Source organism: Arthrobacter sp. 10T413_2 (genome assembly GCF_056394205.1).
On sequence record NZ_JBFTHK010000006.1, the window covers coordinates 1 to 56,769 of the forward strand.

Genomic DNA, 56,769 nt, shown 5'->3' on the forward strand with positions numbered 1-56,769 from the left:
AAACGCGGCCAAGGAAAGAAACACAACGCCGCCATCATCTGCCTCGCCCGGCGCCGCTGCGACGTCATCTTCGCCATGCTCAAAAACGGCACCCTCTACCAAGAAAAGGCACCCGAGGGCGCTTGACCAAAAGCATAGGGACACCCCCCTCCCGGGGCCCTCCCGGGAGCGCCCCGGGAGGGTTAAGATCAGGCATGGTTCCCGCCCCCAATCTCCTGGCTTTTGCCCTCGCGGCGCTCGTGCTCATCGCCGTCCCGGGGCCCAGCGTGCTGTTCGTGATCGGACGGACGCTGGCCCTGGGACGCAAAGGCGGCCTCTTGAGTGTCGCCGGGAACGCGGGCGGCGAGTTGGTGCAGATCGCCGCGGTGGCCGTGGGCGTCGGGGTGGTGCTGGCCCAGTCGCTCCTGCTCTTCAGCGTGGTGAAGTTTGCCGGCGCCGCCTACCTTGTCTACCTGGGGATCCAGGCCATCCGGCATCGCGGCAGCGGCGCGACGGCGGCAGACCCGGCCGACCGGTCCTCGACAGCCCGGGTGCTCCGCGAGGGATTCATTGTGGGCGCGACCAACCCGAAGTCGATTGTCTTCTTCGTGGCCGTGCTCCCGCAGTTCGTGGACTATTCTGCCGGCGCGATTCCGCTCCAGCTCGGCACGCTGGGGGCGGTCTTCCTGCTGATCGCCCTGGTCTCCGACAGCACGTGGGCCCTCGCGGCGGGAACGGCACGGCACTGGTTTGCCCGGTCGCCCCGGCGGATCGCCGCGCTCAGCACCACCGGCGGCGTGATGATGATCGGTCTGGGCGGCACACTGGCCCTCGTGGGCAACAAGGACTAGCCTGCCGCCCGCAGTTGGAAGCGGGCGGCGGCGGGCATGTGGAAGCGTACGTCTAAGCGAGGAACGAGCGAGCACGCGGAACATGTCCGTGCCGCCCGCAACTGCGGGCGGCAGCCAACTTACCGCGCGGACCAGCCGCCGTCCATGGTGTAGCTGGCGCCGGTGACCATGCCGGCGTCGTCCGAAGCCAGCCACGCCACCAGGGACGCCACTTCCTCGGGCTCCACGAGCCGCTTGACCGCTGATTCGGTCAGCATGATCTTGGCGAGGACCTCGGACTCCGGAATGCCGTGCACCTTGGCCTGGTCCGCGATCTGCGACTCGACCAGGGGCGTGCGGACGTACCCGGGGTTGATGGAGTTGGACGTGACGCCGTGCGCGCCGCCCTCCAGCGCCGTGACCTTGCTCAGGCCTTCCAGACCATGCTTGGCCGAGACGTAGGCGCTCTTGAACGGCGAGGCACGGAGGCCGTGAACGGAGGACAGGTTGATGATGCGGCCGAAGTTGTTGGTATACATGTGCGGCAGCGCGGCCCGGATCAGCAGGAACGGCGCCTCGAGCATAAGCGTGATGATGCGTCGGAAGTCGGCCGGATCGAAGTCCTCGATCGGGCTGATGCGCTGGATTCCGGCATTGTTGACCAGGATGTCGCAGTCCAGGCTGAGCGTCTGGAGGGATTCGACGTCGAGCAGGTTGACGGCCCACGAGGTGCCGCCGATCTCGTCGGCGAGGGCCGCGGCGGCGGACTCGTCCACGTCCGCGATCACGACCTTGGCCCCGCGTGCGGCCAGGGCGCGGGCGCTGGCGGCACCGATCCCGCCGGCCCCGCCGGTGACCAGTGCCTTGCGTCCGTTCAGCGTGTTTTCCATTACTCAGCCTTCCATGTCAAAAATCTAATGAGGCGGCCGGCCCCAGCGTGGCTGGGACCGGCCCAAACTCAAGCAGCCCGGAAACTCAAGCCGCCAGGTAACTCAAGCAGCTCAGCGTGCGGCTGCTACGGACAGGCCTTCACGTTCGGCGTCGGCCCGGTCCACGTCTTCCAGGGCGATGCCCTTGGTTTCCTTCAGGCTCAGGACTGCCACGGTGGTGATGGCGCAGGCGACCACCAGGTAGACCGCGGTCGGCAGCCAGGAGCCGGTGTCCTTGAGCCACTGGGTGGCCAGGAGCGGCGCCAGCGACCCGGCGAAGATCGAGGTGACCTGCGAGCCCAGGGAGACGCCGGCGTAGCGCATCCGGGTCGGGAACAGCTCCGACATCAGGGCCGGCTGGCCGGCGTACATGAAGGCGTGCAGGCACAGGCCGATGGTGACGGCCAGGACGATGATCACCGGGTTGCGGGTGTCGAACATCGGGAAGGCGAAGAACGGCCAGGTGGCGCCGGTAATGGCACCGACGAGGTAGACGGGCTTGCGGCCCCAGCTGTCCACGAGCCGGCCGATCTGCGGGATGATCAGGAAGTGCACGAGGTGCGCGATCAGCAGGGCGAGCAGCAGGGATGAGGTGTCGTACTTGTCCACCGTCTTGAGGTAGACGATCGAGAAGCTGACCACGAGGTAGTACATGATGTTTTCCGCGAACCGGAGGCCCATGGACTGCAGGATGCCCTTCGGGTACTTGCGGATAACCTCGCGGACGCCATAGCTCACTGCCTGCTCGCTCTCCAACTGGGCCTTCGCTTCGAGGAAGATGGGCGACTCAGAGACGTGGGTGCGGATGTAGTAGCCGACGAACACGATCACGGCGGAGAGCCAGAACGCCACGCGCCAGCCCCAGCCGAGGAAGTCGGCCGCGCTGAGCATGTTGGACATGATGAACAGGACCAGGGTGGCCAGCAGGTTGCCCACGGGGACGGCGGCCTGCGGCCAGCTGGACCAGAAGCCGCGGGTCTTGTTGGGGCTGTGCTCGGCGACGAGCAGCACGGCGCCGCCCCATTCACCGCCCAGGGCGAAGCCCTGGATGAAGCGCAGGAAGACCAGCAGTGCCGGCGCCAGGTAGCCGAGGGTGGCGAAGCCCGGGAGGCAGCCCATCAGGAAGGTGGAGACACCGATGATGACGATGGTGAGCTGCAGGGTGGGCTTGCGGCCCAGCTTGTCGCCGATCTGGCCGAAGACGATGCCGCCCAGCGGGCGTGCCACGAAGCCGACGGCGTAAGTCAGGAACGCCTGGATAATGCCATCCAGCTCGTTGCCGGTGGCGGGGAAGAAGTACTTGCCGAACACCAGGGTGGCGGCGGTGGCATAGAGGAAGAATTCGTACCATTCGACGACGGTTCCCACCATCGATGCTGCGACGATTTTCTTGAGCCCGGAACCCTTGGATGCGGGTACGGCGGGGGATGTTGCAGAGCGTTCGTTTACGCTCATCTGGTTCTCCTTAGTGTCCACGGTGACACGCGCTGTGACGCACAGCACTGAAATGGCTCCATTGAGTATTGCCGCACATTCGCGGCGGTTCAATGGCCAAACCGGCACCCTATGTGTGCAGAATTGCAGATATGAACGCCAATCCCGATGACCTGCTGGTCCTGCTCGCCGTCTCCCGTTCGGCGAAATTTACGACGGCGGCCCAGACTCTCGGACTGAATCACACCACCGTCTCCCGGCGGATCGCGGCGCTGGAGAAGTCGCTGGGCGGCCGGGTGCTCTCGCGCGCGTCGGGCGGCTGGGAACTGACCGAGCTCGGCGCCGAGGCCGTGCGGGTGGCCGAGCAGGTCGAAAGCGCCGTGCGGACCCTGGAACAGCCCGGGCACACGCCGGATCCCATCACCGGGGTGGTCCGGATGACGGCCACGGACGGCTTCAGCGCCTACATTGCCGCCCCGGCGGTGGCCCGGCTCCGCCGCCACCACCCCGGCCTCAGCGTCGAGATCATCACCGTGACGCGCCGGGCGCTGCAGCAGCGCTCCGGCCTGGACATCGAGGTGGTGGTCGGCGAGCCGCAGGTGCACCGGGCAGAGGCCGCGCAGCTGGGCGAGTACATGCTGGGGATGTATGCCTCCCGCGACTACCTGGCCGAGTACGGGACCCCGGCCACTGTGGAGGAACTGACGGCGCATTCGCTCGTGTACTTTGTCGATTCGATGCTGCAGGTGGACGATCTGGATGCCCCGCGGCGGCTGGTGCCGGCGATGCGGGACGGGCTGAGCTCCACCAATGTCTTTGTCCACGTGGAGGCCACGCGCGCCGGCGCCGGGATCGGGTTCCTGCCGTGCTTCGCGGCCGACCTCCATCCGGACCTGGTCCGGCTCCTGCCGGAGCAATTTGCCGAGATGCTCCCCTACTGGATGGTGCTGCGGCCCGATTCGATGCGCCGCCCGGCGGTCGCGGCCCTCGTGCAGGCGCTGCGGGAGCAGACCGCAGCCCACCGCGATGCCCTGCTGGGCCGGGGTGGAACCCCACCGGCTGCTCCGTAGGCGCCGCCCTTATGGAGCCCCAAAAGGGCCGTTACGGAGCAGTCGACGGCTGAGGGGGTTCGGACGGCCCTGGCGCCGGTGCCAGGGCCCGGCCTGCCGGGGCCAGGCCTGCCGGGGCCCGGCCTGCCGGGTCGTGGCGGACGGCGGCGCCGGCCGCGAATGCCCGCACCTTCTCGTCGTTCCAGATGTGGGCCGGCACCGCACCGCCAAGCAGGCGCCGCGCGAGGCCGGGATCGTCGTCGAACGGGCGGTCGCTGCCGGCCATGATCATGTTGCCGTAGCGCCGGCCCTTGAGCATGGCCGGATCGGCGATGAGCACCGTGTAGGCAAAGGCATCCGCGATGGTGGCGGCGTCTTCGCGGGCGTTTTTGAGGTCCGGGGCGTCGCCGGAGTTCACGACGTAGACCCCTCCCGGCGCGAGGACGCGCTTGGCGTGCTCGGTGAATTCCTTCGTGGTGAGGGGGCGCGGGGTCAGTGAACCGGCGAAGACGTCGCGGATGATCAGGTCCCGGGTCTGCGGGGTCAGGCTCTCGGTGACTTCCCGGGCCTCCCCCACGCGCAGGCGCAGCAGCGGGGCTTTGGGCAGGTCAAACCAGCCCCGGACGTAGTCGGCCAGCTTGCCGTCCAGCTCCACCACGACCTGGCGGGCGTCCGGGTAGGCGGCGTGGAAATAGCGGGCCAGTGAGCATGCTCCCCCGCCGAGGTGCAGGGCGCGCAGCTTGGGCTTGGACTCGCGGGGCCAGCGTGACTCGACCAGGGCGGAGATCCAGCGCATGTACTCAAAGTCCAGGAACAGCGGGTCCGCGAGGTCGATGTGCGAGCTCATGACGCCGTTGATGCGCAGGAGCCAGCCGGTGGAATTGTCCTGGTCCGGGATCAGTTCGCAGTCTCCGGTGTCGATATAGTACACCCCTGCCACGGGACCGGCCGGGCGGGAACCCTTGGGTACGTCCACCACTCCCGGCTCGGCGGCTCCTGCGACCCGGCCCCTGCCCCGCTTGGCCATCAGCTATCCCCCGCATTTTCCATGCTTCAACCCTAGTTCACCGGCATCCCCTGCCACTCCGCCCGGCCGGCTAACCCATATCCGTACCAAAATCAACAAGCAAGGGTACTTACTATTTATTAGTAATCATGCTTACTATTTAACTCCAGCATTGCTGGCGTCTGATCAGCAGCCGATCTTTTTGAAAGAGAGCGAAGATGACAGAGAACCCATGGCCCCAGGATGGGAGCCTCGGCACCCCTACGGCTACCCAGCAGGCTCACCTCCGGCAGGCGTCCACGTTTCCGCCCGTCGCCGACGGCGAAATCTACAGCGCGACCCCGGCCGGAGCGCCGATAAACACGCCCCCGGCAACGGCCACCGGCGCTTCCACCACCGACACCACCAGGCATGAGGCCGCGGAAGTCTCCCGTGTGGCCGCGGATTCGGCCCAGAACGTGGCCGAGACCGCTAAGACCGAGGCCACCCAGGTGGCTGCAGAGGTCAAGACGAACGCCCGGCATCTCCTGCACCAAGCACAATCAGACCTCACTGAACAAGCCGGTGTGCAGCAGCAGAAGGTGGCCCAGGGCCTCCGGTCCGTCTCGACCGAACTTCACTCCATGGCCGCGGCCTCCGAGCAGCCCGGCGTCGCCACCGATCTCGTACGCCAGGCCGCTGAGCGGTCCTCCGCCGTGGCAACGTGGCTTGACGCCCGGGATCCCGGTTCGCTCCTGAACGAGGTGAAGTCCTTTGCGCGGCAGAAGCCAGGGACCTTCCTGTTGCTTGCGGCAGGAGCGGGTGTCCTGGCCGGCCGGCTCAGCCGGAGCCTCAGCGCAGGCGCCCCGGAGCCGACCGGCGCTACGGCCGCCACTCCGTCGGCCACCGGCACTCCAGCGGCGCCGATCAGCCGGGTTCCGGACACCGGAAACGCGGTTCCGCCGCCGCCGGTCCAGATGCCGGCCCCGGAAACGACGACGGCGGGCTTCGCGGACACCTACCCGCCGAACCCACTGGATGTTGATCAGGCGGGCGACGGCAACCGGCAGGCCCGTTGGGCCTCCGGGCCCGTCGTGACCGACCCCCTCGGTCAGGATCCGCTCGGCAGTGACCCTTATGGCAGTGACCCCTTTGACGGTGGCCGTCGATGAGCGAGATGCCTCCGACCGCCGCGCATGCCAAGGCCGAATCGTCGTCCCTCGGCGACCTGCTGGGCGAGGTAACGAGGGACATGTCCATCCTGATGCGGCAGGAAGTCGAGCTCGCCAAGGTCGAACTCAAGCAGTCGGCGGCCCGGGCCGGCAAGGGCACCGGCATGCTCGCCGGCGCCGGCGTCGCCGGACACTTCGTGCTCCTGTTCCTGTCCCTGGCGCTCTGGTGGGCACTCGGGAGCCTGATGGGACTGGGCTGGTCCGCCGTCGTCGTCGCCTTGATCTGGGGCATCGCTGCCGCCGTCCTGGCCACGACCGGCCGCAAGGAACTCAAGGCAATCAAGGGCCTGCCCAAGACCACCGAGACCCTGCAGGAAATCCCGCCCACGCTCAAACCCAACCCCTAGTTCCAGCGAGGAAACACGATGAGTGAAAACCCGGATGTCATCCGAGCAGATATCGAAGCTACCCGCGCACGTCTTGGCACCAACGTCGACGCCGTGGCGGACAAGGTCACGCCGTCGCACATCGTCCAGCGGCAGACCGACAAGGTCAGGGAAAACGTCAAGGACGCAGTCTTCGGAGTGAAGGAGAAAGTCATGGGCACGGCCGACCACACCGCCGGGAGCATGCACGCGGCCGCCGGCAGTGCCGGCGCACACGTGAGTGACGCCGGCTCCGCCATCGGGGACGCCCCGGCGCAGGTCAAGACCAAAACCCAGGGCAACCCCCTGGCCGCAGGTCTGATTGCCTTCGGGGCAGGCCTGTTGGTCTCCTCCCTGATCCCGGCGAGCCAGAAGGAACGCGAAGCCGCAGATGCCCTGAAGACCGCGGCCGAACCGCTGACCACGGAACTCACCGAGGCCGCCAAACACGTGGCAGAAGGCCTCAAGGAGCCAGCCCAGGCCGCAATGGAAAACGTTAAGGCGACGGCCGCCGACGCCACCGAGCATGTCAAGACCGAGGGCCAAGGCGCAGTTGCTGACGTCAAGGATCGCACCGTCGAGGCCAAGGACAACGTCCAGCAGGCCTGATCCCGTTCGAACCCGGCCGGCCGTCCTGCGCTCACGCGCCGGACGGCCGGCTGATGCACTTAACCCCGAAGGAAGAACTTCCATGTTCAAAAACCCCGCCGCGGCCGCCACTTCAGCAGACGCCGAAACCCCGGAGAGCAGCACCGCCAAGGCCCGCACCGCACCCCCTCCGGACGACTCCCGCAAGCCGGACAGCCCCACCGAGGTGACCAAGCCGTCGTGGAAGTACATCGCGAAGAAGACGCTGCGGGAATTCACCAAGGACCAGTGCCCCGATCTCGCCGCGGCCCTCACCTACTATTCGGTCCTCTCAATCTTCCCCGCGCTCTTAGCGCTTGTGTCCCTGCTCGGCATTTTCGGCCAGGCCGGGAAGACCACGTCGGCGCTCCTGGAGATCGTCCAGGGCTTCGCGCCCGCTGAAACCGTGGACGCCATCCGCCAGCCGGTCGAGCAGCTCAGCAACTCCTCCACCGCCGGATTCGCACTCGTGATCGGCATTCTCACCGCCCTCTGGTCCGCCTCCGGCTACGTCGGGGCGTTTGGCCGGGCCATGAACCGGATCTACGAAATTGACGAGGGCCGGCCGTTCATCAAGCTGCGTGGCACCATGCTCGGCGTGACCGTCGCCACCTTGCTGATCGTCGCCGCCCTCGCGTTCATGCTGGTTCTCAGCGGGCCGGTGGCAGAGTCCGTCGGCAAGGCGATTGGCCTGGGCGGGATGGTTCTCACCGTCTGGAACATTGCCAAATGGCCGGTGATCCTGCTGCTCGTCGTGCTCGCCATCGCCATCCTGTACTACACCACCCCCAACGTGAAGCAGCCCAAGTTCCGGTGGATGAGCCTGGGGTCCTTCATCGCCCTGATGATCTTCCTGCTGGCTTCCGTGGCCTTCGGGTTCTACGTCGCCAACTTCAGCAGCTACAACAAGACTTATGGCGCTATCGGCGGTGTCATCATCTCGCTGCTGTGGCTCTGGATCCTGAACATGTCACTGCTGTTCGGCGCGGAGTTCGACGCCGAGATGGAACGCGGCCGGCAGCTGCAGGCCGGAATCGAGGCGGAAGAGACCATCCAGCTGCCGCCCAGGGACACCAAGCAGAGCGACAAGCTGCAAGCCCGGGAGGAAGAGGACATCCGACGCGGACGCGAACTGCGCGAGCAGCAGGCCGGCTCGCGGGACCAAAGCCCCTAGCCATTGACGGACCGCCGCGTTCTACTGGGGCTGCACGTATAGCCGGGCGAAGGGGTGCGTCCGCCGAGCCGGGAGGAAGAATGTCGGCACCCGCAGAGCATCAAGGCGGCGTCGTGGCAGTCGGCTACGGCGGGTCCGAGGCAGCCCGGCTTGCCGTCCGCTGGGCCGCCGGCTACGCGGCCGCCACCGGACTCGACCTTCGGGTGGTGCACGCCTGGGTATGGCCGGTCTTCACCAAGAACCTGGGCCCCGTCAAGGGAGTGGCCGGCAGCGGACTGCGGCACTCCGCCGAAGCCATCCTCGCCGAAGGCGTCGAACTGGCCCGCAGCGCCCTCCTGGAGGCAACCGGCGCGGCCGGCGTCGAACCCGCCACTGAACCGGGCGCCCGGCCCGGCATCGACGCCGCCACCGAACCCCGTGAAGCAGCGCCCGGCGAAACGGCCGACGCCGGGCTCGAAGCATCCGGCGTCGAGCGATCCGCGTCCCTTACCGAACCGGAACACCCCGGTCCCGCCGTCGACGGCGTCATGGAAGCCGGGCTCGCCGCGCCCGTCCTGCGCGAAGCCGCCCGGGACGCGCGGCTGCTGGTGGTCGGTAGCCGGGGACTTGGCGCCGTCCTGGGCCCAGTAGCGGGTTCGGTCTGCCTTGACTTGGCGGGCTCGGCACACTGCCCCGTCATGGTGATCCGGCGCCCGGGCATCCCCGGCGGGCCCGTCGTGGTGGGGGTCGACGCCTCGCCCCGCAGCCACGCCACTCTGGCCGAGGCCGCCCGGCTGGCCGGAATTCTCGGCGCCCCGCTGCACCTCGTCCACGTGGACACGTTGCGGGGCGGGGCACGGGAGGAACACGGCCGCCATGCCAGGCTCCTCGGCGAAGAGCTGCTGGACCACGCCATCGACGAGGCCCGGGCATTGGCCCCCGGGCTGGAAGTGTCCGGTGTCCTGTTCGGCAGCCATGCCGCCGCCCGGGAACTCCTTGCCGCCGCAGCCGACGCCGACGTCCTGGTACTCGGGACCCATAACCCTTCGGCGGGACCCGGCAACACCGTCTCCGCCGTGCTGCACAAGGCGCGCTGCAACGTGTTCGTCAGCCGCTGACCGCCGCTGACGGACCCAAGGGAGCGGCGACGAAGCGCATGAAAACCACATGAAACAACATCGGGACTGCAGTAAAGGAGGCCGCGGTGCGAGCCTGGCGGGTTGAACGTCCGGGGCCGATGTCCGGCGGACCCCTCGTGGCTGGCGACTGCCCGGATCCCGTGCCGGGGCGCGGGGAGGTCCTGCTCAAAGTGCGCGTCTGCGGCGTGTGCCGCACAGACCTGCACCTGGCCGAGGGCGACCTCGAACCCCGGCACCCCGGGACCATCCCGGGCCACGAAGTGGTGGGTGAGGTGATCGGGCTCGGCCCTGGAGCGGCCAGGTTCGGCCTCGGCGAACGGGTGGGGGTGGCCTGGCTGGGCGGCACGTGCGGCGCCTGCCGGTTCTGCGTGCGCGGCCAGGAGAACCTGTGCCTGTCCCCCACGTTTACCGGCTGGGACCGCGACGGCGGGTACGCCGAGCTCGTCACTGTGACCGAGAACTTCGCTTACCGGATCCCGGAGACGTTCGGCGACGAGCAGGCTGCGCCGCTCCTGTGCGCAGGCATCATCGGCTACCGTGCGCTGAGCCGGGCGGAACTGCCGATCGGCGGCCGGCTGGGCATCTACGGCTTCGGCGGCTCCGCGCATCTGGCGGCCCAGATCGCGCTCTACCGTGGTGCCCGCGTGTACGTCATGACCCGGTCCGCGGAGGCCCGCCGGCTGGCCCTGGATCTGGGCGCGACGTTCGCCGGCGGCGCCGAGGAACAGCCACCGGATCCCCTCGACGCCGCGATCCTCTTTGCCCCCGCCGGCGGGCTGGTGCCGGTGGCGCTGCGCGCCCTGGACCGCGGCGGCACGCTCGCCGTCGCAGGCATCCACCTGAGCGACATCCCACCGCTGCACTACAGCGACGAGCTCTTCAACGAACGCCAGCTGCGCAGCGTCACGGCCAATACCCGGGCCGACGGCGAGGAATTCCTCCGGATCGCCGCCGAGATCCCGCTCCGCCCCACCACCATGGCGTACCCGTTCGAGGCCGCGGATCAGGCACTGCGGGATCTGGCCGAGGACCGGATCACGGGCGCGGCCGTGCTGCACATGGAGCACACATAGCCCGCACGTGCCGTCAGTCGGACGGCCCGGCGGCGCGAAGGAACTCGTGCTCACGGCCCGCCCGGATCAGCACCTTCTCCGCGCCGACCCGCACCAGCACCGGGGCGGCGTCCCCCGGGGCCGCGGACACCCTGAGCCGGTCCGGCCCGAGGTGCACCGCCAGCAGCTGGTCACGGTAGCGGACCTGGAATTCCACCCGGTGCAGCTCCGCCGGCAGCCGCGGGGTGAAGTCCAGGGCATCGCGGGTGATCCGAAGTCCGGCGAAGCTGCGCTGGACAACGTCGATCGAGCCCGCCATGGCGCCCAGGTGGATGCCTGTGCTCGTGGTGCCCCCTTGCGTGTCGTCCAGGTCCGTGTCCAGTGCTTCCCGGAACGTGGCCCACGCCCGCTCCGGGTCCCGTTGCGCCAGCACGGAGGCGTGGGTGACCCGGCTGAGCGTGGAACCGTGCGCGGTCCGGGCCAGGTAGAAGTCCACCGTAGCCGCGATGTGCGCCGGCTCGACGTCGTACCCCATCCGGCGCAGGAACCCCAGAAGCTGATCCTCGCCCAGGACGTACAGGAGCATCAGGACGTCCGCCTGTTTGGCCAGCCGGTAGTGGTTGGTACTGTCGCCTTCGGCCTCGAGGATCAGGTCCAGCCGTTCGATGTTCCGGTAGGCGCGGCGGTAGTGGTTCCAATCGAGTTCCCGGAGTGCGCCGTAGCCGTCGAACTGGCTGATGATGCCGTCGTCGTGGAAGGGGACGAACATGCGCCGGCTCAGGTGCGCCCAGGCATCGATTTCCGCCCGCGTGATCCCCAGCCGTGACCGCAACTCCTCCATGTCGAACCCCTGCACGGAGTGCATGATCCAGACGGCCTGGTCGAACACCCAGGCCGCCATGATGTTCGTGTACGCGTTGTCGTCCAGGCCGCCGCCGGGGTTGCCCGGATGGCCGGTGTGGTACTCGTCGGGCCCCATGACGCCCTTGATGTGGAAGCGGTCCTCCGCAGCGTCATGCGCCGCCATGGATGCGAACAGCCGGGCGACGTCCACCACAATCTCGGCACCGTGCCGGGTCAGCCAGCCCCGGTCCTGGGTCGCTTCGAAGTACTGCCACGCGTTGTAGGCGACCGCCAGACCCACATGCCGCTGCAGATGGGAGTAGTCCGGCATCCAGTGACCGGAGAGCTTGTTGAACAGGAACTTGGGTGTCTGTTCGGTGCCGTCGCTGCCGCTCTGCCAGGGAAAGAGGGCGCCGCGCAGCCCGGCGTTGCGGGCCGCGTCCCGCGCCGTTCCCAGGCGCCGCCAGCGGTAGTCAATCAGTTCGCGGGCCACCGCGGGCAGCCGGGAGTTCAGGACCGGCAGGACGAACAGCTCATCCCAAAAGATGTGCCCGCGGTAGCCTTCGCCGTGGAGCCCGCGGGCCGGGACCCCGGCGTCGAGCTCGGCCGTGTGCGTGGTGAGCGTCTGCAGCAGGTGGAAGACGTGGAGGTTCAGGATCAGCTGCGCCTGGGACGGGGCATCGGATTCGATGATGAACGGCGCCAGGAGGAGGCTCCACGCTGTCTCATGGGCTGCCAGCAGTTCGCCGAAGTCCCGGGGTGCGCGCGCCAGCACGGCGAGCGCGGCCGAGACCGGCGAGGCGATGGCGTGGTCCCGCGACGTCGCGACGGCCACCGTCTTGGTGACCGTGACGGGTACGGCGTCCGTGACCGGCAGGTCGAAACGGTGTCCGTGCAGGCCCCCGACCGGCTCGGTAATAGCGACCGGAAACCCGCCGGGCGCCCCGCCGGCTCCGGTCGGCTGAGGCTGTCCATCGCCGGAAATCCGGGTCCGCAGCGCCAGGGCGATTCCGATCTTGCTCCCGCTCGTCTCCACCTCCACCGTCAGCTGCGAGGCGTCCGGCCCGGCCTCGGAGGAGGACACCGTCACCGCCGTCAGGTGCCGGTTGGCCAGCTGGGCGTCCTCCGGCACGTTGGAGTTGGTGACGCCGGTGTCGCAGCCGCTGCGGACGCTGACGGTTCCGCTCCACCCGACGGCGGTCAGGGTCGTCTCCAGCGCGGCCAGATGGGGCTCGGCCATGGACACGAGCCGGCGCTGGAGCACCCGAAGCTGCCGCCCGGCGTCGTCCTCCAGGAGCGCTTCCCGGTTCAGCAGGGCGCGTTTGAGGTCCAGCGTGCGGCGCTCGCTGCGGAGCGTCAGGCCGCCGTCGGACCACCAGTCGCCGTCGCCTATCCTGACGTCCAGCGGCAGCCAGTCCGGGATGTTGACCATGTGTTCGTCCACTGTCACCTCGCCCTGGACATTGCTGGTCAGGCTGTTGTAAACGCCTGCGAGGTAAGTGCCGGGATAGTGGACTTCGCCCGCGCGGTGCTCCGGGGCGGCGCCGCGGGTGGCCAGATAGCCGTTGCCGAGGGTGGTCAGCGCCTCGCGGTGCCGTTCGTGGGCCGGGTCGAATCCCTCGTAGACCAGCAGCCACGGGTGCGTGATGACCAGCCCGATGTCCAGTTCGCTGACGTCTTCAACCACGAGGTCGGCACCCGCGGCTTCCAGCTCGGCCCGCCGCCCGGCACGGTCGAGGCCGACCACGAGCCCGAAGCCTCCGCGCCGCCCGGCTTCCACGCCGGCCGCGGCGCCGGCGATCACCATGGCCCGGGCCGGGGTGATCTCCAGTCTGCGGACGGCCTCCAGGACCAGGGCCGGCGCCGGCATTCCGGCGACGTCGTGGTCCAGGGCCGTCTGGCCATCCACGATGTGATCAAAGCCCTCGCCAAGGCCCGCGGCGGCCACGATTGCGGCGGCGTTCCGGCTGGAGGTGGCGAGGACCACCGGGATCCGCCCGGCCCGGAGCCGCTCGAGGAGCGCCACGGTACCGGGGAAGACCGGAACGGGACCGCCCGCGAGCATGTTTTCGAAAATCCCGCCCTGGCGCTGCGCGAGTCCGAACGCCGTCCACTCCGCCGGGCCGTCCGCGGGCGAGCCCCGGGGAATGGCGACGCCGCGCGAGGCCAGGAACGTGGCCACGCCGTCCTCCCAGGTCCGGCCCTCGACGCAGCGTGCGAAGTCGCCGTCCGTGAAGGGCCCGCGCCGCGCGTCGGCGGGAAGCCGGGGGTCCTTCATAACGTCGTCGAAGAGCTGTTTCCAGGCTGCCGCGCGGAGCTCTCCCGTGTCGGTCACGACGCCGTCGAGGTCAAAGATCACGGCGTCGACGGGAGCCAGTGCGGCGGCAACTGTGGGCGACTCCGTCATGGCCCAGTCCTATCAGCGATCCCTGCGCCGCGACAGTGGCGTTCGGCCCGGGATCCGCCCTTAGCCCAAGAGTGCATCGAGGGTGGTGAAGCCATAGCCGGCCTGGCGGATGCGGCTGATCAGCCGGGGCAGGGCAGCGGCGTCCAGGGTGGTGCCGTCGTCGGGGTTGGAACCGATGTGCATCAGGACAATTTCCCCCGGCTGCAGGGCCGCCAGGACCCGGTCAGCCACGAGCTGCGCCGTCACTCCGCCGCTGGTGCCTTTCCAGCCCAGGGTGTCGACGCTCCAGCGCACCGGAAGGTAGCCGAGGTTGTTGACGGTGGCGATGGTCCTGGCGTCGCGGTCGCCGAAGGGAAACCGGAAGAGCGGCCGCGGGTCCGCGCCGGCGGCCCGGATGGCCCGCTCGGCCGATGTGACCTGGTCCGCGATGCCGGCGTCCGGCAGTCCGGTGAATGCCGGATGGGTCATGGAATGGTTGCCCACCCGGTGCCCTCCGGCGACGATCGCCGCCACGCCTCCGGGGTTCGCGGCAGCCCAGCTGCCGGTTAGGAAGAAAGTGGCCCGCACGCCCCCGGCGGCGAGGCTCTGCAGGATGCTGGGAAGTCCGGCCGCGTTGGCGCCGGCGTCGAACGTCAGGGCGACCACCCGGCCCGCGCCCGGAATGGTCTCGACGTCGCGTCCGGCGAGCGCGGCGGGGAACGGCGCCGCGGGCGGCAGCGGAGCAGGAACGGTCGGCGCCGGGGCCGGAGCGGTCGGTTCAGGGGCCGGCGGGACGGGAACGGCCGGAGCAGGCACGCTGGTGCCCGGGGCCGGCGAAGCCGCGGTCGGCGAGTCAGGGGACGAGGTCTCGGAGGCGGATCCGGACGCCGGGGAGGTGACGGGCGCAGATGCGGGCGGTGACGCCGTCGGCGCCCCCTGCAGCAGCAGGACCGCGGCGCCGAGCAGCAGCACCGCCGCAGTCACGACGGCCCCGATCATCAACCACCGGCGTCGGCTGCCAGCACTCATGGACCCCATGATTCACTGTGGCCTCACGGGTCACCGCCGGTCTAGTGCTTAAAGGCCCCCGCCGCCGTGGCGTCCCCTAGGACATTGCCGGAATCAAGCCGTCCGCCCGATACCGGTCGAACAGCCGGAGGAAGGCGTCTTCCGTTCGGCGGTACCCGGTGAAGCCGGCAAGACGGCTCTTGCTCATATCTGTGACCACTTCGAGATTCCGGCCCAGGTCACCGTCCGTGTGCCACCAGGAGGCGACCCGTGCGAGGTCGGGTTCCGCCAGCCCGTGGCGGGCGGCGATGCCTGCCCACACGCCTTCCATGCCGCGCATTTGCTGCTCCAGGGGGCGGGGTTCGTCCGCGTAGCCCACTGGCTCCACACCGAAGTAGGCGGCCAGCGCGGGCCACATGCGCCGCCAGCGGAAGACGTCACCGTTGACGATGTTATAGGCCTCGTCGCTGACGTTGTCCGCTGTGGCCGCCCAGATCATGTGGTCCGCCAGCAGCCCGCTGTCGGTCATGTCCGTGAGGCTGTTCCATTGCGTCTCGGAGCCCGGGAAGATGAACGGCTGTCCCAGTTCCCTGCAGATGGAGGCCTGGACGGCGAGGGTGAGTCCCATGTTCATGGCGTTCCCGACTGCATGTCCGATCACCGTGTGCGCCCGGTGCACGGACCAGCCAAAGCCCTGCGTCCCGGCGGCTGCCCACAATTCGTCTTCCTGGGCGTAGTAGAAGTTGGGCGTCGGCAGTCTGGGCTCGCTCTCCCGGAACGGGGTGTCCGGCATTTGCCCTGCCGCATAGGCTTCAAACGGGCCCAGATAGTGCTTCAGCCCGGTCATGAGGGCGACGTGCTTCACGGGCTTGCCGCTGAGGCTCTCGAGGACGTTCCGCAGCATGCCCGCGTTTGTCTCGATGTTTTCCTGTTCCGTATTCATCCTGGACCACGCCGTGTAAAACACGTGGGTGGGAGATTCGCCGGCCAGACCCTCGCGCAGATCCTCCACGGAATTCAGGTCCGCGCTCACATGGCGCACGTCGCGGCGGAGGAGCGGGTTGCGGGAGATCCCCACCACGTCCCACCCCTCATCAGCCAACCTGTCCACCAGCGCCGACCCGGCAATTCCGCTTGCCCCCACCACGAGGGCCGACCGCGTTTCGACCGTGTCTGAACTGCTTCGCACGTCATTCCTCCTGGTGTCGCTGATGCTGCGCCACGGCCCGTCGGGCTCGGCTCGCCGCCCGTTTGGTCGGGACGGACGCTCTTCCAGCCTCTCATGCTGAGGCTGCGTGGCTGCCCGCCGCGGCGCAGTAGGATTCAAGTAGTTCAGGACACGCCGTCGAAGGCAGAAACTCCGTGAAAATCGTTCTCCGGTATCCGCTCGTGGCAGGGACCCTGCTTGTCCTGCTGGCGGTGGTGGCCCTCCTGGCCGCAGGCCAGGAGGGTATCGCCCAGGCCGCCGCGAGCATCTATGCCCTGGCCGTGGCTGCCTACCTCGCCATCGGGATGGTGCGCCGGCTCGCAGGCGGCCAGTGGGGCATCGACATCCTGGCCGTCACCGCAATCGTCGCCACCGTACTCGTGGGTGAGTACATCGCCTCGATGATCATCGTTCTCATGCTCGCCGGCGGCACGGCCCTTGAGGACTACGCCGCGGGCCGGGCCAAGCACGAACTGACGGCGCTGCTGGAACGCGTCCCGCAGACGGCCCACCGGGAGCGCACCGGCACGTCCGCCGCCGGAACCCACACAGACGGAACTAACGCTCCCGGAACCAACACAGACGGCCAGCATGAGGACGTGGCGGCCACCGACGTCGAAATCGGCGACATCCTGCTGGTCAGGCCCGGTGAGGTGGTCCCGCTGGACGGTGTCCTGCTCTCGGATTCCGGGACGTTCGATGAATCGTCGCTCACGGGGGAAAGCCTGCCGGTGGAGCGGTCCGCCGGGGAAGGGCTCATGAGCGGCTCGTTGAACGGTGAGGCCGCAGTCCGGATGCGGGTCACGGCGCGTATGGAGGATTCGCAATACAGCCGGATCGTCGCCCTCGTGAAGGAGGCGGCGGAAAGCAAAGCGCCCATGGTCCGGCTGGCCGACCGCTATGCCGTGCCGTTCACGGCCCTGGCCTACGCGCTCGGTGCCGTGGGCTGGATCATCAGCGGCAGCCCGGCACGCTTCGCCGAGGTCCTCGTGGTGGCCACGCCGTGTCCGCTGCTGATCGCCGCTCCCGTGGCGTTCCTGGGCGGCATGAGCCGCGCCGCGCGCTCCGGCGTCATCGTCAAGTACGCCGGAGTGCTTGAACAGCTGAGCCGGATCAAGACTGTCGCGTTCGACAAGACGGGAACCCTGACCTACGGCCGCCCCGCATTGGTGGCGGTTCGGACCGCCGGGACCCTCTCGGAAGATGAGGTCCTGGGGTTGGCGGCGTCCGCGGAACAGTACTCCTCCCATGTCCTCGCCGCCTCGGTGATGGACGCAGCCCGTTCCCGGGGGCTGCCCTTTGCCGCTGCCACCGAGGCCACGGAATTCGCCACGCACGGGGTGCGGGCCCGGTTTGACGGCCAGGACGTGGTGGTGGGCAAGCCCGCGTTCGTGGCAGAGTGGGCCTCCGGTGTAGCGGAGACGGACCTGGCCAGCGGTGAACTCGCCATCTACGTCGGTACCGGCGGCGAATTCGTGGGCTCCCTCGTGATGAGCGATCCCATCCGCAAAGAGACCCGCCGCACGCTCAGCGAACTCAAGGCCCTCGGCGTGGATCGGACAGTCATGCTGACCGGCGATGCGCTCGCCACCGCCCGGCACATCGCGGACGAGGCCGGGCTCACCGACGTCCGGGCGGAGTGCCTCCCGCCGGACAAGGTCGAGGCCGTCAGGTCGCTGCCGGACCGTCCGGTCATGATGGTCGGCGACGGCGTCAATGACGCCCCCGTCCTGGCGGTCGCCGACGTCGGAATCGCCATGGGCGCCCGCGGTTCGACTGCGGCCGGAGAGTCGGCCGACGTCGTGATCATCCTCGATGACCTCTCCAAGGTGGCGTCGGCCGTCCGGATCGGACAGCGCACCGTGCAAGTGGCCCTGCAGAGCATCTGGATCGGCATCGGGCTGAGCGTGGCCCTGATGGTGGCCGCGGCCGCGGGGTACGTGCCGGCCATCGCAGGGGCCCTGACACAGGAGCTCGTGGACCTCGCCACGATCCTCAACGCCTTGCGGTCCCTCGGGCCGGGACGCCACGGCGCCGTCAGCACCGCGCGGGCCGAGGAAGGCGCGCGGCGGGCACCGCTACCGGGCTGAGCCTGTCGTGGCTGACGCTGCCCCGGCCGGCGCCGTCTTCTCCGCCTCCGCGATCCGCGGCACGGTCCTGAGATAGCTGTCCGGGTTCAGGGAGATCGAGTCGATCCCTTCGCGGACCAGGAACGCCGCGAACTCCGGGTGGTTGCTGGGACCCTGCCCGCAGATGCCGATCTTGATGCCGCCGGCGTGGGCCTTGCGGATGGCCTCGCTGATCATGGCCATCACGGCCTCGTCCCGCTCATCGAAGAGCGCCGCGAGCTGGCCGGAATCGCGGTCCACGCCCAGGACCAGCTGCGTGAGGTCGTTGGAGCCGATCGAGAACCCGTCGAAGCGGGTGGCGAATTTCTCGGCCAAGACCACGTTGGACGGGATTTCGCACATCATGTAGACCTGCAGCCCGTTGCTGCCGCGGACCAGGCCGTGCTCGGCCATCACGGCAAGGACCTTGTCCGCTTCCTGCGGGGTGCGGCAAAACGGCACCATGACGATCACGTTCGTGAACCCGAGTTTCTCGCGGACCCGCTTGAGCGCGGCGCATTCGAGCGCGAACCCCTCGCGGTAGCGGGCGTCGTAATAGCGCGAGGCACCGCGGAAGCCAAGCATCGGGTTCTCTTCCGGCTCCTCAAAGGCGGCCCCGCCCAGCAGGTGGGCGTATTCGTTGGTCTTGAAGTCACTGAGCCGGACAATCACCGGGCGGGGGTAGTACGGCGCGGCGATCTTGGCGATGCCCAGCGACAGTGCGTCCACGAAGTACTCCGTCGGGTCCGCGTACCCCTGCGCCAAGTCCCTGATCTGCTGCGCCTCGGCTGGGTCGGTGACGCGTTCCGGATGGACCAGGGCCATGGGATGCACGCGGATCAGGCTGCTGATGATGAATTCCATCCGGGCGAGCCCGACGCCGTCGGCCGGCAGCCGCCACCACTGGAAGGCCGCAGCCGGGCTGGCGATGTTGACCATGACGGCGGTGCGGGTTTCGGGCAGCGCACCGAGGTCCACGTCTTCTGTTTCGAAGGCCAGGGTGCCGTCGTAGACCCGGCCCGTATCGCCCTCGGCGCAGGAGATCGTCACGGGCCGGCCTTCGGCCAGGACGGACGTGGCATTGACGGTTCCGACGACGGCGGGCACACCCAGCTCGCGGCTCACGATCGCCGCGTGGCTTGTGGGGCCGCCGTGGTCCGTGACGATCCCGGCCGCCCGCTTCATGATGGGCACCCAGTCGGGGTCGGTCATTTCGGTCACGAGGATGGCGCCGTCGCGGAATGTCGCAATGTCCGCAGCGGTCCGGATGACGCAGGCCGTGCCGTGCGCGATCGAATCGCCGATCGCGGCGCCGGTGGCCAGCACCGTCCCCTGCTCCAGCAGATGGTGGATGGTGAAGTGGGGACCGGTGCGGAGCGACTGGACGGTCTCGGGGCGGGCCTGGACCATGAAGAGTTCCCCGGTCTCGCCGTCGCGGGCCCATTCCATGTCCATGGGCCGGCCGTAGTGGTTTTCGACGCTGACAGCCCAGCGGGCGAGGGCGAGGATCTCGGCGTCGCCCAGCACGAAGGCCCGGCGCTCGGCCGCCGAGGTGTCCATCATCCGGGTGCGGGCGCTCCCGCCGCGGCCGTAGACCATCTTCCGGGCCTTGGAGCCGAGGGATTTCTCGATGATCGGGGTGACGCCCTGCGCGGCCGCGGAGTCTGAGAGGAGCGGTTTGAAGACCACATACTTGTCCGGGTTGATGGTGCCCTGGACCACGGTTTCGCCCAGGCCCCAGGCCGCACTGATGACGGCGGCGCGGGGAAAGCCCGAATCGGTATCGATGGAGAACATCACCCCGGAGGCACCGACGTCGGAACGCACCATCCGCTGGATGCCGATCGAGAGGGCGACCTCCAGGTGGTCAAAGCCCTTGACTTCCCGGTAGCTGATGGCCCGGTCCGTGAAGAGGGAGGCGTAGCAGCGGCGGCAGGCGTCCAGCAGTTCGTGCTCGCCCGCGATGTTCAGGAAGGTCTCCTGCTGTCCGGCGAAGCTCGCGTCCGGGAGGTCTTCGGCGGTCGCGCTGCTGCGGACCGCGACCGAGAGCCGGTCCAGGCCGGCACGCTCCCCCAGGGTCCGGTAGTGGGTGCGGATGGATTCGGCGATGTCCTCGGGGAACTCGCTGGCCAGGAACAGCTCCCGGATGGCCTCGCCGGTGGCGCGCAGCGTGGCATCCCCGGACCGGTAGGCCGCGATGCGCGACCGCATGGCGGCGTCGATCCCGTTGGCCGCAATGAAGGTGCGGTATGCGGCGGCCGTGGTGGCAAACCCGTCGGGGACCCGGACGCCCTCGCTCTGGAGGTTCCGGATGAGCTCGCCGAGGGAGGCGTTCTTGCCGCCGACCCGCGGGACGTCGCCCATGCCGATCTCGTCAAACCACATCACGGGCGAATCAGCCATGTCAGCACTCCTGTGCGTTGTCGATGAACCCATCCTGCGCGGGACCTGCTTCCCGGGGTCAGGGGCTTTGGACCCGCGTGCCGCCCCCAGCCGTTCCGGGGCTGGCCGTGCCGGGGCCGGCGGCGGGTGGACCGCCCCGGCGGTGGCGGACGATCTTGTACAGCCAGTCGGCGATCAGGACGGCGGGGACAGCTGCCAGAGCCACCGCCAGCCCTCCAGGCGTCGGCGGCGCGTGGCCCAGCAGCGCCGCCACCGGGCCCAGGAACAGGAACACGCACAGCAGACCCAACTCGGCCAGCACGGCCCACAGCAACAGCCTGTTGGTGAACCAGCCCAGCCGCCAGGGCGGGACGGTGGCGCTGCGGCAGGCGAAGGCGTTCGCCAACTGGGCCAGCACGACCGTTGTGAAGGCCGCACCGGAGGCCGCCATGAGCACGTCCATTGGCGGCAGTTCCGTGCCGGGCCGCCACCCCGCGCCGAGCAAAACCACCGTGTACGCGGTCATCTCCATCACGGCCTCCACCGGTCCCAGCAGCCCGAACACCCGGAACATGAGGGCCCGGTCCATCAGGTGCCGGCGCTCGGGCGGCCGCTTCAGCGTTCCCTTGCTGGGCGCCTCGCTGCCCAGGGCCAGGGCGGGCAGCAGGTCGGTGCCGATGTCCAGGGCAAGGATCTGCAGCACGCCCAGCGCCAGCGGGAAGTGGCCGCCGGACAAGGCCCAGATGATGAAGGGGGTGAGCTCGGCGACATTGTCCGTCAGGTGGTAGGTCAGGAAGCGCCGGATGTTCGCGTAGGTGGCCCGGCCCTGTTCCACCGCGGCAATGATGGTGGCGAAGTCGTCATCGAGCAGCACAAGGTCGGCGGCCTCACGGGCGACGTCGGTGCCGCTCAGGCCCATGGCGACTCCGATGTCCGCCTGCTGCAGCGCCGGGCCGTCGTTGACGCCGTCGCCGGTCATGGCCAGGACGTGCCCACGGCCTTGCAGGAGGCGGGCCACCCGGAGTTTCTGTTCCGGCGTCACCCGGCTGACCACCACTCCGTCACGGTCCAGCAGGGCCGCCAGGACGGCGTCGTCCTCAGGCAGGTCCGGTCCCTGCAGCACAGTTTCCGTGACGCCGAGCAGCCCGGTCTCCCGGGCGATGGCGGCGGCGGTGAAGGCGTGGTCGCCGGTCACCATGGCCACTTTGATGCCGGCGTCGCGGGCGGCCTGGAGGGCCACCTTCACCTCGGTCCGGGGAGGATCGTGCAGGCCGATCAGGCCCATCAGCGTCAGTCCGGCCTCCGCGTCTTCGAGCCGGAACGTGGCGCCGGGCGGCCCGGGCAGGCTGCGCTGGGCGACGGCGAGCACCCGCAGGCCGCGCGCGGCCATCTCGTCGACCATACCCAGCGCCCGGCGCCCGCCCGAAGCCCCCGCTCCGGATGGGGCCCATGTGCCGTCTCCCGTGCACAGCGGGATCACCGATTCCGGGGCGCCCTTCACGTAGAGGGTGGTGCCGACGATTGCCGATTCCCGCAGCCGGCGGGGGTCGAACGCGAACCGGTGCGACGGCGTCGGCTGCTCCCGGTGTTCGCCCCGGTCAGCGGGCCCTTCGGCGGGGACGGCCGTGAGGCGGGCGGCGAGCGCGTCGATCGCGGCCTCCATCGGGTCTCCCTCCGCTATCCACCGGTCCTCGTGGAGGACGGCCCGCCCCACCGAGGCGGCGCGCGCCGCGATGCTGAGCTGACGGGCGTCCTCCGCGCCGGTGCCGGTGATATCGGCTTCGGGTCCGTAGCCCTGGCCGTCGATGGTCAGCAGCCCGGACGGGGTCCAGACCTCGACGACGTTCATCCTGTTCTGTGTCAGGGTGCCCGTCTTGTCGGTACAGATAAACGTGGTGGAGCCGAGGGTCTCCACCGCCTGCAGGTTGCGCACCAGGGCGTTGCGCCTGGCCATGCGCTGCGCGCCGACAGCCAGGGAGAGCGTGACCGTGGGAAGCAGTCCTTCGGGAACGAGCGCGACGGCCACCCCAATGGCGAACAGGAAGGCATCGCGCCAGGAAATGCCGACAAGGAGCGAGATGACGAAGAACAAGGCACCGATGCCCAGGGCCATGGAGGCGGTAATGCGGACAATTCTTTGCAGTTCCAGCGCCAGCGGGCTGGTCGGGGCTTCGACGTTGCCCGTCAGGGCCGCGATTTCCGCGAGCCTGGTCTGGCCTCCCGTCACCAGGACCACGCCTTCGGCCTGCCCGTTGACCAGGAACGTGCCGCCAAAAGCGGTGTCGCCCGGGGACTTGACCACGGCCTCGCTTTCGCCCGTCAGCATCGATTCGTCCACCTCGCAGCTGGTGGCAAGGGCCAGCCGGAGGTCCGCGGGGACGCGGTCGCCGGCCACCAGCACCACGACGTCGTCGGGAACCAGTTCGGTGGCGTGGACCTTGATGACGCGGCGGTCCCGGCGCACGGACACCATGGCGGGGAGCAGTTCGCGGAGCTTGGCGGCGGCGTGCTGGGCCCGCTCCTGCTGGATGTAGGCGAACACCCCGTTGACCACGATCACCACGATGATGGCGATCCCCAGTTGCGGCATGCCGGCAATGAATGCGAAGACGGCCGCCACCCAGAGCATGATCGCGAAGAAGTGGGTCAGCTCGGCCAGAAGCCTCCGCCAGCCGGGGACCGAGCGGGGCTCGGGCAGTTTGTTGGCGCCGAATTGCTGCAGCCGCCGGGCGGCCTCGTCCGCGCTGAGGCCGGCCACGGCCGACAACGAGTCCTGCCCCGCACCGGGGTTCACGCCCGCGCTCCGCCCCTCACGGACACCGCCGGCCGCCGACCCTGATCAGGTACCTCATGGATCGAGCATCGTGCCGCTTGCCCGGGCCGGTAAGGGCCAAAGGTCCGCTGTCCGCGGCGCGGGCGGGTCCCACCGGGCCGCCGCCGTCGAAATCGCCGCAATGGTGCGGGCTCGCCGGAACTTTGCGGCGATGTGACGGGCATCCGGCGAACTCGAGGCTGCCAGGGCCCGGGACAGCCGCGTTAGTCGCCGGCGGCGCTCATTCCGAATTCTCTCTGGATCCGCACGCGGGCACCCCGTTCAACCAGGGTGGGGATGAACGTCCTGATCCGGCCTCCGTCCAGGGCCTCGAATTCCTCGCCGACAATCCAGACGATGTGCAACCGCGGAACGTGCGGAAAGCGGGTCACCAGGCGGTCAACAACCTGGTCGATGCTGGGTTCTTTCGCAGCGTCCGTCACGTTATCAGTGTGGAGGGGCCCGGTCACGGCGTCAATGAGTCCCGGCGTCAATGAGTCCCGGGGTCGGTGACTCGTCAGCCGGCTGGTGGCGGCGGTTCCCGGTCCAGACTCCGCAGGTAGGTGCCAAAGCCGTGCGGTGCCCGTGCGTGGGTCCGGCCGGAGGTCACCACCCGGTTGCTGTCCGTCGCCGTGACCGTGAAAGCGCGGCTGCGAAGGCCGTGGACGAGGGCCCGGTCCTCTTCGGACGTGATCCGCGCGAACCCTCCGGCGGCCAGATAGGCGGACGCCCGGACGCCGAAATTCGCACCATAAATGTGGGGATGGTCCTCGTGGAACGGGTGGCGTTCCCGCCACCGCCGGAGCAACTCAGGGTCCATTCCGGCCGGGTCCGGCTCCACGGACCCCAGTACGGCATCGGCACCTGCCTCGGCCAACTCCAACTGGCGGGCCAGCCAGTTCTCCGGCACCCTGGAATCGGCGTCGGTGTTAGCCAGCCAGGTCCGGCCGGCCCAAGCCGGCGGCGTCCAGCGCCGCCCCGGCGGCCGTCGCCGGGGCACTCCGATGCCCGACGCCCGGACGCCTGCGGCCCGGCTGGCACCGGCGCTGCGGTAGCTGACCTCCAAGGCACCGATGCGCCGGTCTGCGCCAACAAAACCGGCCACGGTGGCGGCGGAGCCGTCCGTGCAGCTGTCCAGCACCACCGTGAATCGGACGTCGACGTCGGGCCGGACCCTGTGCAGGGCGTCCGCGGACCGTTGCAGGGCCCGCAGCGCGTCCTCCAGATGCTCTTCCTCGTTGTGCGCGGGCATGACGACGGCAACCCGTTCGATGCCGTGCCCGCGCGCCAGCGGCAACGCCAGTGCTGCCATCCCGCTCACCGCCCCCGTTCGCGGGCGCCGCGGCCCGGCACGGTGTCCGGCGCAAGAAGCACCTCGAGGACAAAGTCGCGTTCCCGGTAGATCCCGCCGCCGGCCCAGCCCAGCTGACGCCGGGCCGCGGCGTGGACTGAGTCGCCGTCCAGTTCCCAGCCGGAAACGGGGTGCCGCCAGTGGCACAGCACCAGGGTCCCACCGGGCCGGAGCGCGTCCTGGATCCGGTCGAGCAGCGCGCCGAGCTCTGCCGGCGAGAGGTAGTACCCCACCTCTGAGACCACGATCAGGTCAAACGATCCGTCGGGCCACTCGTCAGGGACCGTCAGGTGGCGCGTCTGTGCCGCGGGCAGGTGGGCGAGCCGCCGGGCGGCGTGGTCCAGGGCGGTGCTGCTGGCGTCAACGGCCAGGAAACTTCCGCACCGCGGCGCGAGCTCCGCGCTCAGCGTTCCAATTGAGCAGCCGATCTCCAACCCGGCCGCGTAGCTGCTCGCGGGCAGCGCGGCAAGCGTCAGGGCACGCTTGCGGTGCTCGTACCAGCTCGAGGTGTACTGCCAGGGATCCTCCTCCCGGGCGTGGACAGCATCGAAGAGTCGCTCTGCGTCGCGCGCGGCGTAGGGGTGCGGGGACCCGCCGTCGGACGGGGCATCCCTGGACGGGACAACTTTGGCCGGGACATTTTCGGACGGGGCACTCGCCGGGTGCCAGGCGAACGTCTCCCAGGGCCGCTCAAAGTGCGCCAGGAAAGCCGCCGGCAGGAGCACCTCATCGCCCGGCAGCCCGGAAAGCGGCTGGACCTGGGATTTGTGCGCCGCCATGGCGGCGGCCTTGGCCCGTTGCTCGGCCGGGGTCAGCGGCAGCCGGAACCAGCCGCGCCATGCCGCACCGGCGGGGCCCGCGGCGGATGCAGGATCAGCCGGGTCGCCGGTGGAGACGGGAGCGTCTGGTGCGGCCCACAACCAGTACCAAATGGGGTATTCGAGCAGGGCGCAGCCTTCCGCGGCGCTGAAGTCGGCGGCTACGGATCCGAGGACGTCGTGGTCGGTGTGGCCGTCCGAGCGGAAGGGCGCTACAAGAACCACGTTGCCGGCGACGGCCCCGGACGCGGTTGACACCTCGCTGACTGCCTCGCGGACTGCGGCGCGGATCTGCTCCCGGTGGTCGGCGAGTTTCCCGTCGGGCAGGCCCAGGCACTGCCATTCCCGGTCGCCAAGCAGCTGTGTCATGGCGCCACCGAACTCCTGCAGCCGGACCGCTGCCAGCTGCTCCGGAGTCGTCGTCGGCGAACCGGGGTGCGAGGCCTCCCCTGCCGTGCACAACAGCACCCGGACGGTGGCGCCGACGGCGCGCAGCCGGGCCAGCAGCCCGCCGGCTCCGAGCGTTTCGTCGTCGGGATGGGCGGCCAGGACAATAAACGCCCGGCTGGCAAGCTCCTCATGATCCAGTGGCAGCGCCGGCAGCGCCGCCGCACCGCTGGTGGCCCATACTGCCTCGCTGGTCCCGGGGCCGTCATGGGTGAAGCTCACCATGGGTCGTTTCCGTTCAGTGAGAGGGCACCCAGCTGCGCGTCGTCGCGCATGGCATGGTGCTGGCGGATGTACAGGGCCAGATCCGCCATCCGTTTTCCGTAGCTCTCATCGAAGGCGAGCGGGGCCGGCCCCAGATTCTGGCTCACGAGCGTCTGGATGCGTTCGACGGCGGCGGCCGCGGTTCCCCGCACCCGCAGGGCCTCGCGCCATGCGCCGGCGTCAGAGAGTTCCCCCGCGTCGATCCGGGCGGCGGTCTGCGCGAGGTACCCGGTCAGGGCGCCCAGGGTCCGGTCAATCTCGCCAAGGTGCGCGAGGGCAATCTGGTCCGGTTCCCGTCCGCCGTCGGCAGCCTTCCGCAGGGATGCGGTGAAGCTGCGGGCCACCGCGACGGCGCCACCCAGCCAGCAGGCGGCCACGCCTATACCGCCCCAGGCGAAGCCGGGGCGCTGGTAGTACCAGCCGGTTCCTCCCAGCGGCACGGCCGGGACACCATCGAAGTGCACCGTGCCGCTGGGGATTTCCCGCAGGCCCCGGCTGGTCCACTCAGGATCGGCGAAGCCCACACCCTCGGCGTGGAGGTCGACAGCAAACGCGGCACGGCCGCCGCCCTTGACGTGAGCCGTCAGCACCGCGTGGTCGAGTTGTGCGGCCAGCGAGCACCAGGGCTTGGAGCCGTGGAGCCGGAAGCATCCGTCGGCCTCGGTTGCCTCCAGCCGGAGTCCCGGGGCCTCGGCCGCGAACACGCCCCAGGCGCCCTCAAAGCCGATCCCGTTAAAGTCCGGGCAGTCCCGGCCCTCCCCCGCGGCCACGTCCGCTGCCTGCCCGAGAATCGCGGCGGCGTCCAGGTGCGGTTCCAGGACCCGGCCTGCGGCGACGTCGACGGCGGTCACGGAGGCCAGAATCTCCCACAGGAACGCGGTCCGGCCCTCCCCTGGCTTTGGCGCCGTCTCCGCTGCTGCTTTAGCTAGGTCCAGCAGGGCCGGGACATCGCCGACGGCGGCCTGCGCACCGGTCAGCAAAGGGCCGATCGCGTTCAGGTCCGGGCCAGCGGAACTGATCCTGACCGGGCTGAACGTGGCAGGGCGGGTCCGGGCAGGGCCGGTGGTCGCCGGGCTGATCATGACAGGACTGGTCCTGGCAGGGAGGGGTTGGTGGGAGGTCGGGGTCCCGTTCATTTCGGCTGCCTGTTTCCTTCGGGCTGTGCGATTGTGGGAGGTGAACGTCCGGGCTGCGTAGTTCCAGTCCTTCGCGTCAGCGGGTGCGCGCCGGGCCGCCGCCAAGTAATCTAAGCATACTTAGCACTTGGGGCTGGGCGCCCCGGCCACGCCACGGCTGCCTCTGGCACGGCAGCATCTCGCGCGGCCGGCCGTACCTAGCGGACGATCGCGAGGGCGAACCCGTCCCAGCCCTTCGAACCGACGGTCTGCATGACGGTCCCGTCCAGCCGGGGGTCGTCGCCGAGCATCTGTAGCGCACTGATGATTCCCGGGGCGTTCACCGTGTCCATGGACGCGTCCAGCACGGCGCCTTCCCACACGACGTTGTCCATCACGATGGTGGTGCCGGGCCTCCCGAGCCGGATGGCCCAGTCCAGGTATTGGGGGTTGTTTTCCTTGTCGGCGTCGATGAACACGAAGTCGAAGGGTGGCCCGGCCTCGCTTTCCAGCGCGTGCAGGGTGTCCAGCGCCGCGCCGATCCGGATGTCCACCTTGTGGCCCAGGCCGGCATTGTCGATGTTGGCGCGCGCGATGCGGGCGTGCTTGGGGAGGTACTCGCAGGTCACCAGGCGGCCGCCCTCTGGCAGTGCTTGGGCCATCCAGATGGTGCTGAAGCCGGCCAGCGTGCCGATCTCCAGGACGCGCCGTGCGCCGGAGAGCTGGACCAGCAGCTTCAGGAGTTTGCCGGCGTTGGGTGCCACTTCGATGGGCGGCATGCCTGCCTCAAGGGCGCTGGTCACGGCGCGCTGAAGCGCACTGTCCGGGCGGACCACGACGTCGGAGAGGAAGCTCTCGACGGCAATCCAGCCGGGGGTGGGCTGATGCTCGATCATGCCCCCAGTGTCCCAGCCGCCCCGCCCCGGCGCTACAGTTCCTGGCCTACTGAACCCTGCCCGCCGATGGCGTTTTCCAGCCGCTCGACCTTGCCGGTCAGCTCGCCGCTGTACCCGGGCCGGATGTCCGCTTTGAGGACCAGCGAAACGCGGGAGCCGTAAGCGCCCACGGCGTCGGTGGCACGTTTGACGACGTCCATGACCTCGTCCCACTCGCCCTCGATCTCGGTGAACATGGAACTCGTCCGGTTGGGGAGCCCGGACTCCCGGACGATCCGCACGGCGGCAGCGACGGCGTCGTGGACCGAGGCGTCACCGGGCGCCTGGCCGCTGGCGGGGTCGCCGGAGGGTGCTACGGAGAATGCGACGAGCATGTGATGGGTCCCTTCACTCGGTCCGGACAGCCGGGGGAATTTTCGGGCTGCCCGGACCAGTCTTTCACGCGCTTCCGCCACCGGGGCGCGCGGATTTGGGGCCGAACTCGTCACATAACGCACTACCCGGCGGTAACCGCTTCGCTCGCCGCGCGCATTGCTACCCTAGGCAAATGAACCGGGCAGTAGACCGCAGGCCGCTTCGCGCCGACGCCGCGCGCAACGTGGACAAAATCATCTCGGCGGCCCGGCAGTGCTTCCGCGAGCACGGGCCCGAAGTGCCGCTGCAGACCATCGCCGTCACCGCCGGGGTGGGGCCGGCCACCCTCTTCCGGAACTTTGCGGATAAGGAAGAACTGGTACTCGCGGCCCTGAACCGGCAGCTCCGGCTCCAGGTCGATCCGGCCATCGACCAGGCCCTGGCCGATCCGGACGCCGCCGCCGGACTTTTCCGGGTCATCGATGCCACCATGCGCGTTGCCAGCGAGGAAGCCAACCTCCTGGGCGCCGTCGCAGGCCGGCGCGGGCTGCTGACCGGGATCACCGGGGGCCTGATCGAATCCATCGCCGTGCTCCTGGGCCGAGGGCAGGGCCAGGGCACCCTGCGCAGCGATATTTCCATGACGGACATGATCCGGCTGCTGGCCATGTTGATCGGCGTCGTGGACACGATGGAGCCCGGATCCGACGCGTGGCGGCGCCCCGTGGCGCTGGTCGAGGACGCCATCCGGACGGAGCGGCCGGACCGGGCGCTCCCGCCCCAGGCTCCGCTGCCGGGCACCGCGTTCGACGCCGTTCTTGGCTAGAGAAGCGTCCCTGGCCAGGTAGGTAAGCTGTTGCCTATGGGATGGGAAACCCTCGCCGGGGTCATCGGCGGCGTGCTGGTGGTCTACGGGATCCTATTGCTGCTGCTGTGGGCCTATGCCCGCCGGCACCCCGAGACCGTCACCATGAAGGACGCCCTGCGGCTGCTGCCGGACCTGCTGCGGCTCATCCGACGTCTGCTGGCCGACCGCTCGGTGGCGGTGGGCGTCCGGGTTCGGCTGGCTCTCCTGCTCGTCTACCTTGCCTCCCCCATCGATCTCGTTCCGGATTTCATACCCGTGATCGGATACGCGGACGACGTCGTGATCGTGGCACTCGTGCTGCGCTCGGTGGTGGCCCGGGCCGGTGCCGGCGCCGTCCGGCGCCACTGGCCCGGCACCCCGGAAGGCCTGGCCGTCATGCTGCGGCTCGCCGGGCTCGGGACGGCCGCCTGACCGCCGGAATACCATCGCGCGGGAGGTGGTTGTCGTACATCATGAAAGCGATGACATACAGCCAGTACGGAAACCCTGACGTCCTTGAACTGACGGAACAGCCCCTGCCGAAAGTGGGGCCCGGAATGGTCCTGGTAAAGGTCAAGGCGGCCTCCGTGAACCCCGTCGACTGGAAGATCATGGCGGGCTACCTCGACTCGATGATGGACCTTCAGTTCCCGGCCATTCCAGGCTGGGACGTGGCGGGGGTCGTGGAGTCCGTGGGCATCGACGCCCCGGAGTTCCGGCCCGGCGATGAAGTCATCTCCTACGGGCGCAAGGACTTCGTCCACGGCGGCAGTTTCGCCGAGTACATTGCGTTACCGGAGCGGCTCCTGGCCCGGAAACCGGAATCCCTGGACTGGGACGAGTCGGCAGGGCTTCCGCTCGCCGGACTGACGGCCTACCAGGTCCTGACCCGGCTTGGCGTCAAGGCCGCAGACACTGTCCTGATCCACGGCGGTGCCGGCGGGGTGGGCTCGCTGGGAATCCAGATCGCGGCGGCGCTCGGCGCCCGCGTGATTGCGACCGCCTCCGAAAAGAACCATGACTTCCTGCGCGCCCTTGGCGCGGAACCGGTCACCTATGGAGAGGGCCTGGCGGACCGTGTCCGGGCGCTGGCGCCCGGCGGCGCCGACGTCGTTGCCGACTTCGTGGGCGACAACCTTGACACCACCCTGGCGGTCCTCGCCGAGGGCGGACGGCATGCCTCCATCGCGGACAGCGCGGTGGAGCAGCACGGTGGCACGTGGATGTGGGTGAATCCCGTCGGTGCCGACCTGGAGCGCCTGGCGCGGCTGGTGGACGAGCGCCGGCTCAAGGTCGAGGTGGCCCGGACCTTCCCGCTGGATCAGGCCGCGGAGGCGTTCCGGCTCAACATGGAGGGCCATACCCGGGGGAAGATCATCGTGAAAGTCGACGACGTCGGCTGACCCGCCGGCGGCTCGCACCCGCTGTTTGGTGCTGCCGTCTTCAGGCCCGGGTGCCGAAGTCGGTGGAGTAGGGTCCGGACTCAAACCGGCGCAGGATCTCTTCAGCCACGAGCCGGAGCTTGACGTTGCGGTTGTTCGAGACCTTGCTGAGCAGCGTGAAGGCCTCGGCCTGCGAGCACCGGCTCTGGGCCATGAGGATGCCGGACGCAAGGTTGATGGTGGTGCGCGACTTCATGGCCTGGAGCAGATCGGCGTTCATGTCCTGGACGGTTCCCAGGCGCACGGCCAGGCGCATGGACTTCCCGGCGGTGGCGGCAAACGCGTCGCAACTGGCGGCGGCCCCGTCGTCGAAGGCGTCCGGCTCGGCGGCCAGATACGTCAGGGCGGCCGCGCCGCCCTGGTCCAGGGCCACCGGCACGCTGAGGACGCTACGGATCCCCCACCGGGCCGCGGTCCGCCGGTAACGGTCCAGCCTCGGCTCCGTGGTGCCACCTGCCAGCAGGGCTGGCCGGCCGGTCTCCAAGACATCCAGGGCCGGGCCCGCCGCCCGGTCCTGGAGCTGCTCCAGTGCCAGCGCCGCGGGATCGCTGCCGGCCAGGACGGCCGGCTGCCGGTCGCGGACAAGGCGGACCGAACTGACCATCCGGCAGCCTGCCACGGATTCACCGAACTCGGCTATTGCGCCGGACAATTCCTGCAGGAACTCGTCGATGCTGGCATTTTCAAGCACCAGATCCTGGAGGTGCTCGGACAGCCGGGCGCCCGGCACTATTCCTCGACCGGTTTTTCTTTGGCCTCGAGAAGGTGGTGCTGCAGCTTCTCTTCGGCTTCCCGGCGACGTCGCGCCATCTCTCGCAGTTCCCTGGTGGATTCAGCCCCTGCGGAAACAAACGGCTCGTGCTGCTTGGAGTGCTGATCTTTGCGTGGCTCCGCAGCCTCCGGGTCGTCATGTTCACTCATGTTCGAATGGTCCCACGCGATACCGGCAGCAAGTAGGGACTAAAGACCATTCCCGCCCCGCCCCGCGTCACGTAGGCCAATTCGCGTCAACGGGTGGGCCCGGGCAGACGCCGGCCGGTCCTTGGCACAGCCAAGCGTCCCCGGGGGGCCCGCCGGACGGGTCAGTCCCAGCCCAGCAGCCGCAGGCCGGCGGCCGCGGCGGCACCGGCGATCACCACCACCAGGAACGGCGCCCGGAACCACAACGCAACGGCCGCCGCGGCCAGTGCGCCCAGCCGGGCGTCCAGGGCAAGTGACTGGCCGGAGGCGACGGCGTTGACCACCGTCAGGGATGCCAGCAGCCCGATCGTCATGGTCCCGGCAATCCTGGACATCCGCGGATTGCGGAGCAGGCTAGCCGGCACCAGGTAGCCGAGCAGTTTCCAGGCATACGCCAGCAGGCAGGAGAGGATCAGCCACATCCAGAGGTTCATGCGTTCTCTCCAGGGCGGTCTCCGGGGCGGTCTTCAGGGCGGCCGCCGGAGTGCTCTCCGGGGTGGCCACGGTGGTGGTGCGCGTGGTGTTCGGCGTAGGGGTCGACGTCGGGCTCGAGGCCTTCGTCGCTGCGGCCATGGCTGAACCAGCCGATCCCGGCCGCCACGACGGCGGCGACGAGGATCGGCACGCCCGGGGGCACGAAAGGCACGGCAAGCACGGTGGCCAGCGCGCAGACCACGGCGATGGCCACCGGTTCCCTGCCTTTGAGCCGCGGCCAAAGCAGTCCCAGGAAGGCTGCCACGGCTGCGCCGTCGAGTCCCCATTGTTTGGGGTCCCCGAGCGCACCGCCGGCCAGCGCGCCGAGGGCCGTGAACAGGTTCCAGAGCACGAACACGCCGATCCCGGCGGTCCAGAATCCGCGCTTCTGCTCAGCCGGGTCCGTTTGTCCCGTGCTGGTGGCGGTCGACTCGTCGATGGTCAGTTGGGCCGCGGCGAACCTGCGCCACCCGCGCGGCTGCAGCAGGGCGTTGATCTGCATCCCGTAGATTCCGTTGCGCATGCCCAGCAGCGTCGCGGCGCTCATGGCGGCGACGCCGGACCCGCCGCCGGCTACGACGCCGATGAAGGCGAACTGCGAGCCGCCGCTGAACAGCAGCAGGCTCAATGCCATGGTCTGCCAGAAATCAAGGCCGGAAGTGACGGAGAGCGCGCCGAAGGAGACGCCGTAGAGGCCGGTGGCAATGCTGATCGACAGGCCGATCCGCACTGCCGGCGACTGCAGGATTTTCACCGCCGCCGGTCCCGCCGCGTCAGGGTCCAGGCCCATGCGATGAGGGGCGCTTGAAGCGGGAGGCGCACGGTGTGCAGCCGGCGCCGGCCCGGCGTGCCGTCCGGGCCATAGGCCTTCCGCAGGGCGTCAACGTGGCCGGCCAGGAACGCGGTGAACATCGCCGTCACGCCGACGGCGGCGGCCGGCCGCGTGGCGGGGATCAGGAGCCCGACGGCGGCAGCCGCTTCCAGCAGGCCGCTCGCGGCCACCCATTCCTCACGTGAAAGTACTGCCAGCGGGCCGTTCGGTTGGCCGCCGGAATCGTCACGGCACAGGATATCCGGGACCACCGGGTGGAAGAACTCGGGTTCACGGAAATGCTTGGCGGCACTGGCGAGCAGCAGCGCGCTCATCGCCGCCGCGGACAGCGTCTGGGAGGCCCGGCCGGACCAGCGAAATGGCATGCAACCACTCAACCACAGCGGCCACGCCGGCCGTAATCCGCCGGGGATCCGCGACACCCCGGGCGCTTACCGGAGTGGCTGGCTGACCGCCATGAGTTGGGACAGGACCCGGGCCGGACAGTTCGTGGTGATCTCGTGGATCCCGAGTTCCCTGCACAGCTTGACCTCGTCCTCGGAGTCGACGGTCCACACCCGGAACTTTCGTCCCGAGCCGAGCCAACGCTGCACGGTCCCGGGGTGCGCACGGACGTACCCGATGCCAGGGCCGGCAATGCCTGTCTCGGCCGCGTCCAGGATCCGTTCGGCTTCGGCTTGTGCGGCCTTCATGACATTGGCCAGAGCGCCGCCGGTCAGTGCGCCCAGGCCCAGTTCCTCACGGATGTCCGCCACGTTGACATCGTCCACAAGCTGGCACACGGCCTCCGCCGGCGCCGACTCGAGCAGGTGCTTGACGGCGTCGGGGCTGAAGCTCATGAAGGAAATTCTGATGTTGTCCAGCATCGACGTTTCCGGATCCCAGCCCTCGTCCCTCAGGAGTTCCAGGACCCGGTCCTCGAGTCCGAGATGGTACGGGCTCGGGTGCTTGAACTCAATCGCCAGGCCGATCCCGCGGCCCGCAGCGCGCAGGATTTCAAGCAGGTCCGGCAGGGTCAGAAACTGCTCGGACCTGGCACCATAGGCTTCCGGGATCCGCGCCCCCTTCCAGGAGGAGAAGTCCAGGAGCCGGAGCTCTTCCAGAGTCCGGTCCGCGACCTGCCCGGTGCCGTCCGAGGTACGGTCCAGGGTGGCATCGTGCAGCAGCACGGCGTGCTGGTCCCGGGTCAGGTGCACGTCGCACTCCACGCCGTCGGCGCCGTCGGCGATTGCCTGCAGGTACGCGGCCCGGGTGTGCTCGGCGAAAGCTTCGCTGGAGCCCCGGTGGGCGTAGACCAGAGGACGGGCGGAGGCGGACACGTCAGTCGTCATGGTGCCACGTTAGCGGACGGCCGGCTCCCCGGCGGGGCTAGGCTGGGCTCATGCAGGTGAATACTGAGCCAACTTCCCTGACCGGTGCCGCGGGACTTCCGGGCGGCGTGCAGCCGGACGGTCCCGCCGGACGGCGTCCCGCTGCGTCCAGTGACGCCGACAAGGCCGCGGCGCTGCGCCGGATGAAGCTCCTGGCCCTCTCGCTCCTGATCGTCATGGCCGTGATCTTCGTCATTGCGTTCGCCCTGCAGAAGTACTATCCATGGCTCGAATACGTCCGCGCCGCGGCCGAGGGCGGCATGGTGGGAGCCTTGGCCGACTGGTTCGCCGTCACGGCCCTGTTCAAATACCCCATGGGAATCAAGATCCCGCATACCGCGATTATCCCGCGCCGCAAGGACCAGATCGGCGCCTCGCTGGGCGAATTCGTGGAGACCAATTTCCTCTCCGAGCAGGTGGTCCAGGAGAAGCTGGCGTCCGCGGACATTGCCCGCAAGGCCGGCGCCTGGCTGTCCAGCCCGGGCGGCCCGGACCGGGTCGCCAAGGAGGGTGCCGCCGTGATCCGCGGCGCGTTCAAGGTCCTCAACGACGACGACGTCCAGGCCGTGATCGAGGCCATGGTCCGCAAGCACCTGCTCACCCCGCCGTGGGGGCCGCCGGTGGGCCGGCTCGCTGAGCGGGTCTTCGACGACGGGCACCACCACGCGCTGGTGGACCTGCTCGTGGACCGCGCCGTGGACTGGGTACGGGACAACCAGGAGACGGTCAACAGGCTGGTCACCGACCGTTCCCCGACCTGGGTGCCGTCCTTCGTGGACGGGCTAGTGGGCGACAAAGTGTACGTGGAGATCCTCAAGTTCACCCGCGCCGTGCAGTCCGATCCGCAGCACCAGGTGCGCCTGTCGATCGACAAATACCTCAAGGAACTCGCGCAGGACCTGCAGCACGATCCCGTCATGATCGCCCGGGCCGAGGGCATCAAGGCCCAGGTGCTCGGCGACCCCGAGGTCCGGGAGCTCGCCTCCCGCACCTGGGACACCATCAAGACGGCGCTGCTCACCGCCGTCGATGATCCGCACAGCGAACTGACCATCAAATTCAAGGCGGCCGTCCATGACTTCGGCACCCGCCTGGTGGTCGATCCCGAGCTCGCAGGGAAGGTGAACGCCTGGATCGGCGACGCCGCGGCCTACCTGGTGAAGACCTACCGCTCGGACATCGCCGGAGTCATCACGGACACCGTGGCCCGCTGGGACGCCGAGGAAACCTCCCAGAAGATCGAGCTGCAGGTGGGCAAGGACCTGCAGTTCATCCGCATCAACGGCACGGTGGTGGGTGCCCTGGCCGGGCTGGCCATCTTCACCGTGGCGACCCTGCTGTTCGGCTAGCAAGCCCCTCTGCTGGCACCCCCCGAGGCGTCGGTTCAGGCGGGGATGCCCCGGCCCGCGGTTCAGGCTAGGCAGGCGCGACCTTCGTCTTGGTCCGGCCCTGCATGGCGAAGATCGTGAAGACCAGCGCCGCGAGCGCTGTGGCCACGAGCAGCAGCAGACCGATCGAATAGCTGTGCGTTGCGGCGTCGTACGTGGCACCCATGATCAGCGGCGGGAAGTAGCCGCCCAGGCCGCCGGCCGCGCTGACCACACCGCTGATGCTGCCGACTTTGCCCTGCGGCGCGAGCACGCCCACCCAGGCGAACACCCCGCCCGTGCCCAGGCCCAGCGCCGCAGCCATGGCGACAAACGTCAGGCCTGCGGGGACGTCGCCGTCGGGCTGCAGGTTCACCACCCAGGCAAGCACGGCGACGCCGGCGAGCGCGACGATGACCACAGGCTTGGGGCCGACCTTGTCGGCCAGCACTCCGCCCACGGGCCTCGCCAGCACGGCGGCGAGCGCAAACCCCGCGGTGCGGGCGCCGGCGGCGCTGGGATCGAAGGCGTAGACATCCCGCAGGTACGTGGGCAGATACGTGGCGAAGGAAACGAAACCCCCGAACAGGACGGCGTAGAGGAAGCACAACTTCCAGGTGACCAGGGTCTTCGCGGCGTCGAGCAGCTTAGGCACCACCGGTGCGTTGCTGCGGGTCCAGCCCGGGGCCTCCTTCAGCCGGAACCAGACGATGACGGCCATGACCGCGAGGATCGCGGCGATCAGCAGGTGGGTGGGAAAGTAGCCGATGCCGGCGACCAGCCGCGGGTTCAGGAAGGCCGCCAGGGCCGTTCCGCCCATGCCCGCGCCGAAGACGCCGGTGGCGAAACCCCGCCGGGCGGGCTCGTACCAGGCGCTGACGAAGGGGATCCCGACGGCGAAGACGGTTCCGGCGACCCCCAGCAGTACCCCGGCACCCAGCACCAGCGCGAAGGAGTCGAGGCTGCCGCCGACGGCCACGAGCAGGATCGGGACGATGGAGGCCAGCAGGACAAAGGTGAACATGGCGCGCCCGCCGTACTTGTACGTCAGGGGACCGACGACGATCCGCCCGAGCGAGCCGACGAAGACGGGCATGGCCACGAGCACCCCGGTGGCGGCCGGGGTGAGGTGCAGGTGCTGGGTGTAGAACGCGCTCAGCGTGGCGATGGAGTTCCAGGCCCAGAAGCACACCACCGACGTCGAGGTGGCCAGCGCCAGATTGAGCGCGCGGCCCGCTGGGGCGGCGAGGGACGGGGACACTGCTCCGGCCACGGTGGCCTCCTTTTCAGATCAGCAACACAAGTGGGCAATGCAGGTCAGCGACGCGGTTCGAATGGGCGGCCGCGCGCCGGTTCACCGGTTCCTGGTGTCCCGGTCCCGGGTTCCGACGGCGGACCAGCCCCGCCGCGTGGCGACGGTGGAGCTGCGGGCGCCGGCGGTGCCGGCTGTCCCTTTGGCTCCGGCCCCTCCGGTGTCCCGGTCCCGCGAGCGGTAGACGATGTAGGGGCGGAAGAGGTAGTGGAACGGCGCCGTGAAAGCGTGGACTAGGCGGGTGAACGGCCAGATCACGAACAGCGCCATGCCCACCAGGGTGTGCAGGTGGAAGGAAAAGGGCGCGGCGGCCATGGCCCCGACGTCGGGCTGGAAGACGAACAGGGAGCGGAACCATGGAGCCACGGTCTCGCGGTAGTTGTGCCCGTGCTCGCCCTCGAAGACACTGGCCAGGGTGGTCCACAGCCCGAACACGATGGCCGCGGTGAGCACCAGATACATGGTTTTGTCGTTGTTGGTGGTGGCCATGAAGACGGGCCCGGTGGTCCGTCGGCGGTAGATCAGCAGGAGGATCCCGCCCAGGGTTCCCACTCCGGCGATCCCGCCGACCAGCAGGGCGTTGAAGTGGTAGAACTCCTGGCTCATCCCGGCCGCCTGGGTCCACGCCATCGGAATGACCAGGCCGAAGAAGTGACCCGCGATCACAGCCAGCAGGCCAAAGTGGAACAGCGGAGAGGCGATCCGCAGCAGCCTGGACTCGTAGAGCTGGGAGGACCGCGTGGTCCAGCCGAACTGGTCGTACTTGTAGCGCCAGATAAGGCCGCCCACCAGCACCACGACCATGACGTAGGGCAGTACGCCCCAGAGCACGATGTCCAGTGCAGTGTTGTCCAGTGCAGTGTTGTCCCGTGCGGGGATGTCCATCTCAGGCCCCCTTCACGGGCAGCAGGCGCGGATCGTATGGGTCCAGGCCCACCGCTTCGGTCGGCGGCCCGTAGCCGGCCATCCGCATCACGGCCTGCTCATCCGCGGGCGATTTCCCGGGCAGCGTGGCGCAGACGGCCTGCAGGATCCGGGCGTGCGGAAGCTCGTCCCGGATCAGCCCGAACCGGAGCATCTCCAGGCTTGCCCGGAAGCGGGTCAGCAATTCGCGTCCGGCCCCGAGGTCCACCAGGGCGGCGTATTCGAGGACCATCGGCAGGTAGTCGGGCAGTTCCCCGTGGGTGTCCACCAGGACGTCACTTTGCCGGTAGCTCTTCTTGAAGTTGCCCAGCACCTCGCCGCGGCGCCGCGTGTCCCCGTCCGTCCAGTAGGACAGGTGCAGGGCGTGGCGCTTGCCGAGGTCGAAGTCGCGCACGTAGTGGGCCTGGCTCTGGATCGGCGGCGTAGCCTCCAGCCGGTCCAGGACCTCGACGAAGTCAGCCGTGGCGCCGGGAAACTCGGCCAGCGCCGCCCGCATCAGCGGCACCCTGCCGATCAGTTCCTCGTCCGGGTAGGACAGGCACCAGGCGGCCGCGAGGTAGACGATCTGCTGGCGGCGCGTCATGGCTGGTCTCCGGCCGGGGCAGAGTCTCCGGAGCCGGCAGGTGTCCCCGGGGGCGGTTTTGCCGGGAAGAGCGCTTTTTCCGGGAAGAGCCCGGAGGGTGCTCCGGTGCCGTCCCAGTTGAGCAGGTTCACCCTGCCGCGCAGGGTGGTTTCGCCGGGCGCGGAGCCGGAGGTCTGCCGGTCGCGGAGGGCGTTGAAGGTTTCCACCGCCACCGGGACGGGCCTGCCGCTGGCCTCGCCGAACGGGGAAGAATCCTGCATGCCGGGGCCGCCCTCGAAATCGAGCGAGCAGCCCATCTCCTCGAGGTCGTGCGCCTGCTCGACGTGGGCCTTCGGGATGACGTAGCGCTCCTCATATTTGGCGATGGCCATCAGCCGGTACATCTCGTACATGGTCTGGCTGTCCATCCCCACGGCTTCGGGGATGGAGTCGTCGGGGTCGTTGCCGAGGCTGATGCCGCGCATGAAGGAGCGCATCGCCGCAAGCTTTTTCAGCACCGCGGTGACCCGGTCCGAGTCCCCGGCGGTGAACAGCGCCGCGAGGTATTCCACCGGGATACGCAGAGCGTCGATGGCGCCGAAGAGGTTGCCGGCGTCCTCGCCGTCGTGGCCCTGGTCCCGCAGCAGGTCCACGACAGGGGACAGCGGCGGCACGTACCAGACCATCGGCATGGTGCGGTACTCGGGGTGCAGCGGCAGGGCAACCTTGTAGACCTTGGCCAGGGCGTAGACCGGCGAACGCCGGGCGGCGTCAATCCAGTCCTCCGGGATGCCCTGGGCCCGCGCCTCGGCCTGCACGGCGGGGTCATCCGGGTCCAGCAGCACGTCCATCTGGGCGTCGTACAGTTCCCGGGGGTCGGTCACCGAGGCCGCCGCGGTGACCGCGTCGGCGTCGTACAAGAACAGCCCCAGATACCGCAACCGGCCTACGCACGTCTCCGAGCAGACCGTCGGCAACCCCACCTCCACCCGCGGGTAGCAGAAGGTGCACTTCTCGGCCTTGCCGGTCTTGTGGTTGAAATAGATCTTCTTATAGGGGCAGCCCGTGACGCATTGGCGCCAGCCGCGGCATTTGTCCTGGTCCACCAGGACAATCCCGTCCTCCACGCGCTTGTAGATCGCGCCGGAGGGGCAGGAGGCCATGCAGGACGGGTTCAGGCAGTGCTCGCAGATCCGCGGCAGGTAGAACATGAAGGTCTGTTCGTAGGCGAACTTGATCTTGTCTTCGGATTCCCGGCGGACTTTCTCCACGATCGGGTCGAGGTGGCCGTTCTCCGTGGAACCGCCCAGGTCATCGTCCCAGTTCGCGGACCAGGTGATCTTGGTGTCCTCCCCGGTGATCAGGGACTTGGGCCGGGCCACGGGGAAGTCGTCGCCCAGGGGCGCGTCCACAAGGGTCTTGTAGTCGTAGGTCCACGGTTCGTAGTAGTCCTTGAGCTCGGGCTGGACCGGGCTGGCGAAGATCCCGAAGAGCTTCTTGACCCGGCCGCCGGCTTTGAGGACCAGCTTGCCGTGCTTGTTCAGCACCCAGCCGCCGCGCCACTTCTCCTGGTCCTCGTAGCGGCGCGGATACCCCTGGCCGGGCCGGGTTTCCACGTTGTTGAACCAGACGTATTCGGTGCCCGCACGGTTGGTCCACGCCTGCTTGCAGGTCACGGAACAGGTGTGGCAGCCGATGCATTTGTCCAGGTTCATGACCATGCCCATTTGAGCCATGACTCGCATCAGTACTGCACCTCCTGGGAACGACGGCGGACGGTGGCCACCATGTCGCGCTGGTTTCCGGTGGGGCCCAGGTAGTTGAACGCGTAGGCCAGCTGGGCGTAGCCGCCGATCAGGTGCGAGGGCTTGACCAGCAGCCGGGTCACCGAGTTGTGAATGCCGCCGCGGCGGCCGGTGGCCTCGGACTTGGGCACGTCGATGGTGCGTTCCTGCGCGTGGTGCACATAGACCACGCCGGCCGGCATCCGGTGGCTGACGACGGCCCGGGCCACCAGGACGCCGTTGATGTTCAGGCACTCCACCCAGTCGTTGTCCTTGACCTCGATGGCGGCCGCGTCGGCCGGGCTCATCCAGACGGTCGGTCCGCCTCGGGAGAGCGAGAGCATCAGCAGGTTGTCCTGGTATTCGGAGTGGATGGACCATTTGGAGTGCGGGGTCAGGTAGCGGACCACCACCTCCAGTTTCCCGTCCCGGCCGAGTTTGGGCTCGCCGAAGAGCCGGTGCATGTCCAGCGGCGGCCGGTAGATCGGCAGGGACTCGCCGATATCGATCATCCAGTCGTGGTCGAGGAAGAAATGCATCCGCCCGGTCAGGGTGTGCCACGGCTTGAGCCGCTCCACGTTGATGGTGAAGGGTGCGTAGCGCCGGCCGCCGGTCTCGGAGCCGGACCATTCCGGCGAGGTGATCACCGGAACCGGGCCGGCCTGGGTCTGCGCGAAGGTGATGAATTTTTCCTCGGAGCCCTCGGACAGATCCGCCAGCTTCCGTCCGGTCCGGATTTCCAGGTCCTTGAAACCCTGCACGGACAGGGCGCCGTTGGTGGTGCCGGAGAACGCCAGGATGGCCTCGGCCATTTTCGCGTCGGTATCGATCGCGGGACGGCCGTCCGCGGCGCCGCCGAGCATCACCCCGTTGGAGCGGCTGAGCCGCTCGAGCGGACCCTGGAGGTTGTAGGTGACGTTCTTGACGGTGAAACCGAGCCTGTCGGCCAGCGGCCCGACGGCGGCGAGCTTGTCCGCGATGGCGGTGTAGTCCCGCTCCACCACGGAAAAAACGGGCATGTTCTGCCCCGGGACCGCGGGGATGGACGTGTCCCGCCAGTCCCGCACGATGCCGCCGGGCTGGGCGAGCTGGCCGGGGGTGTCGTGCTGCAGCGGCACGCTCACCAGGTCCCGGCGGACGCCCAGGTGGGTTTTGGCCTGCCGGGAGAACTCCCGGGCCAGCAGGTGGAAGGTGTCGAAGTCCGTTTTGGTCTCCCACGGCGGGTCGATCGCGGGGGTGAAGGCGTGCACGAAGGGGTGCATGTCGGTGGAGGACAGATCGTGTTTCTCGTACCAGGTGGCGGCCGGGAACACGACGTCGGATAGCAGCGTGGTGGAGGTCATCCGGAAGTCCGCCGAGACCAGGAGGTCCAGTTTTCCTTCCGGCGCCTGCTGGTGCCATTTCACGTCCTTGGGTTTGAGCCCCTCGGCGTGGTCCTTGCCCAGGACGTTGTTGTGGGTGCCCAGCAGGTTCCGCAGGAAGTATTCGTTGCCCTTGGCCGAGGAGCCGAACAGGTTGGAGCGCCACAGAACGAGGGTCCGAGGCCAGTTTTCCGGGGCGTCGACGTCCTCGATCGCCGGGTTGAGGGTGCGGTTTTTCAGGGCGTCGGCGATGTAGCCGGGGGTGTCTTTCGCGGTGCCGGCGGCGACGGCGGCCTCCGCCTCGTCCGCGAGGTCCAGCGGGTTCCGGTCGAACTGCGGGTAGAACGGCATCCAGCCGAGCCGGGCGGACTGGGCCAGGGCGTCCGCGGTGTGCATGCCGTCCAGATTTCCGGTCGAGAGTGGGGATTTCAGCGCGTCCGCGGAGTAGCCGTCCTGCCGCCATTGGTCCGTGTGCATGTACCAGTAGCCGGTGCCGATCATGGTCCGCGGCGGCCGGGACCAGTCCAGCGCATTCGCGAGGGATACCCAGCCGGTGGCGGGGCGCGTCTTTTCCTGGCCGACGTAGTGCGCCCAGCCGCCTCCGTTGCGGCCCATGCAACCGGTCAGCATCACGAGGGCCAGGACCGCCCGGTAGGTGTCGTCGCCGTGGAACCACTGGCAGATTCCGGCGCCCATGATGATCATGGACCGGCCCTTGGACTGCTCGGCATTCCGTGCGAACTCCCGCGCCACACGGATGCACGCCTGCGCCGGGACGGAGGTGATTTCCTCCTGCCAGGCCGGGGTGTACGGCGTCGCGGCGTCCTCATAGCCGGCGCCCCACGCCCCCGGGAGCCCGTCGCGGCCCACCCCGTACTGGGCCAGCATGAGGTCGAACACGGTGGTGACCAGCTGGCCCTCCACCTCTAGGACGGGCACACCGCGCCGCAGCACGCTGCCGGTGCCGTCCGCCTCCTCGAAGCACGGCAGCAGGATCTCGGCGCTCGCCCCGGAGACTTCGAGGAGCGACAGCGCCGGTTCGATCCCTTCGAGGTCCAGGTTCCATTTGCCCTCGCCGCTGCCGCAGTAGCGGAACCCCATGGATCCGTTGGGGACCGCCGGGCGTCCGGTCTTCTTGTCGAACAGCACGGTGCGGAATGCCGCATCCTCAGCCCCGGCTTCGGCCGGGAGGTCCCGGGCGGTGAGGAACTTTGACGGGGTGAGGGAGCCGTCGTCGCGCCGTTCGAGCCGGACCAGGAACGGCAGGTCGGTGTACTGGCGGACGTAGTCGGAGAAGAACGGCACGTCGCGCTCGACGAAGAATTCCTTGAGCATGACGTGCCCCATCGCCATGGCCAGCGCCGCGTCCGTTCCGGCCTGGGCGGGGAGCCATTCGTCGGCGAACTTGGTGTTGTCCGCATAGTCCGGGCTGACCGTCACCACTTTGGTGCCGCGGTACCGGACCTCGGCCATCCAGTGCGCGTCGGGGGTGCGGGTCACGGGGACGTTGGAGCCCCACATCATGAGGTACCTCGCGTCCCACCAGTCACCGGATTCCGGGACGTCGGTCTGGTCCCCGAATACCTGGGGGCTGGCCACGGGGAGGTCCGCGTACCAGTCGTAGAAGGACGTCATCACCCCGCCGATCAGCTGGATGAAGCGGGTGCCGACGGCGTGCGAGACCATGGACATCGCCGGGATGGGCGAGAAACCGGCACAGCGGTCCGGGCCGTAGGTCTTGATGGTGTTCACGTGCGCGGCGGCGGCGATTTCGATCGCTTCCTGCCAGGAGACGCGGACCAGGCCGCCCTTGCCCCGGGCCTGCTGGTAGCGGCGGCGCCGTTCGGGGTCACCCACGACGTCGGCAAAGGCCAGCACCGGGTCCCCCAGCCGGGCCTTGGCCCCGCGGTACATCTCCACGAGGACACCCCGGGCATAGGGGAACCGCACGCGCGTGGGCGAGTAGGTGTACCAGGAGAAGGCGGCCCCGCGCGGGCAGCCCCGCGGCTCATATTCCGGGCTGTCCGGGCCCACGGAGGGGTAGTCGGTCTGCTGCGATTCCCACGTGATGATGCCGTCCTTGACGTACACCTTCCACGAGCAGGAGCCGGTGCAGTTCACCCCGTGGGTGGACCGGACCACCTTGTCGTGGCTCCAGCGGTCCCGGTAGAAGATGTCGCCCTTGCGTCCGCCCTCCCGGAATACCGCCCTGCCGTCGTCGGTCTGGTCCCATTTCGTGAAGAATCGGCCCAGCTTCAACATTGCATCCGAGGCGGGTCCGTCCAACCCCGCGGAGCCTCCGGCAGTCATGCCCTCAAGCTAGGGTGCAGCATGTGGCCCGGATAGGGCCTTAGGACACTGGGCGGCGCCGCCGGGGCGGTGTCGGGCGGGAGCTGCCCGGCCTGCGCCGCGGGTCACGGCACGTGGTGGGAGGCGTCCCGCTCAGACTCGCTGGTCAGGGCTTGCTGTTCAGGGCTGGCTGTTCAGGGCTTGCTGTTCAGGCGAAACTCTCCAGTTCGACGCCGGCCGCCTCCAGCGCCGCACGCACGGCGGTGGCCGTGGCCAGGGATCCCGGCGTGTCGCCGTGCAGGCACAGCGAGTCCGGCGCCAACCGGAGCACGGTGCCGTCGACGGCCTCGACTTCGCCCGTCGTGGCCAGGCGCACCGCCCGCTCGGCGATCCGGCCGGCGTCGTCCAGCACGGCACCGTCCTGTGAGCGCGGCACCAGGGTGCCGTCCGGGAGGTAGGCGCGGTCGGCGAAGGCTTCGGAGAACACGGGGTGGCCGGCTTCCTTGGCGATGCCCAGCAGGGCGGAGCCCGGGAAGCCGAGAACGGGCAGTCCGGGATCATAGGCCTGGATGGCGGCGATCACGGCGGACGACTGTTCGGCGTCGCGCACGGTGCGGTCATACAGCGCCCCGTGCATCTTGACGTAGTCCACCGAGGCACCGACCGCGTGCGCCACGCCGTCGAGGGCGCCGAGCTGGTACAGCACGGCACCGAAGAGATCATCGAACGTCATGTCCAGGGCGCGGAGGCCGAACCCGGCCAGGTCCGGGTACCCGATGTGGGCCCCCACCCGGACGTCGAGCTCGTACGCGGCCCGGCAGGTGTCCAGCATGGTCACGGGGTCGCCGGCGTGCAGGCCGCAGGCCACGCTGGCGCTCGTGACAAGCGGGAACATGGCGGCGTCGTCACCCATGGTCCAGGTCCCGAAGGAGTCCCCCAGGTCAGCGTTCAGATCCAAAACGTGCCGCCATCCTTCGTTGAAGCCTTCGCTGAGACGTTCCGGGCGCCGCCGGCCGGCGGCGAGTCCCGGTCATCGTCCTGCGCGTCGTACAGCGCGGCCGGCCCGGAAGTTTGCGCCAGGGCCCGCAGTTCTCCGGGAATCGTGTCCGGTATGGGACCGAACGCTTCCTTGGCGTTGGCGACGACGGCGCGGGCCATCAGCCGGTTGCCGACGCCGCCCACGACGGCGCCGACGCCGAAGGGCAGGGCGCGGCCCAACCAGGCCGTGCCCTGCTTTTTCAGCAGGGAGCGCAGGAACATCGTCTGGATCCGCTCGCGCACGGTGCCGAAGCCGGCGAGGGGAACCCGCCGGGTGAAGGCGGCGGTCCAGGCCTGGGACGGGCCCTTGCCCCGGCCTGCTGCCTGTCCGCTCAGCGAGCTCAGCAGCTCGGTGCCTTCCTCGCCCAGCATGATCGCCATGACGAGCGTGCTCGCCCGGTCCGGATCCACCATCCGCACGCCGTGCAGTTCGGCCAGCGCCGTAGAGTACAGGGCGGTGGCCTCCAGGAAGCCGACGGCCGCCGCGGCCGAGAGTCCCAGTGCTGCCGCGGTCCCGACACCCGGGATCACAGCCGCTCCGCCGACCAGCGCGCCGCCACCGGTGACGGCCAGCAGGTAATCGCGCTCCAGGATCGCGGCGAGCTGCGCCGACGAGGCCTGCGGGTGCCTGCGCTGGAGCCTGCGGATATTGGCCAGCACCAGCGGGCGCTGGACTTCAACAGCGCGCAGGAGCACGTTGTGAAGGCCGGGCCGGGGCTGGCCGGCGGCGTCGAACATCGCGCTGTGGGCTGTTTCCTGGGCAATCTTCATTGCCGGGTTGCTGCGCTTGGCCATGATCGCCTCTCGTCGGAACCGAAAAAGTAAGTTCACTTAACACTAGGGCACGCGCCGGGCACACTCGGCCCCGGCCCCGCCGGCGGCGGACGGCCCGGGTGGCTAGCGCCGAGTGCGGATGAGCTTCTTGTTGACGAACTCGTCCATGCCGAACCGGCCCAGTTCACGGCCGACGCCGGAGCGCTTGACGCCCCCGAACGGCAGGTCCGCCTGGGTCTGGGCCACGGAGTTGATGAACACCATGCCGGTATCCAGCTGGTCCGCGACCTCCTGGGCCCTGGCCACGTCGGCGCTGAACACCGAGCCGCCCAGACCGTACGGAGAGCCGTTGGCCAGTTCGATCGCCTCGGCCGCATTCGCCACCTTGTAGATGACCGCGGCGGGACCGAAGAGTTCCTCGGAGAACGCGCGCATGTCCGGCGTCACGTCGGTCAGGACGGTCGGTTCAACGAACGCTCCCGGACCGTCCACGTGGTGTCCGCCCGTCCGGAGGCTGGCGCCCTTGTCCACGGCGTCCTGAATCTGCTCGATGAGGCCGTCGGCAGCGCTTTGGGAGGACAGGGGGCCGAACGTCGTGTCAGCCTGCAGCGGGTCCCCCGGCTTGATCCTGGCCATCCGTGCCGTGAACTTCTCCACAAAGGCGTCGTAGAGGTCCTCCACCACAATGAAGCGCTTGGACGCCGTGCAGGCCTGCCCGGCGTTACCCATGCGGCCGCCGACGGCCGCCTTGACGGTGGCGTCCAGGTCCTCGGAATCAAGCACGATGAACGGGTCGCTGCCGCCAAGTTCCAGGACATACTTTTTCAGGTTCCGCCCGGCCACCTCGGCAACAGCGGAACCGGCCCGCTCGCTCCCGGTGAGCGAAACACCCTGGAGACGGTCATCCGCGATGATTTCCGCGACCTGCTCGTTGGTCAGGAACAGGTTGACGTACGCGCCGTCCGGGAGACCGGCGTCTTTGAAGATCTGTTCGATCGCCAGGGCGGACTGCGGGCAGCTTCCGGCGTGCTTGAGCAGGATCGTGTTGCCAAGGACCAGGTTCGGAGCGGCAAACCGTGCCACCTGGTAGTAGGGGTAATTCCACGGCATGATGCCCAGCAGCGGTCCCACCGGAGCGGAGCGGACCACGGCCTCGCCGCCGCCCCTGACGTTCAGCGGCTCGTCCTTGAGGAATCCGGGGCCCTCGGTAGCGTAGTAGGAAAAGATATCGGCAACAAGCTTCACTTCACCGCGGGACTGGGCCAGTGGCTTGCCCATTTCGGTGCTGATCAGCCGGGCCAATTCGTCCTGGCGTTCCAGGTACAGCTCGGCGACGCGCGCCAGAATCTTCGCCCTGTCTTCGGCAGGGCCGGAGCGCCAGGCGCGGAAGGCCCCCTGCGAGGCGGCGAGCGCCTGCTCCACCTCGGCTGCGGTTGCAACCGGAAATTCCTTCAGCATTTCTCCGGTTGCGGGGTTCACTGTCTTGTAGGCAGTCATTGATCCACCATCTCCGTTTCGTGGCTAGTCGAGCCGAATCAGGCGCAGGCCGTCGGGGCGCCGGTACGGCGCCGGCGTCGGTCTCCGCCCAGTGCACGGGGCCAGCCTGCCTCATGAGCAGAACCGGTCCCGATAGGCGGCAACCCCGACGCCGCGCTGACTATTCCGTGCGAGACGACGCTCACGGCACGGCGGCGCAACGCCACCCGGGCGCACCGCCCGGGTGGCGGCGGCTCAGACCGCGGCCCGCACCACCGGGATCGACGCCGTCGGGAGGCCGCTGGGGAAGACGGTGGGTTCGGGGGCCGCGACCGGGGCGAGCGGAACCCGGACCGGGTCGGCGCCCACGGTGAGCAGTTCCCCGCGCACGTCGACCTCCAGCGGTGCCCCGTCGCGGACGGTCAGGGTGATGGAGCCCTGTTCGAGCCCGACGTACAGGAGGCGGCCCTGTATTTTCAGGTGGAACTCGAGTCCGTCCCATTCGGCGGGCAGGCGCGGGTCGAAGTACGGCACGGCGCCCTGGTCCCGCAGGCCGGCGAAGCCGCTGACCAGCGAGCTCCACACCCCGCCCGTGGAGGCGATGTGCACGCCGTCGATCGTGTTGCCGTGGGTGTCGTCGAGGTCGATGAACAGGGCGTGGGTGAAGTGGTCCAGCGCGGCCTTGCCGTAGCCAACCTCGGCGGCCATGATTCCCTGGACGCAGGCGGACAGGGTGGAGTCGCCGGTGGTGATGGGGTCGTAGAAATCGAAGGCGCGGCGCTTTTCCTCCGCCGTGAAGTCCTGCCACTGCAGGAACATGGCCAGCACGGTGTCGGCCTGTTTCAGGACCTGGTGCCGGTAGATCACCAGCGGGTGGAAGTGCAGCAGGAGCGGGTACTTGGACCGGGGCGTGGTCCAGTCCCACGGCTCCAGGGTCATGAAGTCGTTGTCCTGGGAGTGGACCTGAAGGTCCTCGTCGTAGGGCAGCTGCATCCGGTTCGCGGCCTGTTCCCAGAGCTCGCGTTCGGCGTCGCCGATCTCGGGGTGGTCCAGGGCTGCGGCGGCGCGGAGGTTAAAGCGGGCCATGACGTTGGTGTAGAGGTTGTCGTTGACCACCGCGGTATATTCGTCCGGGCCGGTGACACCGTGGATGTGGAAGAGCCCGTCCTTGCCGAAGAAGCCCAGGGACACCCACATCCGGGCGGTTTCGATCAGCAGTTCGGCGCCGAGGGTTTCTTCGAAGGCCCGGTCCCCGCTGGCCCAGATGTACCGGTTGGTCGCGAAGGCGATTGCTGCGGCGATGTGGAACTGGGCCGTCCCGGCCGCGTAGTAGGCGCTGGCCTCAAGCCCGTTGATGGTCCGCCACGGGAACAGGGCGCCGTCGACGCTGAGCTCCTTGGCCCGGATCTTGGCCTCGGGCAGGAGGCCGTGGCGGAATTCCAGGACCTGCCGGGCGTTGCCCGGGTTGGTGTAGGTCAGGTAGGGCAGCAAATACACCTCCTGGTCCCAGAAGTAGTGGCCGTCATAGCCGGAGCCGGACACGCCCTTGGCCGGGATGCCGGCCACATCGGCGCAGGCTGTGGCCTGGGCGAGCTGGAACAGGTTCCAGCGGACGGCCTGCTGAAGCTCGGACTGGCCCGCCACCACGATGTCGCTCGTCGTCCAGTAGGCGCGGTAGTGGGCCTCGCTCTGGGCGAAAATCTCGCTGACCGGCTTGAGGCCGGCTTCGGCGTTGTCCGCGAGGTCCTCGGCGGCCTGGCCCACGGCGTAGCTGACGCTCTTCTCCAGCACGAACGGCTCATCCGCGCTGACGGCGAGGACGTAGCGGACGCTGCTGTCGTCCTGGTCCACGAGGGTGTCGAACGGCTGCACCCCGGCCGAGGTCCAGTGATCCACGGCCATCCCGAGCCGCTGCCTGGATTCCGCGGCCTCCCAGGACAGGCGCAGGGAACCGTCGCCGCCGTCGAGCCGCAACGGCAGCAGCACCCGCCCGGCGTGGCGGCCGGCGCGGCGCGGGTCGTGGGCGGAGTGGTCCTCCACCGGCTGGTCCTGGCGGTTGATCACCGAGGACGTCACGTCCGCGGAGATGTCACGGTCGGCCGCTACCTCGAGGCTGATGCCCAGCGCGCCGCGGGATTCGTAGCCGACGGCGCGCCGCTCGGTGGTGGTCACGGTGGCGCCGGAGCGGCACTGCCACGTGATCCGGCATTCGTAGAGGCCGGTGGCGAAGTCCATGCTGCGGCGGTAGTCCAGCACCGTGGACTCCTCCAGGCTCAGCGGCTCGCCGTCGATGATCACGGTGAAGTTGTTGGCGTCCGGGACGTACAGGATCCGCTGCCCGGTCCGGGCGAACCCGTAGGCGTTCTCCGCATGCTTGATGTCCCAGGTCTCGTGGAAGCCGTTGATGAAGCTGCCGGGAAGGTCGGCGTCGGCGGCGGCCCAGTGCGCGCCGCGGATCCCCAGATGCCCGTTGCCCAGGCTGAACAGGGTCTCCAAGGTGCCGGCATTGCCGGGAAGGTGGACGGTCTCGACCAACTGCCAGGGATCGTTGGGGAACCGGGCGCGGTCCGAGGTGATGAGAGCCATGGTTGAGGGGTTCCTTCGGGGGTGAACGCGGGTGAGCGGTGCGGGAGGGTGCTGCGGGCAGGCGGTGCGGGGCGGCCGGGAACGGGCGCCGGGCTAGAGCAGTTCGGCGAGGTCGTTGACCACTACCGTGGCGCCGGCGTCGAGCAGGGTCTGCCGGCCGGCGCCGCGGTCGACGCCGATCACCGAGCGGAAGTCTCCCGCGCTGCCGGCCTGGACGCCGGAGACGGCGTCCTCCACCACGACGCACTGATCGCTCGGCAGTCCCAGGAGGCGTGCGGCGTATTCGTAGGTGGCCGGGCTGGGCTTGCCGGGCAGGCCCTCGGTGACCGCGACGACGCCGTCGACCACCACCGGGAAGTAATCGGACAATCCGGCCGCCTTGAGCACGGCCGGGGCGTTGCGGGAGGAGGAGACGACGGCGAGCTTGAGCCCGCGGGCCAGTGCCGCCTCGACAAAGCGGACGGAGCCCTCGTACGGCTGGACTCCGCCGGCCTCGACGATGTCGTTGAAGACCTTGTTCTTGCGGTTGCCGAGTCCGTGGACGGTGTCGTGGGCGGGGTCGTCGTCCGCCGGCCCCTCGGGCAGCACAATCCCGCGGGAGGCCAGGAAGTCCCGGACGCCGTCGAACCGCGGCTTGCCGTCGATGTGGTCGAAGTAGTCGCTCTCCCGGTACGGGGCGGCCTCGGGAACCGAGGTCAGGAAACCGTCGAAAAGTTGTTTCCAGGCATGCTCGTGCACCACCGCGGTGGGCGTCAGGACGCCGTCGAGGTCAAAAAGAATGGCGGAAGCGCCGGAAAGCGCACCGGCGAGGCCGGAGGTGTCGGGAACTGAAGTCATGGGTCAAAGTCCTTTCAGACGGCGGGCATGCAAGACGGTGTTGTTCAAAACTTCTTTGAGGTAACCGGTTCACGGGCGTTGGCGTGAGACCGGTTGTTTGAGGCATCCGGTGCGACGGCGGCCGCTGCCTGTGCTCTACTGAGGGCTCGGCGCCGGGAGCCATCCGGCTGGCCGGGCCTCCGGCGCCCGGAGCCATCCGGTTGGCCTGGGTTCATCGGGTTCAGCCGGTTCATTCGATTCAGCTGGATCATTCGGTTCAGCGGGGGATTGTGCTCGTGCGCTCTACCAGTTTCGTTTCCAGCAGATGGCTCGACGGCGGCCCGGCCGGTGGCGGATTAGGGAGGCCCGAGCGATGAAGTCTGTCAATCAGCAGGCTGGCCGCGAAAGCGCCCTGATCGGTCACGGGCTGGGCCATTGTGGTCAAGCCCAGGAACCAACTCATCTGATGATCGTCTATTCCTATGATGGACACGTTTTCCGGCGCTGACAAACCGAACTCCCGCAAGGCCATGAGCGCGCCGAATGCGGTTTCGTCGCAGCCGGCGAAGATCGCGGACGGCATCCGGCGGTTCTCCATGAGCTCCACCATGGCCAGCCGGCCGCCCTCGATGCTGGATCCGGCGTCGACCACAAGGTCAGGATCGGCTGTGAGGCCGTGGTCGGAAAGGGCCAGTTCGAAGCCCCGGCGCCGTTCGCTGGCGGTCACGAGGGACGGCGCGCCGGTTTCGCTGCCGGCGAGGATGGCAAGGTCCGTGTGGCCCAGTCCCAGCAGGTGGTTCGTGGCCGCGCGGGCGGCGTCCTCGTTGTCGATGCCCACGTTGTCCCACGGTACGTCGTGCATCCCGACGCTGGCCACGGCAAGGCCCGACGCCGCGAGCGCGGCCATTTCGGCCTCACCGAGGGCAATGTTGAGCAGCAGGACGCCGTCCACGCGCTGCGCCAGGCCGGCGAGGTCGCCGAAGAGCTTCTGCTGCACGGTGGGCCGGTTCCGGAGGCTGATCAGGACGGTGTCATAGCCGCCGCCGGCAAAGACTTCCTCGGCAGCTTCCACCGCCCGGGCAAAGAACCAGGCTGTGGCGGTCGGGGCGATGATGGCCACCGAGCCGGTGCTTCCGCCGGCGAGCCGGGATGCTGCGGACGAGGCTTTGTAGCCGAGCTGGGCCGCCGCGTCATTGACGCGTGCCCTGGCGTGTTCGGAGACGTTGGGAAGCTGCCGGAGCGCACGGGAGACGGTGCAGATGGAGAGCCCGGAGAGCGCGGCGACGTCCTGGATGGTCACGCGCGAGGTCTTGGCCTGCGGCACGGGCTCAGCCCTTTCTTCCCCCTGAAGTAGTGGGCCCGGTGTTCATGGCCGAGGTCGATTGTAAACGCTTACAAATTTGGCATGCAAGTGGACGATCCAGGCTGCCCGGCGGATGGTCAGCGGACTGGTCAGCGCAGGTCAGCGGTCCGGTCAGCGGTCCGGTCAGCGCAGGTCAGCGCAGGACGTAGTGGCGCAGGAACGCGCTGACATCCACAAGTTCGGCCTTCGAAATCGAATGGCCCATGCCGGGGTAGGTCCGGGCCGTGAGCTGGGTGTTCCGGTGGAGCCACTCCTCGGTATGTTCGGTGGCGGCGTCGTTGATGACGACGTCGCCCCTGTCCCGGCCCCAAAAGAACGGAGGCCGGGAGGTGAAGGATTCGCTCATGGCCAGGAGTTCGTTGTCCAGGACAAAGCCCGAGAGGCCGACGACCGCGCGGAACTGTTCCGGCCGGAGCCGCAGAAGCGTGCTGGCCATGGCCATGCCCTGCGAAAATCCGAGCAGGGTGACACTGCTGTGCCGGGCCTTGACCGACTCGATCCAGGCGAACACCGAGTTCGTGGAGGTGATGACGTCGGCAAAGTCATGCGTGAGGAAGTAGTCCAGCAGGAACCAGCCGTAGTGGTCTCCGATATCCTTGGGCCCGCGCAGGGCGGCGCAGCTAAACTCCGGCGGCAGGGAACTGAACAGCTTGGCCATGCGGGATTCGTCCGTGCCGTAGCCGTGCAACATCACCAGCAACGGCGTGCCGGCGCGTTCGTGTTCGGGCCTTGACCAGACGACCGTCTCCATGGGCTCAGCCTATCCAGACCCGCCGCTCGTTCCGGGCGCGGGGCCTGCCCCTGAGGATCGGAGCCGACACTTCCTCGGAGATCTGACCCTGCAGGGGTTTCCGCTGCGGAACCGGATTCTCGCACCCCGGATCCGCGGTGCGGCCTGCCGAAAGCGGCGCGGCGGTCCGGAAACGGTGCGGAAATTTCCCGGCGAGGCGTACTGCGTTTCATTGAAACAGCCGGGGCGGGGTTGTAGCGTGACGCTGGACAGCATGCTTATCATTCCCCATCCGCCCCCCAGGGCACCAAGGAGCACTTCATGAGAATCGGTTCCGCAATCTTCCTCATCGCCCTCGGCGCCATCCTCGCCTGGGCCGTCACCCCGGGACTGATCCCCAATGTGAACCAGGCGATGATCGGCTACATCCTGATGGTGGTGGGAGTTATCGGACTCATCGCATCACTCGTCCTCGCCTCCCCCGGACGCGGCCGCACCCGCCGCGTCAGCGAAAGCCGCACGGTGGTGGACCCCAACACCGGCGAGACCATCACCCGCAATGAGAGCCGCGACGCCGGCATCTGAGCCCTACCCGCGCACCCTGCAAGGCGCGGAATCCAACGACCCGGAAGCCGGGCCGGACTTCAATGTCGGGCCCGGCTTCCGCCATGTTTCCCACCAAGCAGCCACCCGGACCGCGCATGCCCAACCCCCGGCCCGAGCACTGGACATGTCCCCCGGAGCCCGGCCCGAGCGCAGCACATGCCCAACCCCAGGCGCGAGCAACGGACATAGTCCCAAATTGCCCATTCCCCGGCCCGACCACTGGACATGCCCCCCGGAGCCCGGCCCGAGCGCAGCACATACCCACCTCCCGACGCGAGCAACGGACATAGTCCCAAATTGCCCATTCCGCGGCCCGAGCACTGGACATGTCCCCCGAATCTCCCGCCCACAGGCCAAGCCCGAACGTCAGCCCACAGTGCACACGCCCAACCCTCGGCACCATCACCGGACATGTCCCCCGGAGCCCGGCCTGAGCGCAGCACATACTCACCCCCCGACGCGAGCAACCGACATGCCCGCCCCCAGGCCCGACCACTGGACATGCCCCCCGGAGCCCGGCCCGAGCGCAACACATGCCCAACCCCAGGCGCGAGCAACGGACATAGTCCCAAATTGCCCATTCCTCAGCTCGAGCAATGGACATGTCCCGCGGGGGCCCGCGCACCACTTCTGCGTTCATGTTGTTTTTCATTGACAAACCAACAAGAACAAAGATAAAGTCAAACAATTCCACTTCATGTGATGGGAGTCACTGAAGCCCCAGGAACGCAGAACAAGAACCAAGTCAGACGCAGTACGCAACGGAGGGTAAGTGTTCGCCGAAGAACGCCAGCAGCTGATCGTGGGGCTCATCTACGCCAGCGGCCGGGCCAGCGTCACGGACCTGGCCGAGCGCTTCAGCATCACCACCGAAACCATCCGCCGGGACCTCGCCGCCCTGGAAGCGGCCGGCAGCGTCCGCCGGGTGCACGGCGGCGCGGTCTCCCCGGACCGCTTCAGCACCACGGAAGAAAGCATCCTGGAGCGGACAGTGCAGCGGCAGCCCGAAAAGACCCGCATTGCCGAGGCCGCCCTGGCCCTGATCCCCCAGAGCCTCAGCGGCAGCATCCTGATCGACGCCGGCTCCACCACGGAGGCCCTCGCCGAACTCCTCGCCGCCCGGGCCGCCGGGGCCGCAGCAACGGGCAGCCTCCCGGCGACCGGGCCCGAGGCCGAACTCGTCGTCATCACCCACTCCCTGCCCATCGCCTCCCGGCTGTCCGGCGAACCGGGCATCGCCCTGCACCTGCTCGGCGGCAAGGTCCGCGGGCTGACCCAGGCCGCGGTCGGCCAGTCCACGGTGGAGGCCGCGCGCCGGATCCGCCCGGACATCGCCTTCATCGGCACCAACGGCATCCATGCAGCCTTCGGGCTGAGCACACCCGATCCTGAAGAAGCCGCCGTCAAGGCGGCCTTCGTCCAATCAGCGCGCCGCATTGTGGTGCTGGCTGATTCCTCCAAGCTGGATGCAGAGACGCTGGTCCAGTTCGCCTCGTTGAAAGATCTGGACACCGTGATCACAGACACGCAACCTAGCCGGGAACTCGCCGACGCCCTTGCGGAAGCCGGAGTGGAGGTGGTGGTCGCGTGATTGTCACCCTCACCGCCAACCCCAGCCTGGACCGCACCGTGGCGCTGCCCGGCCCCCTCCTCCGCGGGGAAGTACAGCGGGCCGTCTCCGTCCGCCAGGAATCCGGCGGCAAGGGAGTCAATGTCTCCCGCGCCCTCGTGGCCTCCGGGCTCAAAACCATCGCCGTCCTTCCCGGCGCCGAGGCCGATCCCGTCCTCGCCGGGCTGCGGGATACGGAGGTGCCGTTCGCGGCCCTCCCGATCGGCGAACCGCTGCGCAGCAACGTGGCCCTCACCGAGCCCGGCGGCATCACCACCAAGATCAACGAACCCGGACCGGTCCTCAGCGAGGACCAGCAGGAGGCCCTGATCAGCCTGTTGCTGGACCACGCCCGCGGTGCCGCCTGGGTTGTCCTGGCCGGCTCGCTCCCACCCGGAGTTCCGGCCGACTTCTACGCGACCGTCACCCGGCGGCTGCGTTCCCTGTTTGATGGCGAGACCGCACCCCGGGTCGCCGTCGACTCCTCCGGCGAACCTCTCGCCGCAGCGGTCTCCGGCGACGCCTCGGGAAAGCCGGACCTCTTGAAACCCAACGCCGAGGAACTGGCGGAATTGGCTGCGGCAGCCGGCTTCGCCACGCACAAATCCGCCGAGGAACTCGAAGCGGACCCGGAGGCTGCAGCAGCAGCAGCCGCCGCCGTCGTGCGCTCCGGAGTGGGTGCTGTACTGGCCACCCTCGGCTCCAAGGGTGCCGTTCTTGTGACGGCCGACGGCGCGTGGCTGGCCACGCATCCGCCGGTCACCGCGGTCAGCACTGTCGGCGCCGGCGATTCCTCGCTGGCCGGATACCTGCTCGCCTCCAGCCAGGGCGCCGCCCCGGCCGATTGCCTCCGTCAGGCGGTGGCCCATGGTGCCGCCGCCGCTTCCCTGCCTGGCTCCACTGTCCCGGCAGTCAACCAAACCACCCCTGATGCCGTAACCATCACGGCCCTCCGGAAGGATTGACAGTGACACAGCTCATTACTACCGAACTGGTCGAGCTCGACCAGAATCTGGGCAGTTCGCCCGAGGACGTGATCCGGCACCTGGCAGGCAGGGTTGCGGCCAACGGACGCGCCACTGAGGTTGAAGGCCTCTTCGCCGACGCCTTCGCCCGGGAGTCCAAGACCGCCACGGGTGTCCCCGGCGGCATCGCAATCCCGCACTGCCGCTCAACGGCGGTCACCGAGGCCACCCTGGCGATGGCGCGGCTTTCCCAGCCGGTCGACTTCGGTGCCAAGGACGGCCCGGCGGACCTGATCTTCTTCATTGCCGCGCCTGAGGGCGCGGACCAGGAGCACCTGAAGCTGCTGTCGAAGCTGGCGCGGTCCCTGATCAAGAAGGACTTCACGGCCAGCCTGCGCGCCGCGACCTCCCCGGCGGAGATCGTCGAGCTCGTCGAAGCCGCACTGGCGGACAAGCCTTCTGCCCACGCCGCTGCCGCGCCGGCCGCTGCCGCCGCAGGCGCTGGCGCTGGCGCTGA

General features: G+C 68.9%; 49 protein-coding genes and 1 pseudogene (1 of these 50 only partly in view). 18 read left to right on the forward strand and 32 right to left on the reverse strand.

The window, feature by feature from the left end:
- Positions 1-126, forward strand: a pseudogene (locus tag AC1DBQ_RS02050) (IS110 family transposase); the annotation flags it as partial.
- A 68-nt stretch (positions 127-194) separates the two neighbouring features.
- Entirely contained in the window at positions 195-830 is a 636-nt protein-coding gene (locus AC1DBQ_RS02055) for a LysE family translocator (protein WP_476926908.1), read from the forward strand.
- Positions 831-949: 119 nt separating this feature from the next.
- On the opposite strand, the gene AC1DBQ_RS02060 is transcribed toward AC1DBQ_RS02055, so the two are convergent.
- Together AC1DBQ_RS02060 and AC1DBQ_RS02065 are read right to left on the reverse strand one after the other, a co-directional pair.
- On the reverse strand, positions 950-1,699 hold the full coding sequence (locus AC1DBQ_RS02060) for a 3-hydroxybutyrate dehydrogenase (protein ID WP_476926909.1): 750 nt from the start codon (positions 1,697-1,699) through the stop codon (positions 950-952).
- Positions 1,700-1,810: 111 nt separating this feature from the next.
- Positions 1,811-3,193, reverse strand: coding sequence for an MFS transporter (locus AC1DBQ_RS02065; RefSeq protein WP_476926910.1), 1,383 nt, complete (start codon positions 3,191-3,193; stop codon positions 1,811-1,813).
- 131 nt (positions 3,194-3,324) lie between these two features.
- Here AC1DBQ_RS02065 and AC1DBQ_RS02070 point away from each other — a divergent pair, with 131 nt between their 5' ends.
- Entirely contained in the window at positions 3,325-4,242 is a 918-nt protein-coding gene (locus AC1DBQ_RS02070) for a LysR family transcriptional regulator (RefSeq protein WP_476926911.1), read from the forward strand.
- A 31-nt stretch (positions 4,243-4,273) separates the two neighbouring features.
- On the opposite strand, the gene AC1DBQ_RS02075 is transcribed toward AC1DBQ_RS02070, so the two are convergent.
- On the reverse strand, positions 4,274-5,248 hold the full coding sequence (locus tag AC1DBQ_RS02075) for a spermidine synthase (protein WP_476926912.1): 975 nt from the start codon (positions 5,246-5,248) through the stop codon (positions 4,274-4,276).
- A 197-nt stretch (positions 5,249-5,445) separates the two neighbouring features.
- Between AC1DBQ_RS02075 and AC1DBQ_RS02080 the strand changes: the two genes are divergently transcribed.
- From AC1DBQ_RS02080 to AC1DBQ_RS02105, 6 genes are all read left to right on the forward strand, one after another.
- Entirely contained in the window at positions 5,446-6,378 is a 933-nt protein-coding gene (locus tag AC1DBQ_RS02080) for a hypothetical protein (RefSeq protein ID WP_476926913.1), read from the forward strand.
- A gap of 5 nt (positions 6,379-6,383) precedes the next feature.
- Positions 6,384-6,785, forward strand: a complete 402-nt coding sequence (locus AC1DBQ_RS02085; RefSeq protein ID WP_476926957.1) for a phage holin family protein — start codon at positions 6,384-6,386, stop codon at positions 6,783-6,785.
- A gap of 18 nt (positions 6,786-6,803) precedes the next feature.
- Complete coding sequence (locus tag AC1DBQ_RS02090; protein WP_476926914.1) at positions 6,804-7,412, forward strand: DUF3618 domain-containing protein; 609 nt, start codon at positions 6,804-6,806, stop codon at positions 7,410-7,412.
- 82 nt (positions 7,413-7,494) lie between these two features.
- On the forward strand, positions 7,495-8,604 hold the full coding sequence (locus tag AC1DBQ_RS02095) for a YihY/virulence factor BrkB family protein (RefSeq protein ID WP_476926915.1): 1,110 nt from the start codon (positions 7,495-7,497) through the stop codon (positions 8,602-8,604).
- An 80-nt stretch (positions 8,605-8,684) separates the two neighbouring features.
- Positions 8,685-9,701, forward strand: a complete 1,017-nt coding sequence (locus AC1DBQ_RS02100) for a universal stress protein (protein WP_476926916.1) — start codon at positions 8,685-8,687, stop codon at positions 9,699-9,701.
- A gap of 86 nt (positions 9,702-9,787) precedes the next feature.
- Positions 9,788-10,795, forward strand: coding sequence for a zinc-dependent alcohol dehydrogenase family protein (locus AC1DBQ_RS02105; protein ID WP_476926917.1), 1,008 nt, complete (start codon positions 9,788-9,790; stop codon positions 10,793-10,795).
- Positions 10,796-10,808: 13 nt separating this feature from the next.
- Here the strand turns inward: AC1DBQ_RS02105 and AC1DBQ_RS02110 are convergent, their stop codons facing one another.
- From AC1DBQ_RS02110 to AC1DBQ_RS02120, 3 genes are all read right to left on the reverse strand, one after another.
- Positions 10,809-14,024: an HAD family hydrolase gene (locus tag AC1DBQ_RS02110; RefSeq protein WP_476926918.1), complete on the reverse strand. Its 3,216-nt coding sequence runs from the start codon at positions 14,022-14,024 to the stop codon at positions 10,809-10,811.
- A gap of 60 nt (positions 14,025-14,084) precedes the next feature.
- A complete protein-coding gene (locus AC1DBQ_RS02115) occupies positions 14,085-15,032 on the reverse strand; it encodes a polysaccharide deacetylase family protein (protein WP_476926919.1) in 948 nt (315 codons plus the stop codon).
- 76 nt (positions 15,033-15,108) lie between these two features.
- Positions 15,109-16,200, reverse strand: a complete 1,092-nt coding sequence (locus tag AC1DBQ_RS02120; RefSeq protein WP_476926920.1) for an SDR family oxidoreductase — start codon at positions 16,198-16,200, stop codon at positions 15,109-15,111.
- 173 nt (positions 16,201-16,373) lie between these two features.
- Here AC1DBQ_RS02120 and AC1DBQ_RS02125 point away from each other — a divergent pair, with 173 nt between their 5' ends.
- The gene (locus tag AC1DBQ_RS02125) at positions 16,374-18,308 is read left to right on the forward strand and encodes a heavy metal translocating P-type ATPase (protein ID WP_476926921.1); all 1,935 of its coding nucleotides are present in this window, start codon (positions 16,374-16,376) and stop codon (positions 18,306-18,308) included.
- Here AC1DBQ_RS02125 and ppsA read toward each other — a convergent pair.
- The 8 genes from ppsA to AC1DBQ_RS02165 all read right to left on the reverse strand — a co-directional run bounded on the left by ppsA (position 18,297) and on the right by AC1DBQ_RS02165 (position 28,785).
- A complete protein-coding gene (gene ppsA / locus AC1DBQ_RS02130; protein ID WP_476926922.1) occupies positions 18,297-20,729 on the reverse strand; it encodes a phosphoenolpyruvate synthase in 2,433 nt (810 codons plus the stop codon). The two genes, AC1DBQ_RS02125 and ppsA, sit on opposite strands and share 12 nt — an antisense overlap.
- A gap of 58 nt (positions 20,730-20,787) precedes the next feature.
- Positions 20,788-23,502: a cation-translocating P-type ATPase gene (locus AC1DBQ_RS02135; protein WP_476926923.1), complete on the reverse strand. Its 2,715-nt coding sequence runs from the start codon at positions 23,500-23,502 to the stop codon at positions 20,788-20,790.
- Positions 23,503-23,744: 242 nt separating this feature from the next.
- Positions 23,745-23,963: a three-helix bundle dimerization domain-containing protein gene (locus AC1DBQ_RS02140; RefSeq protein WP_476926924.1), complete on the reverse strand. Its 219-nt coding sequence runs from the start codon at positions 23,961-23,963 to the stop codon at positions 23,745-23,747.
- 74 nt (positions 23,964-24,037) lie between these two features.
- The gene (locus AC1DBQ_RS02145) at positions 24,038-24,832 is read right to left on the reverse strand and encodes a glycosyltransferase family 2 protein (RefSeq protein ID WP_476926925.1); all 795 of its coding nucleotides are present in this window, start codon (positions 24,830-24,832) and stop codon (positions 24,038-24,040) included.
- A 5-nt stretch (positions 24,833-24,837) separates the two neighbouring features.
- Entirely contained in the window at positions 24,838-26,361 is a 1,524-nt protein-coding gene (locus tag AC1DBQ_RS02150; RefSeq protein WP_476926926.1) for a PIG-L family deacetylase, read from the reverse strand.
- Positions 26,355-27,482, reverse strand: a complete 1,128-nt coding sequence (locus AC1DBQ_RS02155) for a hypothetical protein (protein ID WP_476926927.1) — start codon at positions 27,480-27,482, stop codon at positions 26,355-26,357. The genes AC1DBQ_RS02150 and AC1DBQ_RS02155 overlap by 7 nt, the downstream gene beginning before the upstream one ends.
- Positions 27,483-27,733: 251 nt before the next feature.
- A complete protein-coding gene (locus tag AC1DBQ_RS02160; protein ID WP_476926928.1) occupies positions 27,734-28,411 on the reverse strand; it encodes an O-methyltransferase in 678 nt (225 codons plus the stop codon).
- A 32-nt stretch (positions 28,412-28,443) separates the two neighbouring features.
- Entirely contained in the window at positions 28,444-28,785 is a 342-nt protein-coding gene (locus AC1DBQ_RS02165; protein WP_476926929.1) for a thiamine-binding protein, read from the reverse strand.
- A gap of 173 nt (positions 28,786-28,958) precedes the next feature.
- On the opposite strand from AC1DBQ_RS02165, the gene AC1DBQ_RS02170 reads away from it, so the two are divergent.
- Genes AC1DBQ_RS02170 through AC1DBQ_RS02180 form a run of 3 tightly spaced genes read left to right on the forward strand, consistent with a single transcriptional unit; the run spans position 28,959 to position 31,015 of the window.
- Positions 28,959-29,591, forward strand: a complete 633-nt coding sequence (locus AC1DBQ_RS02170) for a TetR/AcrR family transcriptional regulator (protein WP_476926930.1) — start codon at positions 28,959-28,961, stop codon at positions 29,589-29,591.
- A gap of 36 nt (positions 29,592-29,627) precedes the next feature.
- A complete protein-coding gene (locus AC1DBQ_RS02175) occupies positions 29,628-30,044 on the forward strand; it encodes a YkvA family protein (RefSeq protein WP_476926931.1) in 417 nt (138 codons plus the stop codon).
- Between the two features lie 41 nt (positions 30,045-30,085).
- Positions 30,086-31,015, forward strand: coding sequence for an NADP-dependent oxidoreductase (locus AC1DBQ_RS02180; protein ID WP_476926932.1), 930 nt, complete (start codon positions 30,086-30,088; stop codon positions 31,013-31,015).
- A gap of 40 nt (positions 31,016-31,055) precedes the next feature.
- On the opposite strand, the gene AC1DBQ_RS02185 is transcribed toward AC1DBQ_RS02180, so the two are convergent.
- From AC1DBQ_RS02185 to AC1DBQ_RS02210, 6 genes are all read right to left on the reverse strand, one after another.
- Positions 31,056-31,745 carry a GAF and ANTAR domain-containing protein gene (locus tag AC1DBQ_RS02185; RefSeq protein ID WP_476926933.1) on the reverse strand — a complete coding sequence of 230 codons (690 nt, stop codon included), beginning with the start codon at positions 31,743-31,745 and terminating at the stop codon, positions 31,056-31,058.
- A 38-nt stretch (positions 31,746-31,783) separates the two neighbouring features.
- Positions 31,784-31,975: a hypothetical protein gene (locus tag AC1DBQ_RS02190; protein WP_091250248.1), complete on the reverse strand. Its 192-nt coding sequence runs from the start codon at positions 31,973-31,975 to the stop codon at positions 31,784-31,786.
- A gap of 161 nt (positions 31,976-32,136) precedes the next feature.
- On the reverse strand, positions 32,137-32,448 hold the full coding sequence (locus AC1DBQ_RS02195; RefSeq protein WP_091250245.1) for an AzlD domain-containing protein: 312 nt from the start codon (positions 32,446-32,448) through the stop codon (positions 32,137-32,139).
- Positions 32,445-33,278, reverse strand: coding sequence for an AzlC family ABC transporter permease (locus AC1DBQ_RS02200; RefSeq protein WP_476926934.1), 834 nt, complete (start codon positions 33,276-33,278; stop codon positions 32,445-32,447). The genes AC1DBQ_RS02195 and AC1DBQ_RS02200 overlap by 4 nt, the downstream gene beginning before the upstream one ends.
- Positions 33,239-33,685 (reverse strand): DoxX family protein, encoded by a 447-nt coding sequence (locus AC1DBQ_RS02205; protein WP_476926935.1) that lies wholly within the window; start codon positions 33,683-33,685, stop codon positions 33,239-33,241. The genes AC1DBQ_RS02200 and AC1DBQ_RS02205 overlap by 40 nt, the downstream gene beginning before the upstream one ends.
- A gap of 66 nt (positions 33,686-33,751) precedes the next feature.
- Positions 33,752-34,651, reverse strand: a complete 900-nt coding sequence (locus AC1DBQ_RS02210) for a glycerophosphodiester phosphodiesterase (protein WP_476926936.1) — start codon at positions 34,649-34,651, stop codon at positions 33,752-33,754.
- 50 nt (positions 34,652-34,701) lie between these two features.
- Here AC1DBQ_RS02210 and AC1DBQ_RS02215 point away from each other — a divergent pair, with 50 nt between their 5' ends.
- On the forward strand, positions 34,702-36,039 hold the full coding sequence (locus tag AC1DBQ_RS02215) for a DUF445 domain-containing protein (protein ID WP_476926937.1): 1,338 nt from the start codon (positions 34,702-34,704) through the stop codon (positions 36,037-36,039).
- Between the two features lie 67 nt (positions 36,040-36,106).
- On the opposite strand, the gene AC1DBQ_RS02220 is transcribed toward AC1DBQ_RS02215, so the two are convergent.
- The 12 genes from AC1DBQ_RS02220 to AC1DBQ_RS02275 form a co-directional block, all read right to left on the reverse strand.
- Positions 36,107-37,330 carry an MFS transporter gene (locus AC1DBQ_RS02220; protein WP_476926938.1) on the reverse strand — a complete coding sequence of 408 codons (1,224 nt, stop codon included), beginning with the start codon at positions 37,328-37,330 and terminating at the stop codon, positions 36,107-36,109.
- An 81-nt stretch (positions 37,331-37,411) separates the two neighbouring features.
- A complete protein-coding gene (gene narI, locus AC1DBQ_RS02225) occupies positions 37,412-38,254 on the reverse strand; it encodes a respiratory nitrate reductase subunit gamma (protein WP_476926939.1) in 843 nt (280 codons plus the stop codon).
- A gap of 1 nt (position 38,255) precedes the next feature.
- A complete protein-coding gene (gene narJ / locus AC1DBQ_RS02230) occupies positions 38,256-38,876 on the reverse strand; it encodes a nitrate reductase molybdenum cofactor assembly chaperone (protein ID WP_476926940.1) in 621 nt (206 codons plus the stop codon).
- Positions 38,873-40,600 carry a nitrate reductase subunit beta gene (gene narH / locus AC1DBQ_RS02235; protein ID WP_476926941.1) on the reverse strand — a complete coding sequence of 576 codons (1,728 nt, stop codon included), beginning with the start codon at positions 40,598-40,600 and terminating at the stop codon, positions 38,873-38,875. Before narH ends, narJ begins: the two co-directional genes overlap by 4 nt.
- Complete coding sequence (locus AC1DBQ_RS02240) at positions 40,600-44,310, reverse strand: nitrate reductase subunit alpha (RefSeq protein WP_476926942.1); 3,711 nt, start codon at positions 44,308-44,310, stop codon at positions 40,600-40,602. The genes narH and AC1DBQ_RS02240 overlap by 1 nt, the downstream gene beginning before the upstream one ends.
- 187 nt (positions 44,311-44,497) lie before the next feature.
- Positions 44,498-45,247, reverse strand: coding sequence for a LamB/YcsF family protein (locus AC1DBQ_RS02245; protein WP_476926943.1), 750 nt, complete (start codon positions 45,245-45,247; stop codon positions 44,498-44,500).
- On the reverse strand, positions 45,238-46,122 hold the full coding sequence (locus AC1DBQ_RS02250) for a hypothetical protein (protein WP_476926944.1): 885 nt from the start codon (positions 46,120-46,122) through the stop codon (positions 45,238-45,240). The genes AC1DBQ_RS02245 and AC1DBQ_RS02250 overlap by 10 nt, the downstream gene beginning before the upstream one ends.
- Before the next feature lie 102 nt (positions 46,123-46,224).
- A complete protein-coding gene (locus AC1DBQ_RS02255) occupies positions 46,225-47,598 on the reverse strand; it encodes an NAD-dependent succinate-semialdehyde dehydrogenase (RefSeq protein ID WP_476926945.1) in 1,374 nt (457 codons plus the stop codon).
- Between the two features lie 234 nt (positions 47,599-47,832).
- Positions 47,833-50,163, reverse strand: coding sequence for a glycoside hydrolase family 65 protein (locus AC1DBQ_RS02260; protein ID WP_476926946.1), 2,331 nt, complete (start codon positions 50,161-50,163; stop codon positions 47,833-47,835).
- Between the two features lie 93 nt (positions 50,164-50,256).
- Positions 50,257-51,000: an HAD family hydrolase gene (locus AC1DBQ_RS02265; protein ID WP_476926947.1), complete on the reverse strand. Its 744-nt coding sequence runs from the start codon at positions 50,998-51,000 to the stop codon at positions 50,257-50,259.
- A 256-nt stretch (positions 51,001-51,256) separates the two neighbouring features.
- Complete coding sequence (locus tag AC1DBQ_RS02270; RefSeq protein WP_476926948.1) at positions 51,257-52,303, reverse strand: LacI family DNA-binding transcriptional regulator; 1,047 nt, start codon at positions 52,301-52,303, stop codon at positions 51,257-51,259.
- Positions 52,304-52,475: 172 nt separating this feature from the next.
- The gene (locus AC1DBQ_RS02275) at positions 52,476-53,093 is read right to left on the reverse strand and encodes an alpha/beta hydrolase (protein ID WP_476926949.1); all 618 of its coding nucleotides are present in this window, start codon (positions 53,091-53,093) and stop codon (positions 52,476-52,478) included.
- Between the two features lie 300 nt (positions 53,094-53,393).
- On the opposite strand from AC1DBQ_RS02275, the gene AC1DBQ_RS02280 reads away from it, so the two are divergent.
- The 4 genes from AC1DBQ_RS02280 to AC1DBQ_RS02295 all read left to right on the forward strand — a co-directional run.
- Entirely contained in the window at positions 53,394-53,657 is a 264-nt protein-coding gene (locus AC1DBQ_RS02280) for a DUF6458 family protein (protein WP_091250195.1), read from the forward strand.
- 793 nt (positions 53,658-54,450) lie between these two features.
- On the forward strand, positions 54,451-55,269 hold the full coding sequence (locus AC1DBQ_RS02285; RefSeq protein WP_091250192.1) for a DeoR/GlpR family DNA-binding transcription regulator: 819 nt from the start codon (positions 54,451-54,453) through the stop codon (positions 55,267-55,269).
- The gene (locus AC1DBQ_RS02290; RefSeq protein ID WP_476926950.1) at positions 55,266-56,252 is read left to right on the forward strand and encodes a 1-phosphofructokinase family hexose kinase; all 987 of its coding nucleotides are present in this window, start codon (positions 55,266-55,268) and stop codon (positions 56,250-56,252) included. The genes AC1DBQ_RS02285 and AC1DBQ_RS02290 overlap by 4 nt, the downstream gene beginning before the upstream one ends.
- 2 nt (positions 56,253-56,254) lie before the next feature.
- Positions 56,255-56,769, forward strand: partial view of a PTS fructose transporter subunit IIABC gene (locus AC1DBQ_RS02295; RefSeq protein ID WP_476926951.1) — the 5' portion only. Its footprint extends 1,582 nt past the window's final position; 515 of the gene's 2,097 nt are visible here — the first part of the coding sequence; the start codon lies at positions 56,255-56,257; its stop codon lies beyond the right edge, outside the window.

What these genes read in the sequence shown, in the direction of transcription:
- AC1DBQ_RS02055 (WP_476926908.1), top strand. Translation starts at nt 195, where the DNA reads ATGGTTCCCGCCCCCAATCTCCTGGCTTTTGCCCTCGCGGCGCTCGTG.
- AC1DBQ_RS02060 (WP_476926909.1), bottom strand. Translation starts at nt 1,699, where the DNA reads ATGGAAAACACGCTGAACGGACGCAAGGCACTGGTCACCGGCGGGGCC.
- AC1DBQ_RS02065 (WP_476926910.1), bottom strand. Translation starts at nt 3,193, where the DNA reads ATGAGCGTAAACGAACGCTCTGCAACATCCCCCGCCGTACCCGCATCC.
- AC1DBQ_RS02070 (WP_476926911.1), top strand. Translation starts at nt 3,325, where the DNA reads ATGAACGCCAATCCCGATGACCTGCTGGTCCTGCTCGCCGTCTCCCGT.
- AC1DBQ_RS02075 (WP_476926912.1), bottom strand. Translation starts at nt 5,248, where the DNA reads ATGGCCAAGCGGGGCAGGGGCCGGGTCGCAGGAGCCGCCGAGCCGGGA.
- AC1DBQ_RS02080 (WP_476926913.1), top strand. Translation starts at nt 5,446, where the DNA reads ATGACAGAGAACCCATGGCCCCAGGATGGGAGCCTCGGCACCCCTACG.
- AC1DBQ_RS02085 (WP_476926957.1), top strand. Translation starts at nt 6,384, where the DNA reads ATGCCTCCGACCGCCGCGCATGCCAAGGCCGAATCGTCGTCCCTCGGC.
- AC1DBQ_RS02090 (WP_476926914.1), top strand. Translation starts at nt 6,804, where the DNA reads ATGAGTGAAAACCCGGATGTCATCCGAGCAGATATCGAAGCTACCCGC.
- AC1DBQ_RS02095 (WP_476926915.1), top strand. Translation starts at nt 7,495, where the DNA reads ATGTTCAAAAACCCCGCCGCGGCCGCCACTTCAGCAGACGCCGAAACC.
- AC1DBQ_RS02100 (WP_476926916.1), top strand. Translation starts at nt 8,685, where the DNA reads ATGTCGGCACCCGCAGAGCATCAAGGCGGCGTCGTGGCAGTCGGCTAC.
- AC1DBQ_RS02110 (WP_476926918.1), bottom strand. Translation starts at nt 14,024, where the DNA reads ATGACGGAGTCGCCCACAGTTGCCGCCGCACTGGCTCCCGTCGACGCC.
- AC1DBQ_RS02115 (WP_476926919.1), bottom strand. Translation starts at nt 15,032, where the DNA reads ATGAGTGCTGGCAGCCGACGCCGGTGGTTGATGATCGGGGCCGTCGTG.
- ppsA (WP_476926922.1), bottom strand. Translation starts at nt 20,729, where the DNA reads ATGGCTGATTCGCCCGTGATGTGGTTTGACGAGATCGGCATGGGCGAC.
- AC1DBQ_RS02145 (WP_476926925.1), bottom strand. Translation starts at nt 24,832, where the DNA reads ATGGCAGCACTGGCGTTGCCGCTGGCGCGCGGGCACGGCATCGAACGG.
- AC1DBQ_RS02150 (WP_476926926.1), bottom strand. Translation starts at nt 26,361, where the DNA reads ATGGTGAGCTTCACCCATGACGGCCCCGGGACCAGCGAGGCAGTATGG.
- AC1DBQ_RS02155 (WP_476926927.1), bottom strand. Translation starts at nt 27,482, where the DNA reads ATGATCAGCCCGGCGACCACCGGCCCTGCCCGGACCCGCCCTGCCACG.
- AC1DBQ_RS02160 (WP_476926928.1), bottom strand. Translation starts at nt 28,411, where the DNA reads ATGATCGAGCATCAGCCCACCCCCGGCTGGATTGCCGTCGAGAGCTTC.
- AC1DBQ_RS02165 (WP_476926929.1), bottom strand. Translation starts at nt 28,785, where the DNA reads ATGCTCGTCGCATTCTCCGTAGCACCCTCCGGCGACCCCGCCAGCGGC.
- AC1DBQ_RS02170 (WP_476926930.1), top strand. Translation starts at nt 28,959, where the DNA reads ATGAACCGGGCAGTAGACCGCAGGCCGCTTCGCGCCGACGCCGCGCGC.
- AC1DBQ_RS02175 (WP_476926931.1), top strand. Translation starts at nt 29,628, where the DNA reads ATGGGATGGGAAACCCTCGCCGGGGTCATCGGCGGCGTGCTGGTGGTC.
- AC1DBQ_RS02180 (WP_476926932.1), top strand. Translation starts at nt 30,086, where the DNA reads ATGAAAGCGATGACATACAGCCAGTACGGAAACCCTGACGTCCTTGAA.
- AC1DBQ_RS02190 (WP_091250248.1), bottom strand. Translation starts at nt 31,975, where the DNA reads ATGAGTGAACATGACGACCCGGAGGCTGCGGAGCCACGCAAAGATCAG.
- AC1DBQ_RS02195 (WP_091250245.1), bottom strand. Translation starts at nt 32,448, where the DNA reads ATGAACCTCTGGATGTGGCTGATCCTCTCCTGCCTGCTGGCGTATGCC.
- AC1DBQ_RS02200 (WP_476926934.1), bottom strand. Translation starts at nt 33,278, where the DNA reads ATGGGCCTGGACCCTGACGCGGCGGGACCGGCGGCGGTGAAAATCCTG.
- AC1DBQ_RS02205 (WP_476926935.1), bottom strand. Translation starts at nt 33,685, where the DNA reads ATGCCATTTCGCTGGTCCGGCCGGGCCTCCCAGACGCTGTCCGCGGCG.
- AC1DBQ_RS02210 (WP_476926936.1), bottom strand. Translation starts at nt 34,651, where the DNA reads ATGACGACTGACGTGTCCGCCTCCGCCCGTCCTCTGGTCTACGCCCAC.
- AC1DBQ_RS02215 (WP_476926937.1), top strand. Translation starts at nt 34,702, where the DNA reads ATGCAGGTGAATACTGAGCCAACTTCCCTGACCGGTGCCGCGGGACTT.
- narI (WP_476926939.1), bottom strand. Translation starts at nt 38,254, where the DNA reads ATGGACATCCCCGCACGGGACAACACTGCACTGGACAACACTGCACTG.
- narJ (WP_476926940.1), bottom strand. Translation starts at nt 38,876, where the DNA reads ATGACGCGCCGCCAGCAGATCGTCTACCTCGCGGCCGCCTGGTGCCTG.
- narH (WP_476926941.1), bottom strand. Translation starts at nt 40,600, where the DNA reads ATGCGAGTCATGGCTCAAATGGGCATGGTCATGAACCTGGACAAATGC.
- AC1DBQ_RS02240 (WP_476926942.1), bottom strand. Translation starts at nt 44,310, where the DNA reads ATGACTGCCGGAGGCTCCGCGGGGTTGGACGGACCCGCCTCGGATGCA.
- AC1DBQ_RS02250 (WP_476926944.1), bottom strand. Translation starts at nt 46,122, where the DNA reads ATGGCCAAGCGCAGCAACCCGGCAATGAAGATTGCCCAGGAAACAGCC.
- AC1DBQ_RS02255 (WP_476926945.1), bottom strand. Translation starts at nt 47,598, where the DNA reads ATGACTGCCTACAAGACAGTGAACCCCGCAACCGGAGAAATGCTGAAG.
- AC1DBQ_RS02260 (WP_476926946.1), bottom strand. Translation starts at nt 50,163, where the DNA reads ATGGCTCTCATCACCTCGGACCGCGCCCGGTTCCCCAACGATCCCTGG.
- AC1DBQ_RS02265 (WP_476926947.1), bottom strand. Translation starts at nt 51,000, where the DNA reads ATGACTTCAGTTCCCGACACCTCCGGCCTCGCCGGTGCGCTTTCCGGC.
- AC1DBQ_RS02275 (WP_476926949.1), bottom strand. Translation starts at nt 53,093, where the DNA reads ATGGAGACGGTCGTCTGGTCAAGGCCCGAACACGAACGCGCCGGCACG.
- AC1DBQ_RS02280 (WP_091250195.1), top strand. Translation starts at nt 53,394, where the DNA reads ATGAGAATCGGTTCCGCAATCTTCCTCATCGCCCTCGGCGCCATCCTC.